Here is a 57,671-nt window from a genome sequence, read left to right as displayed (position 1 = left end):
CAGCTCCCTGCTCCCTCCGGGCTCGTACGTTTGTTCCAGGGACGGCAGATTCCCATGAAGCAGGCCAGCGCCACCAGTGCGGCCGCCAGTTGGACGACGGCCATCGGGACGGCCGTGTGCTCCCCGGCGATCCCGACGAGCGGCGAGGCGACCGCGCCTATCAGGAAGGACGACGTTCCGAGCAGCGCGGATGCAGAACCCGCCGACTGTTTGGTGCGCATCAGGGCGAGCGCCTGGGCGTTGGGCAGCGTCACCCCCATGGCCGACATCAGGACGAACAGGGCGGCGGCGACCGGAACCAGCCCGACCTTCCCGAACACGCCCGTCGACATGAGCAGCAGACCGGTCGCGGCGGCGATCACCACGAGCAGGCCGGCGCCCAGCACCTTCTCCAGGGCGACGCGGCCGACCAGCACCTTGCCGTTGATCTGGCCGACGATCACCAGGCCGACCGAGTTCAGGCCGAACAGCAGGCTGAACGTCTGCGGGGAGGCGCCGTAGATCTCCTGGATCACGAACGGTGAGGCCGATATGTACGCGAACAGCGCGGCGAAGGTGAAGCCGCCGGTGAGCATGTAGCCGGTGAAGGGCAGGTCGGCGAGCAGGCGGCGCATCGAGTGCAGGGCCTCGCCCACCCCGCCGCTGTGGCGCTCGGCGGGCGCGAGGGTCTCGGGCAGCCTCGCCCACACGACCACGGTGAGCAGCACGCCGACCACCGTCAGGACCACGAACACGCCCCGCCAGTCCGTCACCCGCAGGATCTGGCCGCCGATCAGCGGCGCGACGATCGGGGCGACCCCGGAGATCAGCATGAGGGTGGAGAAGAAGCGGGCCATCGCCATGCCGTCGTACAGGTCGCGGACCACCGCGCGGGCGATGACGATCCCGGCCGCGCCCGCCAGCCCTTGCGCGAGCCGGAAGGCGACCAGGGCCTCGACGGTCGGCGCGAGGGCGCACAGGACGGTGGCGACGACGTACACCACCAGGCCCGTGAGCAGCGGGCGGCGGCGGCCCCAGCGGTCACTCATCGGGCCGACCACCAGCTGGCCGAGCGCCATGCCGAGCAGACAGGCGGTGAGCGTGAGCTGGACGGTCGCGGCGGGCGCGTGCAGGGAGCGGGTGACCTCCGGCAGCGAGGGGAGGTACATGTCCATCGCCAGCGGGGGCGTGGCGGTGAGGCCGCCCAGGAGGGCGGTGACGAGGATGCCGGTGCGGCGGGCGGGGACGGTGTCGGACGGTTCGACCGCAGGTTCCGGTGTCTGGTCCAGGCGCGGCGTCGGCGCCCCCTGCTCGGGCATGTGCCCCTCCCTCTTCGAGTGATCCGACACCTATGCTCTCAGCTCGTACACAGTGCCGAGGGTCACGTGAGCGACCGAGGGGCACCTGAGCGAGGGCGGCGCGAGATGGCGGCGGAGAACGTGCGGTGGGGAATTCTGGCGACCGGTGGGATCGCCGCCGCGTTCACGGCGGATCTGGTGGATCTGCCGGATGCCGAAGTGGTCGCGGTGGCCTCGCGGACCGAGGCGTCGGCGAAGGCGTTCGCGGAGCGGTTCGGGATCGAGCGGGCCTACGGCGACTGGGGCTCCCTCGCCGCGGACGAGGACATCGATGTCGTGTACGTCGCCACCCCGCACTCGGCGCACCGGGTGGCCGCGGGGCTGTGCCTGGAGGCCGGGCGGAACGTGCTGGTCGAGAAGGCGTTCACGCTCAACGCGGGCGAGGCCGAGGAGTTGGTCGCCCTTGCGCGGGGGCGCGGGAGCTTCCTGATGGAGGCCATGTGGATGTACTGCAACCCGATGATCCGGCGGCTCAAGGCGCTGGTCGACGACGGCGCGATCGGTGAAGTGCGCACAGTCCAGGCCGACTTCGGGCTCGCCGGGCCCTTCCCGCCCGCGCACCGGCTGCGCGATCCGGAGCAGGGCGGCGGCTCGCTGCTCGACCTCGGGGTGTACCCGGTGTCGTTCGCGCAGTTGCTGCTTGGGGAGCCGTCGGACGTGGTGGCGCGAGCGGTGCTCTCCGACGAGGGCGTCGATCTCCAGACCGGAGCGCTGCTCACCTGGGAGAGCGGGGCTCTCGCTTCGGTGCACTGCTCCATCGTCGGCGGACTGGCGACCTCGGCCTCGGTCACCGGCTCGCTGGGCCGCATCGACATCCCCGACGGCTTCTTCTTCCCCGACCGCTTCGTCCTGCACCGCGACGGACGTGACCCGCAGGAGTTCACCGCCGATCCGGCCGACGGCCCGCGCAACAGCCTGAAGCACGAGGCCCGCGAGGTCATGCGCGCACTGCGGGCCGGTGAGACCGAGTCCCCGCTCGTCCCGATCGACGGCACCCTCGCGGTGATGCGGACGCTGGACGCGATCCGGGAGCGGATCGGGGTGCGGTACCCGAACGAGGCGTGATCCCGCGGCACCCGGGCGGGGTGTGACCTCGCGCGATCCGGCCGCGCCGGGCTTCATCCGGCCTCGCCCGGTTCCCTAGGCTGCGGTCCCATGGATGCCAAGCAATCGAAGATCGCCGTGGTGACCGGCGCCGGTTCCGGGATCGGGCGGGCCGTCGCCGTCGAGCTGCTGCACGCCGGCTGGTCCGTCGCGCTGGCCGGCCGGCACGCCGAGACGCTGGAGGAGACGGCAGCGCTGGTGCCGGACGGCGCCACCGTCGTCGTACACACGGATGTCTCTCAACCGGCCGACGTGGACGCGCTGTTCGCGGCGGCCGTGGAGCAATTCGGGCGGGTGGACCTGCTGTTCAACAACGCGGGGACGTTCGGTCCCGGTGGGGTGCCGGTGGAGGAGCTGCCGTACGAGGCCTGGCGGCACGTGGTGGACACCAACCTCAACGGGGCGTTCCTGTGCGCGCAGGCGGCCTACCGGCTGATGAAGGAGCAGGAGCCGCAGGGCGGGCGGATCATCAACAACGGGTCTATTTCAGCCCATACACCTCGGCCGTTGTCGGTGGCGTACACGGCGACCAAGCACGCGCTGACCGGCCTCACCAAGTCGCTGTCCCTTGACGGGCGGCCGTACCGGATCGCGGTCGGACAGATCGACATCGGGAACGCGGCGAGCGCCATGACGGCGGGGATGCAGACCGGCGCGTTGCAGGCGAACGGTGAGGTCGCGCCCGAGCCTGTGATGGACGTGGCCGATGTCGCGCGCACCGTGCGGCACATGGCGGAGCTGCCGCTGGAGGCGAACGTGCAGTTCGCGACCGTACTGGCGACGACGATGCCGTACGTCGGCCGCGGCTGAGGACGTCCGCCGAGCCCCAACTCCCCAACTTGCACAAGCGGAATTTGACCGTCCGCACTATTGCGGCCGGTGGCGGGCTTATGCTCAACTCTCCTACACAAGAGCTTCACACTTGGAGCACGGGGCTTCCGCAGACCAAAACCGAGGGGGGAGGCGGCAGCCGTTCCATGGCATCGCGTGGGGGTGGACCTCATGTGGGACCGTGAGGTACGCACCGGTGCCTGGAACGGCTGCCGCGAGACTTAGTCGCGGCGACGCGCCTCGTCCCCCTCCGCAGCCTTGGCCGCCCCTTCAACTCCCGTTGCCCCGGCCGCCCTTCGCCTGCGCAGCGCCCACGCCCCGCCCGCCAGCAGGGCGACCGCGCCGGCCGCGCCCGTCAGCGTCCCCCAGGCCGAGGACCCGCCGTCCGCCGCCGAGCCCGGCGCCCCGGCCGCCGCCCGCGCCGACTTCCCGCCCGGCGTCGCGGTCGCCTTCGTCCCGCCCTCGCTGAGCGGATCGACCAGCGTGCCCAGTGCCCGGGCCGAACTCCCTTTGCCGAAGCCCCAGTCGAGCAGCGCGGCCGTCTCCTCGTAGACGGCGTTGTAGCCGCTCTTGGGGTGCATCACCGTCACCAGCAGGGTCCGGCCGCCGCGAGTGGCGGCGCCGGTGAAGGTGTTGCCCGCGTTGCTCGTGTAACCGTTCTTGACCCCGATCAGACCGTCGTACGTCTTCACCCCGTACGTGCCGGTGAGCAGCCGGTCGGTGTTCTGGATCTGGAACGTCTTCTTGCCGCCCGCCGGGAAGTCGGCGGCCCTGGTGGCGCAGTACGCGCGGAAGTCGGCGTCCTTGAGGCCGTGCCGGGCGAAGAGCGTGAGGTCGTAGGCGGACGACAACTGCCCCTTGTGGTCGAAGCCGTCGGGGCTGACCACATGGGTGTCCAGGGCCTGCAGATCCTCCGCCCTGGCCTGCATCTCGGCCACCGTCTTGGCCACCCCGCCGTTCATGTGGGCGAGCACGTGCACGGCGTCGTTGCCGGAGCGCAGGAAGACGCCCTGCCACAACTGCTCGACGGTGTACGTGATTCCGGGCTTGACGCCGACCAGGCTGGAGCCGGACGGGATGCCGGCCAGGTCCGCGTCGGTCACCCGGTACCGCTCGGTCCGCCCGAACTTCTTCAGCACCGTGTCGGCGAACAGCATCTTCAGCGTGGACGCGGGCGCGAGCCGCCGGTGCGGGTCGCGGGCGGCGAGCACCTCCCCGCTGTCACAGTCGGCGACGAGCCAGGCGGCGGCGGTCAGCTTGGCGGTGAGCGCCTTGGGCAGACCTGTGCCCTGAATTCCGGCGCGGGCCAGCCGCGCACCGCCGACAACGGTCGAGGCGCGCGCGTCGGTCGCCGTGGCGAGCGGAATGGCGGCGGCAGCGCACAGGCCGAGCGCGGTCCGCCGGGAGAGCGGGTGGGAAGCGTGCATCCCGGGACCGTACACCGCACCCAACAGGGGTTTCCTGGCAGTAGACCCTCTACAGGATAAGAATTGCCTGTCTTATACAAATTTGAATCCCCACCCCGCTTTCTCAGCCCTGACACATCCTTTACTCAGCCTGGCTCAAAGGTTTCTCCATACCTTGTGGCAGCGCCCACAGCGGGCGCCAAGAACCTTTGGGGAACGGGATGTTTGGCATCTATCTCAAGCGCGAACTGGGCCGGAGAAAGAAAGCGGCTCTGGTCATCGCTCTGGGTCTGGCGCTCGGAATCGCTCTGGTCATCACCGTCAACTCGGTGTCGGCCGGCATGACGCAGGCGCAGGACAAGGTCCTGAAGTCGCTCTACGGCCTCGGCACGGACATGACCGTGACCAAGGCGCAGTCCGCCCCCACCAGCGGCAGCTCCGGGGGCCCGAGGTTCAACTTCGACGCCAAGTCGAGCAGCAGCACCACGCAGAGCTCCGACCGGGTCAATACGCAGGGCGGTCAGGTCCTCGCGTCCTCCCTGGTCACCAAGGTCGCGGCGCAGAAGGGCGTTTCGGACGCGGTCGGTGCACTCACCCTGAACGTCACCAAGGTCGACGGTTCCTTCACCCAGGGCAAGGCGCAGTCCTCCACCTCCGGCTCCTCCCAGCAGGGCGGCCCCGGCGGCGGCAACAGCGGCAGCACCGCCCCGCCCCAGGTGCAGGGCGGCGGCGCCTCCTTCGACGTCAACTCCTACTCGGTGGCGGGCATCGACGTCACCAACCAGGACCTCGGCCCGCTCGCCACGTCGAAGATCACCTCGGGCAAGACGTTCACCGCCGCGCAGACCGACTCCAAGGTCGCGGTGGTCAGCAAGTCGTACGCCAAGGAGAAGAAGTACAAGGTCGGTTCGACCTTCAAGATCTCCGGCACCAAGTTCACGGTCATCGGGATCGCGACGCCCGACAGCTCCGAGTCCACCACCGACGTCTTCCTGCCGCTGAAGCAGGCGCAGACGCTGGGCGACTCGAAGAACAAGGTCACCACGATCTACGTCAAGGCGACCGACTCGAAGCAGATCTCGACCGTCAAGTCGACGATCCAGAAGAACATCTCGGGTACGACGGTCACCACCTCCGCCGATCTCGCCTCCACCGTCTCCGGCTCGCTGTCCACCGCCTCCGACCTGGCGACCAGCGTCGGCAAGTGGCTCTCGATCGCGGTGCTGGTCGCGGCCTTCCTGGTGGCCGCGCTGCTGACCTCCTCGGCGGTCTCCCGCCGGGTGCGCGAGTTCGGCACGCTGAAGGCGCTGGGCTGGCCGAGCCGCAAGGTGACCCGGCAGGTGGTCGGCGAGTCCATGGTCAACGGCCTGATCGGCGGCGGCCTCGGCATCGCCCTGGGTCTCGCTGCGGCCTACACGGTGACCGCGATCAGCCCCAAGCTGACCGCGCAGCTCGGCTCCACCGGCGGTGGCGGCCAGGGCGGTGGCCCCGGTGGCGGCGGCCCCGGCCGGCAGTCCACGGCCAGCACCATGGAGATCGCCCTCTCCGCCCCGGTCTCCCTGACCACCATCGCGCTCGCGGTGGGCCTGGCGGTCACCGGCGGTCTGATCGCCGGCGCCATGGGCGGCTGGCGCGCCTCCCGGATGCGCCCGGCCGACGCGCTGCGCAGCGTGTCGTAACACCCCCCGAGCCGGGGCGCCGCCACCGTTCCCCCCGGGCGGCGGCGCCCCGCCCCCCTTCTTCCCGCCCTCCTGCCACACCTCCTGGAGTTCCCATGTACAGACTCACCGGCGTCAGCAAGCGGTACACGCGCGGCAAGGAGACCGTCGAGGCGCTGCGCGGCATCGACCTGACCATCGAGGACGGCGACCAGCTCGTCATCCAGGGCCCGACCGGCGGCGGCAAGTCCACGCTGCTGCAGATGATCGGCGGTCTGGACCGGCCGACCGAGGGCAGTGTGGAGCTGGACGGCGTCGACCTCGCGCGCGTCAGCGAAGCGAAGCTGACCCGGCTGCGCGCCGAGAAGGTCGGCATCATCTTCCAGTCGTTCAACCTCATCCCGACCCTGACCGCGCAGGAGAACGTCGAGACGGCCCTGGTGCCACTCGGCGTGAAGCCCGCCGAGCGGCGCGAGCGGGCGGCCGAGGCGCTGGCCTCGGTCGGTCTCGGCGACCGCCTGCGCCACGCCCCCGCCGAGCTCTCCGGCGGCCAGCAGCAGCGCGTCGCGATCGCCCGCGCGCTGGTGAAGAAGCCGAAGGTGCTGCTCGCCGACGAGCCCACCGGCAACCTCGACGAGGGCACCCGCGACGACATCATGGGCCTGCTGGAGGGCCTGTGGCACGAGTACGGGCTGACCTTCGTCATGGTCACCCACGACTCCTCCATCGCCCGCCGCGCCCCGCGCCTGGCGACCATCAAGGCCGGACAGCTGACGCTCACCGAGCAGGGCGGGCAGTTCGCACAGGCGGCACAGCAACAGCCGTACGGGGAGCAGCAGTTCGGCGATCAGCAGTACGCCCAGTACGGCAACCAGGGTTACTGAAAGCCTCCCCTGCTGGAGGGGCCGTTCACCTGCCGAGCATCCGGTCGATCTCGGCCAGCTGCCCGGCGGTGAGCGGCCCCTTCTCGATGGCGCCCGCGTTCTGCTCGGCCTGCTCGACCGACCGGAACCCGGGGATCGGGACCGTCCGCGGGCTGCGCGCCCAGATCCAGGCGAGGGCGCCCTGGGCGGGGGTGCGGCCCTCGCTGGTGAGGATGGACCGGAGGGCGTCCACCCGCGCGACCCAGTCCTCGTCGGCGCCCGCGCCCTGCTTGAAGCCGGTCAGCCAGGCGGGCGGGGTGTTGCGGATGTCGCCGGCTTCGAGGGTGCGTCCGGCGCGCTGCTTGCCGGTGAGCAGACCCATCGCCAGCGGGCTGCGGTTGACGCTCGCGAGCCCCGACTCCTCGCAGAGCGCGAGCATGTCGGGCGCGTCATTGAGCACGTTGAGCGCGTGCTGCACGGCGGCGCAGTGCGGCCCCTCGGCGAACACGGCGGCCCGTGCCGGGTCGTCAGTGCTCCACGCGTACGCCCGGATCAGCCCCTCGCGCACGAACTCCTCGCAGGCGTCCCGGAGTTCAGCCGCGCGCTCGGGGTCGAGGTCGCTGAGGTGCAGCTGGTAGAGGTCGATGTGATCGGTGCCGAGCCGTTCCAGCGAGGCGGTCAGTGCACGGCGGGCGTACTCCGGAGTGTCGTCACTGCCGGTGAGGACGCGGGTCTCCTCGTCGAAGACGTTGCCCCATTTGGTGGCGACCACGACGTCGTCGCGCCGCTTGCCAAGGGCGCGGCCGAGCACCCGCTCGCTGTGCCCGGCGCCGTAGGTGTCGGCGGTGTCGAAGTACGTCACGCCGAGGTCGAGGGCGCGGCGGATCGCCCGTACGGACTCGTCGTCGTCGACCTTGCCCCAGCCCAGGGGCTGTCCGTCGGGATCCTGCCACTCTCCCCCGATGGCCCAGCAGCCGAAGCCGAGGGCGCTCACTTCGATACCGCTGCGGCCGAGTGTCCTGTTGGTCTCCATGCCGACAGACGCTATGAGTTGGAGCGCACACGAAGGCAAGCGGTATTACGGGCCCGGTCGTTACGCCTGGCCGGTCTCGAACCGCGAGATCCTGCCGTCGTCCTCGACCGTGAAGCTCCACCGGGTGCGCATCTCGCCCCAGGTGTCGTTGCGGTAGTTCGCGAGGAGCGCGCGGCCGCCCTGGGACTCGTTGTCGACGTCGAGATGACCGTTGGCGGAGAAGATCTCCCGGTCGATCCATTCGCCGAGGTCCCGGTCGGAGCCGTCGTCCGCCATCGTCGCGCCGGGCGCGAGCAACGCCAGGAAGCCGTCCCGGTCATGGGCGTTGACGGCGGTGACGAAGGCCCGGACGGCTGGGTCGGTGAGTTTGGCTGGCTGAATCGTCATGCCAGCAGACTCACACCGCTCCCCCACGACCGCCACCCGAACGGCCGCGCGAACGGGCCCGCCGGGCGGGAGTGGTGCGACGGTGGGGAGACGGGGAGGGCCGTCGGTGGAGACAGCTGGAGACACGAGGAGTGCCTCTGCTGAAGACCGGCGGAGTCACGGAAAGGGGGACCTGTTTCCTGCCGTCCGCACAGGGAGTCATCGTGACCTGCTACGACCGACGTGATCTGGGCCTGCTGCTGCTCCGGCTGGGCACGGGAGGTGTGCTGGCCGCGCACGGCGCGCAGAAGCTGTTCGGCTGGTTCGGGGGGCACGGCATCGAGGGGACCGGTCAGTTCATGGAGTCCGTGGGCTACGCGCCCGGCCGGGCCAGCGCCACGGCGGCGGGCCTCGCCGAGGCGGGCGGCGGCACGTTGCTCGCCCTGGGCCTGGCCACCCCGGCGGCGGGCGCGGCGGCGGCAGGCGCGATGGCGGGGGCGGCCGCGGTGCACACCCCGAACGGCTTCTTCGCGGCGGGCGGCGGCTACGAGTACGCGGCGAGCCTGTGCCTGACCGCGGCCGGCCTCGCCGTCACGGGCCCGGGCCGGATCTCCCTCGACCACGCCCTCGGCCACGCGATCGACCGCGGCTGGATGGTGCCGGCCGCGCTGGGTGTGACGGCGACCGTGACGGCGGTGGTCGTGGGGATGCGGAACCAGCGGCTGCGGAAGGTGGTGGACGAGGAGGAGGGGGAGGACTGGGAGGAGGGGGCCGGGGCGCAGGAGGTGCTGTTCGACAGGTGAGCCCGCGTGACAGGCTCCCCGTATGAGTGATCAGGACCTTCCCGCCCCGCCGGCCGACACCCCAACCGACCTCTGGGCCGACATCGACGACCTGTGGACCTGGCTGGAGGCGAACCGTCCGATCGACGGCAAGGAAGGCATGCTGCTGCGGATGCTCAAGCTGTCGGAGGAGGTCGGCGAGGTCGCCGAGGCGGTGATCGGCGCGACCGGTCAGAATCCGCGCAAGGGCATCACCCACACGTGGGACGACGTCCAGGCGGAACTCTGCGATGTCGTCATCACGGCCCTGGTCGCCCTGCGCACCCTGACCCCGGACACCCGCGAGGTCTTCGCCCACCATCTGGCGCGGGTGCGGTCACGGTCGCTGGGGGTGGACGGGGCGTCGTAGCCAGGGGGCATGTGTCCTGGACCGGACCAAACACCCGCCCAGGACTGGACCTGCCCCGCACCCACCCCTCATGATGACGCTGCCATGACAACACCGACGTCGTCTCGCAGGGCGGTCACCGTGCGCGGAACCCTCGTCAGGGCCACTCTGGCCGCCGTACTCCTGCTGGTGCTTCCGGTACCGGTGTCGACGGCCTCGGCCGCGTCGGGAGCCGAGCCGGCCGCGCCGGCGCCGGTCACCGCTCCCGTGGTCGCCGCAACGGACTGGACACCCCCGCTCAGCACCCGAGGCCGCTGGATCGTCGACGCCAACGGCAATCGCTTCAAGCTCCGCTCCGGCAACTGGCACGGCGCCAGCGGCACTTGGAACGGCTCGGGCAGCACGGACGACGACGCCAACCACCACGCGGGCGAGAACTCCGGCCGGATGCCGCTGGGCCTGGACCGCGCGTCCATCGCCGAGATCATCGCCGGTTTCCAGGAGATCGGCATCAACAGCATCCGGCTGCCGTTCTCCAACGAGATGATCCACGACGGCGTGCCGGTCACGGACCGCTCGGTCGCCGCCAATTCGTCGCTGCGCGGTCTGACCCCGCTCCAGGTGTACGACGTGGTGGTGCGCGAGCTGACCGCCGCCGGGCTCGCCGTGATCCTCAACAACCATACGAACACGACCCGTTGGTGCTGCGGGGTCGACGGGAACGAGCGCTGGAACGCGAGCCAGTCGACCCAGACCTGGGAGGACGACTGGCTGTTCATGGCCCGCCGCTACCGGGACAACAAGCGCGTGGTCGGCGCCGACCTCTACAACGAGGTGCGCCGCAACGTCTGGGACGACCCCAACTGGGGCCTGGGCGACGACCACGACTGGTTCGCCGCCTCGCAGCACGTCGGCGACCGCATCCTCACGGAGGCCAACCCCGATCTGCTGATCGTCGTCGAGGGCATCAACTGGACCGGCATCCCGATCGACGGCTTCGCGCACGAACGCCCCACCCTGGCACCCGTACGCACCCTCTCGCACACCCTCGTCGACTCGGGCAAGCTCGTCTACTCGGCCCACTTCTACGACTACACCGGCCCCAACCACAGCGGAGCGACCGGCACCGGCGAGACCAGCGACCCCCGCTACCGCGACCTGAGCCCGGCCGAGCTGACCCAAGTCCTGTACCGCCAGGCCTTCTTCGTGACCGCCGAGCAGGACCAGCACTTCACCGCGCCCGTCTGGATCAGCGAGTTCGGCGTCGGCGGCCGGGAGGAGACCGGCGCGAAACCGCGCGCCTGGTTCGAGAACTTCGTCGACGAACTGATCCGCAACGACGCCGACTTCGCGTACTGGCCGCTGGTGGGCTGGCACGAGAACCGCACCGGCAACGGCTGGGCCCTGCTGCACTGGGACAGCCAGGGCCGGCGGATGGGCCTGTACGACGGTGACGACTGGCGGGCGTCCGCCTGGACCCGGCTGATCTCCGCGACCGGCCGGACCGGGCCCGTGGCGGCCGTGCCGGAGTGGTCCCAGCTCAGCCCCGACCACGGCGACTTCGTGCAGTCCCGGCGGCTGCGGGCCCTGCCCGACTGGGACTCCGGCGCCCGCAAGGCGGCCTGCCCCGACGGGCAGCGGCTGCTGGGGCTGAGCCACACCGGCAACCGGGGGCTGTGCTCGGACGTGACCGCGGGCGCGCTGTGGGCGCCGGCCGGCGGGCACGAGGTGGTCGTCGACGAACGGCATGTCGCGGCGGGCGGCGACTGGGCGTCGGGCTACACCAAACTCCAGTGTGCCGACGGTCAGTTCATGACCGGATACAGCGTCCGCGGCGCCGCCGTCTCAGCGGTCCTGTGCGCGACCGCGTCCGCCGGACGGCTCGGTTCCGGCGGTCGTACCGTCTGGTTCGACCGCGGTGACAACCGGGGATCGGCTGCGAAGGGCGGTGACTTCGCGTCCGGCAACTACAAGGGCCAGTGCGCCGACGACGAGTACGCGGCGGGCGTGGCGTACACGGGCCGGCTGGGCTCGTCACGGACGCCCGACGCGCTGTACTGCCGCAAACTGGCCTGAAGCCTTGTCGTCACACCCTGACGTCATGCAAGTCACTTCCGTCAAACCTTACTTCACCTCTTGACGTAAGTGGTCCATACCTTTAAGTTCACCGGTCAGCCCCGTACCACGCGTGCGTTCGCCCTGCACCGGTCGCCCCGGCCCCGGGCGTCCCACCCCCCCACGAAAGGGCCGATCTGTCATGCCCAGACCACTCGTCGCCGCCGCCTCCGTCGCGGCACTCACTCTCTCCGCCGGCCTCCTCGCCATCACCCCCGCCTCCGCCGCGACCGGCACGATCACCGGCCTCGGCGGCAAGTGCCTCGACGTGGCGGGCGCGAGCTCAGCCGACGGCACGGCCGTCCAGCTCTACGACTGCAACGGCACCGCCGCCCAGCAGTGGACCGTGGGCACCGACGGCACGATCCGCGCGCTCGGCAAGTGTCTTGACGTCACCGGGAGTTCGACCGCCGACGGCGCCAAGATCCAGCTGTGGACGTGTTCCGGCGCCGCCAACCAGAAGTGGACCGTCTCCGCCGCCCGCGACATCGTCGGCACCCAGGCCAACAAGTGCCTGGACGCCACCGGGAATTCCTCGGCCAACGGCACCCGCGCCCAGATCTGGACGTGCTCCGGCACGGCCAACCAGAAGTGGACCGCGCCCGCCGCCGGCGGCGACAACCCGCCGACCACCTCGCCCCTGGCCGTGGCGCCCTACCTCTACAACGGCTGGGGCAGCCCGCCGAGCCCCACCACGATCACCAACGCCACCGGCGTCAAGAACTTCACGCTCGCCTTCGTCCTCAGCAACGGCTACTGCAACCCCCAGTGGGACGGCGGCCGCGCGCTGACCGGCGGTGTGGACCAGTCCACGATCAACACCATCCGTGCCAACGGCGGCGAGGTCATCCCGTCCTTCGGCGGCTACAGCGGCAACAAGCTGGAGAGCTCCTGCTCCAGCGCCGGCGAGCTGGCGGCGGCCTACCAGAAGGTGATCAACGCCTACGCGCTCAAGGCGATCGACATCGACATCGAGGCCGACGCGTACAGCAACGGGACCGTGCAGCAGCGCACGGTGGACGCGCTGAAGACGGTGAAGGCCAACAACCCGGGCATCAAGATCTACATCACCATCGGCACCGGGCAGAGCGGCCCCGACACCAGCCTGATCAACCGGGCGCACAACTCCGGTCTGACGGTGGACGCTTGGGCCATCATGCCGTTCGACTTCGGCGGCGCGGGCCAGAACATGGGCAACCTGACGGTCCAGGCCGCCGAGGGCCTGAAGAACGCGCTGAAGAGCGCGTACGGCTACACCGACGACGCGGCCTACCGGGACATGGGCATCTCGTCCATGAACGGGATCACCGACAACAACGAGACCGTCACCGTCGCCGACTTCCGCACGATCCTCGCCTACGCCCAGCAGCACCACCTGGCCCGGCTGACCTTCTGGTCCGCCAACCGCGACCGGCCCTGCACCGGCGGCCCCGCCGACAGCTGCTCGGGCGTGAGCCAGGGCAACTGGGACTACACCCGCGTCTTCTCGGCCTACACCGGCTGAGTCGCGGTGTGCGCCGACTGAGTCACGGCGTACACCGGTCCGGCTCGGCCCGCACCGGCCGAGCCGGACCGCACCCCACCCCCCGCAGCAACTCAGGCTAGGAGAACCCGTGTTCCGTCATCTACGCACCGCCTCCCGGGGCCGCAGACCGCTCGCGGTCGCGATGGTCGCCGGGGCGGCCGCGTCGCTGCTGACCGCGAGCCCCTCGCAGGCGGCGGCCACCGCCCTGCCCACCGGCTTTTCCACGCTCACCAACGCGGCCAGCGGCAAGTGTCTGGACGCCAGGTCGGCCGCGACCACGAACGGCACGGCCGTGCAGCAGTACACCTGCAACGGCAGCACGGCCCAGCAGTGGAGCTTCACGACCACCACCGACGGCTACGTCAGCATCAACAACGGCAACAACACCAGCCAGGTCGTCGACATCACCGGCGTCTCCACCGCCGACAACGCGCTGGCCCAGCTGTGGACTTATGGCGGCGGCGCCAACCAGCAGTGGCTGCCGGTCGACGAGGGCGGCGGCGCGTACCACTTCGTCAACCGCAACAGCGGCAAGTGCCTGGACGACCCGGCCGCTTCCACCGCCGACAGCGTGCAGCTGGTGCAGTACACCTGCAACGGCAGTGCCGCCCAGCGCTTCCAGGTGGCCGCCGTGAACCCGCCGTCGTCCGGCAACCCCGACCTCGGCCCGAACGTGGTCGTCTTCGACCCGTCGATGTCGGCGTCCACCATCCAGAGCCGCGTGAACACGATCTTCTCGCAGCAGGAGACGAACCAGTTCGGCTCCCAGCGCTACGCCGTCATGTTCAAGCCGGGCACCTACAGCGCCAACGTCAACGTCGGCTTCTACACCCAGGTACTGGGCCTCGGTCTGACCCCGGACGCGGTCAACATCAACGGCGCGGTGCACGCCGAGGCCGACTGGTTCCAGGGCAACGCCACGCAGAACTTCTGGCGCGGTGCGGAGAACCTCTCCGTCACCCCGACCGGCGGCTCCGACCGCTGGGCGGTCTCGCAGGCGGCGGCCTACCGCCGGATGCACCTGCGCGGCAACCTCGCGCTGGACGACGGCGGTTGGTCCAGCGGCGGGCTGCTCGCCGACAGCAAGATCGACGGCCAGGTCAACTCCGGCAGCCAGCAGCAGTGGCTGACCCGCAACTCGCAGCTCGGCAGTTGGACCGGCTCCAACTGGAACATGGTCTTCGTCGGCAGCCAGGGCGTCCCGGGCACCAGCTTCCCCAACCCGCCCTACACGACGGTCGCGCAGACCCCGGTCACGCGCGAGAAGCCGTTCCTGTACGTCGACAGCGCCGGCGCCTACCAGGTGTTCGTACCGTCGCTGCGCTCCAACTCGACCGGGACCAGCTGGGCTTCGGGCTCGCCGGCCGGTTCGTCGCTGTCCATCGACAGCTTCTACATCGTGAAGCCGGGCGCGACCGCCGCGCAGATCAACGAGGCGCTGGCGGCCGGCAAGAACCTGCTGGTGACGCCGGGTGTCTACCACCTCAACCAGACCCTCCAGGTGAACCGGCCCGACACCGTGATCCTCGGCCTCGGCCTCGCCACCCTGATCCCGGACAACGGCATCACCGCGATGAAGGTCGCGGACGTCGACGGCGTGAAGGTCGCGGGTCTGCTCTTCGACGCGGGCACCACCAACTCGCCGTCCCTGATGGAGGTCGGCCCGTCCGGCTCCTCCGCCACGCACACGGCGGACCCGACCTCGCTGCACGACGTGTACTTCCGCGTCGGCGGCGCGGGCGTCGGCAAGGCGACCAACAGCCTGATCGTCAACAGCGACAACGTGATCGGCGACCACATGTGGATCTGGCGCGCCGACCACGGCTCGGGCGTCGGCTGGACCAGCAACACGGCCGACAACGGCCTGACGGTCAACGGCGACAACGTGACGATGTACGGCCTGTTCGTCGAGCACTACCAGAAGTACCAGACCATCTGGAACGGCAACGGCGGGCGCACGTACTTCTACCAGAACGAGATGCCCTACGACCCACCGAACCAGGCGTCCTGGATGAACGGCTCCACCCAGGGCTACGCGGCCTACAAGGTCGCCGACTCGGTCACCAGCCACCAGGCCTACGGGCTCGGCAGCTACTGCTACTTCAACGTCAACCCGGGCGTGGTGGCAGCGCGTGCGATCGAGGCGCCGACCAACTCCAACGTCCGCTTCACCAGCATGCTGACGGTGTCCCTGGGCGGCACGGGCACGATCAGCCACGTCATCAACAACACGGGCGGACCGTCCAACTCCTCCAACAACGTCGCCAACCTGACCAGCTACCCGTAACGGATCTCCCGATCGTGGTGGTCGTAGGCTGCTGGACGAGCCTGCGACCACCACGAGGAGAACCGTCCGTTGAGCAGTTCCGCCGCCTACTACGAGCGCATCGACGACCACCGCTACAAGCCCACCGCGCACACGGGCGGCGCCTGGTCCTCGGACGAACAGCACTTCAGCCCGCTGGGCGGCCTGATCGCCCACGCGCTGGACCTCCACATCGGTGAGCGCCCGGGGCTGCTGCTGTCCCGCATCAGCTTCGACATCCTGGGCCGGCCGGCCCTGGACGAGTGCGAGATCAGCGTCGAGACCGTCCGGCCCGGCCGCACCATCGAGCTCCTCGAAGCGGTGGTGCGGATCGCCGGACGCCCGGTGGTCCGGGCCCGTGCCTGGCTGCTCGCCGCCGTCGACACCACGGCGGTGGCGGGCGGCCCCGACGCCCGGCTCGCCCCGCCCGAGTCCCTCGCGCCGTGGAAGATGGCCGACGCCTGGCCGGGCGGCTACATCGCCTCGATCGACGTCCGCCCGCTCGCGCCGCCGCAGCCGGGCCGCACCACCGCCTGGATCTCCACCGAGCTCGACCTCGTCGCCGGCGAGCCCAGCGGCCCGCTCGCCTCCTACCTCGCGCTCGTGGACACGGCCAACGGCATCGCCGTACGTGAGTCGCCGGCCGAGTGGATGTTCCCGAACGTCGACCTCACGATCCATCTGCACCGCCAACCGGTGGGCTCCTGGACCGGGTTGGACACGACGGTCACCTTCGGCCCGACCGGCCAGGGCCTGACCAGCACGATCCTGCACGACATCCAGGGCCCGGTCGGTCAGGCCCAGCAGATCCTCACAGTCCGCCCGCAGCCGGGACGCTGAACGGGGGCGCGCCCAGCGGGAGCACGCTGAGAGGCTTTTTGCCTCTGAGGCAACTCAGGGTGTCCGTCTCCCCACCCACCGTGAGGAGCACGTAACTCCGCTTTATTCCGGATGACTTGGACCGGTAACGGCCGGTGGCTGAAGTGGGTCCCACAGGCAGCGGCGAGATGTAAAGACCTCGCCGCCTCGCGTGGGAGGGATGCCATGCCCGAGACCTACCCCGAGAGCTACCCAGAGACTTACTTCGACACGCGCCGGCTCGCCGGTGCCCACTTCCCGGTCGCCGTCATCGGCGGCGGCCAGGCCGGCCTCTCGGTCAGCCACTGCCTCCGTGAACGCGGCATCGACCACGTCGTCGTCGAGGCCAACCGGGTCGGGCACGAGTGGCGCAGCCGCCGCTGGGACTCCTTCTGCCTGGTCACTCCCAACTGGCAGTGCAGGCTGCCCGGTTACCCCTACCGGGGCGACGACCCCGACGGCTTCATGGTCCGCGACGAGATAGTGCGCTACCTGGAGGGCTACGTCGCCCACTTCCGGCCTCCGCTGGTGGAGGGCGTGTCGGTCACCCGGGTACGCAGGTCGGCCACGGGGACCTACGAACTGGCCACGACCGCGGGCGACTTCACCGCAGACCAGGTCGTCGTGGCGACCGGCCCCTACCACCGCCCCAGGATCCCGCGCGCCGCCGAGCGACTGCCCGCCGGGATCGAGCAGGTCCACTCCTCCGCCTACCGCAACCCTGGTCAACTCCCCGACGGGGCAGTGCTGGTGGTGGGTACGGGTCAGTCCGGCTGCCAGATCGCCGAGGACCTGCACCTCGCGGGCCAGCAGGTGCACCTGGCGGTCGGCAGCGCCCCGCGGGTGGCCCGCTTCTACCGCGGCCGGGACTGTGTGGCCTGGCTGGACGAGATAGGCCACTACACCCGGTCCATCGACGAGTTCGACGACGCTGGCGCGGTGCGGATGCGGGTCAACCACTACGTCACCGGGCGGGACGGCGGCCGGGACATCGACCTGCGGGCGTTCGCGAAGGACGGCATGCGGTTGTACGGCCGGCTGACCTCGATCGACGGCCCGGCCCTGGAGTTCGCCGACGACCTCAAGGTCAACCTCGACCACGCGGACGCCGTGGCGGAGGGCATCAAGGACGCCATCGACGCCCATATCGCGGCCCGGGGCATCGACGCCCCGACCGAGCCCCGCTACACGCCGGTGTGGGAACCGGACGGCCAGGCAGGCGAGTTGGACCTGGCCGAGGGCGGTGTCACCTCCGTGGTCTGGGCGACCGGCTTCGCCCGCGACCACCGCTGGATCGAGATCCCCGCCTTCGACGGACGCGGCTACCCGATGCACTGGCGCGGTGTCACCAGCGTGCCAGGCCTGTACTTCGTGGGCCTGCCCTGGCAGCACTCGTGGGGCTCGGGCCGCTTCGAAGCGGTGGGCAGGGACGCCGAGTTCATCGCCGGGCACATCGACGCGGGCCGCCGCCTCGCCGACGTCTGCGGCACCCTCACCGGCGCCCCGACCCGGGTCGCCGCCGCGGTACCGGTGGGCTGAGCCATGGTGTACGACGCCCACCGCCACATCGGCGTACTGCCCGCCTTCCCCTTCTACGGCGGCCCGCCGGTCCACCCCGACACCACCGCCCGCGCCACGGTCAAGCAGCTGCTCGCGGACCTGGACGCGGAGGGCACCGAACGCGCCCTGGTCATCCCCAACTACGGCGTACCCGACCCCGAGATCGCCTTCTCCTTCAACGAGTTGGCCATCGAGGCGGCCCAGACCGACGACCGCCTCCGCGCCGGACTCTGGGTCTCCCCGCGCCCCGAGGACGCCCACCGCACGGACCTGGCCCTCGGGCTCGCGGGCGAACGCGGGGTGCGGGCCCTGAAGTTGAGCTTCCTGCTCGGCGGCCGGCCCACCGACCCGACCTGCCGCCCCCAACTCGACCGTATCTTCGCCGTCGCCGCCCACCACGACCTCGTCGTCCACGTCCACACCTCCCCCGGCGCCGCCTCCGACATCGACGAGGTCGGCCACCTCGTGGACTGGTACGCCGATCAAGTCGCCGTCCACCTCGTGCACTTCGGCGGCGGGATGAGCGGTCACATCAAGCTCGCCGGGTCCCGCTTCTTCGACTGGATCGCGGCCGGCAAGCGCGTCTACACCGACCTCTCCTGGGCCATCGGGTTCCTGCCGTACTGGCTGGCCCGGGAGATCGAGCACCGCGGCCTCGGCCACGACCGCGTGCTCTTCGCCAGCGACCAGCCCTGGGGCGACTTCACCGGCGAGTACGCCCGGATGACCGCCGCGACCGGCGGTGGCGAACTCGGCGACCGGGTCTTCCGGGACACGTTCGCCACGCTCTACGACTGACCCGTCCCGCAGCTCCGACCCGTCCCTCACCACTCGTACGCGCAAGGAGACAGCCATGTCCGAAACCGTTGTCACCGCCGAACTCAGCGAGATCGAGCAGAAGTCCCTCACCGAGATCCCCCACCCGTCGCTGCCCGAGGGCACCAGCATCTACGGCGCGACCAAGGTGTTCCCCGACTACAAGGCGGAGGACGGCGAGACCTACTTCACGCTCGTCCACGGCATCGCCCACGAGTCGTCGGTGTCCTTCGTCGCCGTGCTTCAGGCGACCCGCGCGCTGCGCAAGGGCTTCGAGACCGCCATCTACTTCTACGGCCCCGGCTCCCTCAACTGCCTTGCCACCCGCGGCTTCCCGACCACCGGCACCTCCGCCTTCCCCGGCGAGCACAACATCAACAACCAGCTCAAGACGTTCATCGCCGAGGGCGGCAAGGTGTTCTGCTGCCGCTTCGGCCTCTCGCTGCACGGCGCCCGCGAGGAGGACCTCATCGAGGGCGTCATCCCCACCCACCCGCTGGACGTCCAGGACGCGCTGATCCACTACGCGCGCAAGGGCGCCATCATCAACTCGACCTACCAGCTGTAGGGGGCACGCCGTGAGCGTTGGCACCGGATCGACCAGCACGGCCGTGGACGTCCGCATCCTGACCCGCGCCGAACTCGCCCTGCGCGGAGTGGCGTTGGACGCTCCCGTACGGCGCCCGGACGGCGCGGGACCCAGCGACGACGGGCACGTCATCGTCGACGGTGCCAACGCCGCCCTCCCCACCAATCCGGCCAGCCCCTACCGCGTCCGCGACGGAAAGGTCTGGCTCGGCGAGGAGGACACGGGCCTGACCCTGACCGCCGTGCACCGCCCGAAGTTCTACGACCTGACGACCGCCGACGGCGTCCCCTACGAGCACATCGCCCGGCTGCACGGCGCCGACGTCCTCGCCACCACCGTCGTGCAGACCTGCATCCGCTACGCCGAGTCCGACCGCTGCCGCTTCTGCACCATCGAGGAGTCGCTGCGTGCCGGGGCCACGGTCGCCGCCAAGACCCCGGCGCAGCTCGCCGAAGTCGCCGAAGCGGCCGTGCGGTTGGACGGCGTCAAGCAGATGGTGATGACGACCGGCACGACGACCGGTCCCGACCGCGGCGCCCGCACTCTCGTACGGTCGGTGCGCGCCGTCCTCGCGGCCGTGCCCGAACTCCCCGTCCAGGTGCAGTGCGAACCGCCCGGCGACCTGTCCTGGATCCGCGCCCTGCACGACGCCGGGGCGACCGCGATCGGCATCCATGTCGAGTCCCTGGACGACGAGGTGCGCCGGCGCTGGATGCCCGGCAAGTCGGCCGTCCCGCTGGCCGAGTACGAGGCCGCGTGGGACGAGGCGGTCCGCGTCTTCGGCCGCAACCGGGTCTCCACCTACCTGCTGATCGGCCTGGGCGAGGACCCCGACGAACTCGTCGCGGGGGCAGGCCGGTTGATCGACCGGGGCGTCTACCCCTTCGTCGTCCCCTTCCGCCCCATGCACGGCACCCTCGCCGCCCGGGACGGGATCCCCGCGCCCAGCGCGGAGTTGCTGCGGTACGTCACCGAGGGCGTCGCCGCGAAGCTGGTCGCCGCCGGGATGAACGGCGCCGACCAGAAGGCGGGGTGCGCGGCCTGCGGGGCGTGCAGCGTGCTCAAGACGGCGGGCGGGTGAGGGAGATGTACCTCGACGGATCCTCGACGGCACCGGTGCGGGACGAGCCCTTCGACGTCCTGGAGTTGCTGGGAGACCGCAGCACACTGGCCCGCCACCGCCCCGCCTTCCACATCGAACAGGCCGACGCCAAGCCCGAGTTGAGGGCATATCGGCGGCTGCGCAGGGACGTCTTCGTCCACGAGCAGGAGCTTTTCGCCGACGACGACTCCGACGACCGTGACCTCGATCCCCGGACGGTCGTCCTGGTCGCCAGGGCGCCCGACGGCACTGTGGTCGGGGGCGTGCGCCTCGGGCCGGTCGACGACGGGCCCGACCTCGGCTGGTGGCAGGGCGGTCGGCTGGTCGTCTCGGCCCGCGCCCGGGGCCCGCACGGCATCGGCGCCGCCCTGGTGCGGGCCGCCTGCGCGCGGGCCGAGGCCGAGGGGGCGCTGCGGTTCGACGCGACCGTCCAGGCGCGCAACGAGGTGCTGTTCCGCCGGCTGGGCTGGCGGTCCGTGCGGGCGACCGAGGTCGCGGGCGCGCCGCACATCGTGATGCGGTGGCCGATCGGACGTATCGCCGCCCAGGCCGCGGCCACCAAGTCCGTGCTGGGACCCCTCCTTTCGGCTCTCTCCCCCGGAGGTCCCGGTTTCGTCGGCGACGACGGCGCCCCCGTCCCCACCACCGACGTGATCGCCGCGTGCGACGCGATCGTGCCGTCGATGGTCGAGCGCGACCCGGAGTGGGCGGGCTGGTGCGCGATCCTGGTCAACGTCAACGACCTCGCGGCGATGGGTGCTTCACCGCTCGGGCTGCTGGACGCGGTGGGCGCGCGGGACGCGGCGCATGCGGCGCGGGTGCTGGACGGCCTGGGCCGGGCGGCACGGGCGTACGACCTGCCGGTGCTCGGCGGGCACACCCAACTCGGCGTGCCCGCCGCCCTGTCGGTGACCGCCCTGGGCCGCACCGCGCACCCCGTCCCCGGGGGCGGGGGTCGTCCCGGGCACGCGGTACGGCTGACGGCCGACCTGGCCGGAGGCTGGCGAGCGGGCTACCGGGGCCGTCAATGGGACTCGACGAGCCACCGCCGTACGCCCGAACTGCGCGCCATGACAGGGGCGGTGGCCGCCGCTCGTCCTGCCGCCGCGAAGGACGTGTCGATGGCCGGGATCGCCGGCACCCTCGGGATGCTCGCCGAGGCGAGCGGGTGCCGGGCGGTGCTCGAAGTCGCTGCCGTGCCACGGCCATTGGACGCCTCCATGGGCGACTGGCTGACCTGCTTCCCCGGCTACGCGATGCTCACCACGGACGCACCGGGCCGTCCGCCGCTGCCCGCGGGACCGGCGACCGGCGCGGTCTGCGGGGAGTTGACCGAGGGACAAGGCGTCGGGCTGCGCTGGCCCGACGGAGAGATCACCGAAGCGGTCACCTCCACCGTGACCGGGATGGGAGCCGCATGAGCACGCTGCGCATGGCCGCGGTGGCCGCGGAGTTCGGCCGCGACCTGGAGGAGGACTTCGCGATCGCCGAGCACCTGATCAAGGAGGCGCGGGAGGCGGGGGTACGGCTGTTGGCGCTGCCGGAGGCTTGTCTGGGCGGGTATCTGCTGAGTCTCGACGACGGGGCCGAACTGGACGAGGGGCCACCGGCGTTGGCGCTCGACGGCCCGGAGATCCGCCGACTGGCGGCGCTGGCAGGCGAGTTGACGGTGGTCGCCGGCTACTGCGAGGCGGGCCCGGACGGCAACCGCTACAACAGCGTCGTCTGCGTGAGCGGTGACGGCGTCCTGGGCAACCACCGCAAGGTCCACCAACCCCTGAGCGAGGACGCCAGTTACGCCTCGGGCGACCGCTTCCACGCCTTCGACACACCGGTCGGGCGGCTCGGCATGATGATCTGCTACGACAAGGCGTTCCCGGAGTCGGCGCGGGCGTTGGCGCTGGACGGCGCGGAGATCGGCGTCTGTGTGTCGGCCTGGCCGGGCGCCCGCACGAACGCGGCGACGGACCTGGCCGAGGACCGCTGGAAGCGCCGTTTCGATCTCTTCGACCGGGCAAGGGCGTTGGAGAACCAGATCGTGTGGCTGTCGGCGAACCAGTCCGGCACCTTCGGCTCGCTACGCTTCGTCGGCAGCGCCAAGGTCGTCGACCCGGGCGGCGAGATCCTGGCCGACACGGGCGTCGGCGCGGGCGTGGCGATCGCCGAACTGGACGTCGTACAAGCCCTGGAGACCGCGCGCCGGTCGATGGGTCACCTGCGCGACCGGCGTCCGGAGACCTACACACCCGCGGGAGCAGTCACCGTATGAGCAGCATCCGGATCGCGGCCGTGGCCGCCCACTTCGGCCGCGACCTGGAGTTCGACCTGGCGAGGATCGCCAAACTCATCGACGACGCACGGGCGTCGGGCGCCGGCCTGCTGGTCCTGCCGGACGCGGCACTGGGCGGATACCTGGCGGACCTGCGCCACCCGGACCCCGAGGCACTGCCCCCCGCCCTCAAGCCGGACGACCCGCTCCTCCTCCAAGTAGCCCGCCTGGCAGCCGAGATGGTGGTGTGCGTCGGCTACTGCGAGGACGGCGGCACCGAGCGCTACAACGCCGCGGTCTGCGTCTCCGGCGACGGCGTCCTCGGCCGCCACCGCAAGGTCCACCTCCCGGCCGGCGAGGTCGCGGCCTACTCCCCCGGCGACCGCTTCGACGCCTTCGACACCCCGGTGGGACGCGTGGGCATGCTGATCGACTACGACAAGACCTTCCCGGAGTCGGCGCGTTCGCTGGCGCTGGACGGCGCGGAGATCCTGGCGTGCCTCTCCGCCTGGCCGACCAGCATCACCAACCGCGCGCCCCGCATGGCCCAGGACCGCCAGGCCAAGCTCTTCGACCTCTACGACCAGTCCCGCGCCGCCGAGAACCAGGTCGTCCTCGCCTCCTCCAACCAGACCGGCGCGATGGGCGGCATGCGCTTCCTCGGCCAGGCCAAGGTGGTCGGCCCCGGCGGCGACATCCTCGCCCGCACCTGGTCCAAGGCGGGCCTCGCGGTCGCCGAGATCGACGTCGCGGCGGAGATCGAGCGGGCGCGGCGGGTACTGCGGCATCTGGACGAGCGACGGCCGGGGGCGTATCGGGGGGTGCGGTCGTGATCGCCGAGCGGGAGTACGCCCGCGTGGCCAGGGCCGCCCTGCGAAGGGAACGCGCCCGATGAAGATCGCCCTGCTCAGCTACTCCACCAAGCCCCGCGGCGGCGTCGTGCACACCCTCGCCCTCGCCGAGGCGCTGGCGGCGCTCGGTGAGGACGTCACGGTGTGGACGCTCGGGCGGGGCGGGGATCAGGGGTTCTTCCGGCCGGTGGACGCGCGGGTGCGGCTGCGGATCGTGCCGTTCCCCGACGGCCCGCCGGACGAGACGACCGGCGTCCGTATCCTGCGCTCCATCGCCACTCTCCGCGCGGCCTTCGACCCCGCCCCCTACGACGTCGTGCACGCCCAGGACTGCATCAGCGCCAACGCCGTGCACGGCCGTTGCGTCCGTACGGTCCACCACATCGACCACTTCACGACCCCCGAACTGGCCGCCTGCCACGAACGCGCCATCGTCGAACCCCACGCCCACATCTGCGTATCGGCGTCCGTCGCGACCGAACTCGCCGAGGGCTGGGGCATCCAGGCGACGGTCATCCCCAACGGCGTCGCCCACGACCGCTTCGCCGCCGCGGCCCAGGACGCGGAGGGCAGGTCCAACTGGCGCCGCCGCCTTGGCCGTTACGTCCTCACCGTCGGCGGCATCGAGCCCCGCAAGGGCTCCCTGGACCTGCTGGAGGCGTACGCGCTGCTCCGTGCCCGGCATCCCGACGTGCGCCTGGTGATCGCGGGCGGCGAGACCCTCTTCGACTACCGCGACTACCGGGCCCGCTGGGAGACGCGGGCGGCCGAACTCGGCGTAGAGCCAGTGGTGTTGGGCCCGGTTCCGGACCCTGACCTCCCCACCCTCGTGGCAGCCGCCGACGTCTTCGCCTTCCCCTCCCTCAAGGAGGGGTTCGGGCTCGCGGCGATGGAGGCGCTGGCGGCGGGTGTACCGCTGGTGGTGCGTGATCTGCCGGTGCTGCGGGAGGTGTTCGACGGGGCAGCCCGATTCGCGGGTACGGCACGGGAGTTGGCGGAGGAGTTGGGGCGGGCGCTCGCGGAAGACGAGGGGGCGACAAGGCGGGAGTCGGGACGGCGGCTGGCCGCGCGGCACACCTGGGAGGCGGCCGCTCGGGGGCACGTCGCCTTCTACGCCGCCCAGGCGGAGAACCACCCCAGGAGCGAGGGCCGCTCGAAGGAGGAGACGCACTAGTACGGCGGTACTAATCCCCGCCCGCCGATTCGGTCCCGCAGGGGGCAGGAAGTGCGCGAACCCGCTCCTAGCTTGAGATCAAGGGTCGACCGGACCCCCGCTCACGCACATTGATCTCTTCTCCTGGTGGGAGTAACCCGTGGCCACCTTCCTGTACCGACTGGGACGGCTCGCCTTCCGGCGGCGACGCGTCGTCCTGATGTTGTGGATCGCCGTCCTGGCTGCCGTGGGCATCGGCGCCACGAGTTCCACCGGCTCCTCCACCGACAGCTTCACCGTGCCCGGCACCCAGTCCCAGCGGGCCATCGACCTGCTGGAGAAGGAGTTCCCGCAGGCCTCCGCGTCGGGTGCGAGCGCCCGCGTGGTCTTCGAGGCCCCCGCCGGGCAGAAGCTCACCTCCACCGCCAACAAGGCCGAAGTCACCTCGCTGCTGGCCGAGTTGAAGGCGTCGCCCCAGGTCGCGAACGTCTCCGACCCGTACACCGGCGGGCTGGTCAGCGAGTCGGGCTCGATCGCGTACACGCAGGTGACGTACAAGGTCGCCAAGTCCGACCTCGACACCGCCGCGCACGACGCCCTGGACAAGGTCGCCGCCGAGGGCGAGAAGGCCGGGCTGACGGTCAGCATGGGCGGTGACGCCGTACAGGAGAAGGCCGGCAGCAAGGCGGCCGAGCTGATCGGGCTCGCCATCGCCGCGGTCGCCCTGGTGATCACCTTCGGCTCGCTGATCGCGGCCGGACTCCCGCTGCTGACCGCGATCCTCGGCGTGGGCATGGCCGTCATGTGCATCACCATCGCCACCGCCTTCGTGGACATGTCCTCGGCCTCCTCGACCCTGGCGCTGATGCTGGGCCTGGCGGTGGCCATCGACTACGCGCTGTTCATCGTCTCCCGCTACCGCAACGAGATCCGCGAGGGCCACGAACCCGAGGAGGCCGTCGGACGCGCCCTCGGCACCGCCGGCTCCGCGGTCGTCTTCGCCGGCCTCACCGTCATGATCGCGCTGGCGGGCCTGAGCGTCATCGGCGTGAAGATGCTGACGTCGATGGGCCTGGCCTCGGCGTTCGCGGTCGCCGTCGCCGTCGTCATCGCGCTGACCCTGCTGCCCGCGCTGCTGGGCTTCGCCGGTACGCGGATCATGAAGGCACCGCTCCTCAGCCGCCGTATGCGCGCGTTGGAGGAGCGCGGCGAGGGCGAGGCGATGGGCGTGCGGTGGGCGAAGTTCGTCACCCGCAACCCGGTCAAGGTCCTCGCGGTCTCGGTGCTGGGCCTCGGCCTGCTGGCCATCCCGGTCACCTCGCTGCGCCTGGCGCTGCCCGACGACTCCGTACAGACCCCGGGCAGCACCCAGCGGATCGCCTACGACACCCTCAGCAAGGGCTTCGGGCCGGGCTTCAACGGGCCACTGACCGTGGTCGTCGACGCCGGTGACAGCAAGGACCCGCAGGCCGCCGCCGCGGACGCGGTCGCCCGGATCAAGACGCTGCCCGATGTCGCGGCGGTGCGCGACGCCGTGTTTAACCCGTCCGGTGACGTGGCCCTGATCACCGCGGTCCCGAAGAGCGCGCCGAGCAGCCAGGACACCAAGGACCTGGTCACCGACATCCGCGACCAGAACGGCAGGCTGCACCAGGACACCGGAGCCGACCTGATGGTCACCGGCACCACCGCCCTCAACATCGACGTCTCCAGCAAGCTCTCCAGCGCGCTCGTCCCCTACCTGGCGATCGTCGTCGGCCTGGCGCTGATCCTGCTCCTGCTGGTCTTCCGCTCGATCCTGGTCCCGCTCAAGGCGGCCCTCGGCTTCCTGCTCAGCGTCGGCGCCACTCTCGGCGTCGTGGTCGCCGTCTTCCAGTGGGGCTGGCTCAAGGACCTCATCGGCGTCGAGGAGACCGCGCCCATCGTGAGCGTCCTGCCCATCCTGCTGATCGGCGTGGTCTTCGGCCTCGCCATGGACTACGAGGTCTTCCTGGTCACCCGGATGCGGGAGGAGTACGTCCACGGGGCCGAGCCCACCCACGCGGTCGTCCAGGGTTTCCGGCACAGCGCGCGGGTGGTCACCGCGGCGGCGGTCATCATGATCTCCGTGTTCGCCGGCTTCCTCCTCGACGACGTGGCGCTCATCAAGTCCATCGGCCTCGGCCTCGCCGCCGCCGTGTTCTTCGACGCCTTCGTGGTCCGCATGACCATCGTCCCCGCGGTGATGGCGCTGCTGGGTCGCAGGGCCTGGGCGCTGCCGGGGTGGCTGGACCGGGCCCTGCCGAACGTGGACGTGGAGGGGGAGCGGCTGCGGCAGGTGCTGGCCGAGGAACGGGCGGGGATCGCTGAGCAGGCGGGGGTCGCTGAGCAGACAGGGGTCGCTGAGCAGGCAGGGGTCGCTGAGCAGGCAGGTGCCCCGGCCCACGCCAGCACCTCGGTATCCCCGGGCGCGGATCCCGTACTCGTCGGCGCAAGGGGCGGTACGGGCGGCGACGGCGCGGGCGGCGATGGCGCCCCCGCCGACACGACCGAGCCGAAGAACTCGGCGCTGAGGGGACTGGGGAAGAGACTGACCCGCAAGAACTGATCCGCAAGAACTGACGCAGCCCCGCCCGCCGGTCCCCTTCCCCCCGGAACCGGCGGGCGGTCCCCGACCCGCGAAGGATCCCCGTGACCGCACGCTCCCCCAGGCGCTCGACCTCGCGCGAGCAGCCGGGCACCACATCGGTCTACGGCCGCCCGGGCGACGAGCGGATCCTGGAGAGGCTGACCACGGACGCCGATCAGCGCGTGATCGCCTCGCTCATCTTCCGGCTCGCCGCGTGGCGACGGGCCGACACCGCCCACCCCCAGGTCCGGCACTGGGGAGTACCGGCCTTCTGCGCCTTCTGCGGCGTCCTGTCCTTCCTCAACCCCTTCAACGGCGCTCTCCTGCCCCAGCTGGCGCTCATTCTCGCCTTCTGCGTCCCGCTCCTGTGGCGGGAACGCCGGCCCCTGCTGGTGTTCGCCCTCGTCACCGCGGCGGCGGTCGCGGCCCTCCCGCTGGGAGTGGTCACCGGCGCCGAGACGGCCCGCGTCGTCGCCCTGTACCACGTCGGCCGCCTCTGCACCCCGCGCCAGGTGGTCCTGGCCCTCGTCGTGACCATGGCGGTACTGGGGTGGTGGGCCGCCATCATCTGGCGGGGCGACCAGATGGCGCAGTCCTCGCGACCGGAGGTGGTCACCTTCCTGGCCATGACCGCCTTGGCGGCCATCGCCGCGCTGGGGCTGGTCAGCAGGGTGGCCAACGCCTATATCGACGCCCTGCGTCACGAACGCGACCAGCAGGCCGACCTCGCCACCGCACGCGAACGCGCCCGCGTCTCCCGGGAGATGCACGACATCCTGGGCCACACCCTCGCCGTCATCGTCGGCCTGGCCGACGGCGCCGCCGCCCTCGCCGCGACCAAGCCCGAGCGCGGCGCCCAGACCCTGCGCATCATCAGCGAGAGCGGCCGGGACGCGCTGGCGGAACTGCGCCGGCTCCTCGCGGTCATCGGCGACGAGGACGACCGCCCGGGCGACTCCCAACTCGCCCCGCAACCACGCCTGTCCGACCTCGACGACCTGCTCGACCGGGTCCGCGCCGCCGGCCCCACGGTCACCCTGGACACCCGCGGCGACCTCACCGCCCTGGCCCCCGGCCTCCAACTCTCGGTCTACCGAATCATCCAGGAGGCCCTGACCAACACGGTCAAGTACGCGGCCTCCGACACGTCGGTCCAGGTGACCCTGACGGCCGCCTCGGACGCCGTACACGTCACGGTCGAGGACACGGGCCCAGCCCGCCACCCCTCCTCAACAGGCCACCCCGGCAAGGGCGTTGGCCGCGGTCTCGTCGGCATACGGGAACGTACGGCTCTCTACGGCGGCAACGTCACCGCAGGCCCCAACCCCCACGGCGGCTGGACCGTCCAAGCGCTCCTCGTCCCCACTCCACAGCCCAACTCCCCGGAGAACCCCGCCTCATGACCACCGTGCTCATCGTCGACGACCAGGCCCTGCAACGCATGGGCTTCAGCATGCTCCTGGAGGCCCACGCCGACATGAACGTCGTCGGCGAGGCCGCCAACGGCAGCGAGGCGGTCCGCATGACCGCCGAACTCCGCCCCGACGTCGTCCTGATGGACGTACGCATGCCCGGCATGGACGGCATCGAGGCCACCCGCCGCATCGTCGAGTCCGGCGGCCGCTCCCGCATCCTGGTCCTGACCACCTTCGACCTCGACGAGCACGCCTACGACGCCCTGCGGGCCGGCGCCAGCGGCTTCCTGCTCAAGGACGCGCAGCCCGACGAACTCGTCGCCGGCGTAAGGGCGGTGGCCGCGGGTGACGCCGTCATCTCCCCCGGCCTCACCCGCAAACTGATCGACGCCTTCAGCGACCGCCTCCCCGGCCACAGCCCCCGCCAGCAACGCCGCCTCGACGACCTCACCGCCCGCGAACGCGAGGTCCTCACCGCGATGGCCACCGGCTGGACCAACCAGGAGATCGCCGACCGCCTCCACCTCGCCGAATCCACGGTCAAGTCCCACATCGGCCGCATCCTGACGAAGATCGAGGCGCGGGATCGGGTGCAGGCGGTGATTTTCGCGTACGACACGGGGTTGGTGCGGCCGGCTTGAGGTGACCTGGAGGGAGCGGGAGGGATCTGAAGGACCTGGCGGGAGCTGAAGACCTGAAGGGGTTCACCTTGCCGGGTCCGTCAGCTCCGCCCGGGGTCGTCCAACAGCGCCCGGCCCTGCCCGCCGAACCACGTCATGCCGTATGTCTCGGCCCCACGCAGCGCCTCCCTCAGCAGCCGGTCCGCGTGCTGCCCGCTCCCGGGGCCCGCGGCCCGGCGCAGTGCGCGGGCGCGGGCCAGACGGAGGCGGGCGAGCTCCGGTTGCGAGGAGCGGACCGGGACCTCGGCCTGCCGGAAGTGTTCGAGGGCGGTCTTCGGCTCCCCGGCGGCCAGGGCGAGCAGCCCGCAGGCCCGGGCGGTCGGCCCGAGAAGAACGCTGGGCCAGCCGGCGAGCGCGATCTGCTCACCGTCGTGCGGCGCGAGGTGCGTACGAAGCACGGGCACCACCTGCGCCAACTCCCCCTCGAATCCGCCCTCCAGATCGAGCGCCGCGCAGACCTCGGCGAGGATGACGAGGGTGGGCACGGCCCAGCCGGACGGCGGGAACAGTTCGACGTCGGCCGCGCAGCCGAGAAGGAGATCCGCCCCTTCGGCGTACTGCCCGGTCTCGCACAGAGCAAGAGCGAGACCGGCGCGCCAGATCGGGAAGTAGGCGTGCCGCTCGACGTCTCCGGCCAGGTCGGAGGTGAACAGCTCGGCCAGCCGCCCCTGTTGACGCAGCAGCCAGTAGGCCTGCCCGAGCCGGGTCTGGCGCAGATTGTCGGCGGGTACGGCGAAGTCGGCGCTGAGCTGTTCGGTGAATTCCAGGGACTCGCGGAAGACCCAGTCCGCGGCGGCGTCAAAACGGCCGTGCCAGAGGTTGAGCAGGGCGTCGAGGGTGCGCTGTTGCCAGACGACGAGGGTGCTGTGGGTGTCGGCGGCGTGCTTGCGGTACTGGTTCGCGGTGGCCAGGCCGCTGAAGATCTTTCCGTTCCTCAACTGGTCGATGGCGAGGGCCATGAGCGCCTCGCCGCGGAAGTAGGGCGAGTCGTGCCGGGCGGCGGCGTCACGGAGTTGCTCGGAGAGGGTGAGGGCGTCGGGGGCGGACATGAAGTCGTAGCGGGCCCAACGGCATTCGGTGAGCACTTCGCAGCGCACCTCGTCGTCACCGACGTCGGGTAATCGGCGCAGGATGTCCTCGGCGAGCCGCGCCCCCTCCCCGGGACCGGCCAGTCCTGCCGCCGTGTCCTGGCTGACGGCCAGGGACGTCTTCTTCGCCAGGTGCGCTTCCAGGCGCAGTCGCAGGCCCGCGGCCTCGATGCTGTCATCGCCCTGTAACGCGGCCAGACAGCCTCGGAGCGACTGCAACAACTCCCGGTCCACCTGCCCCGGATCGGACCACCGACGGGCCATCCGGACCACGGCCTCGGCCTGCGCCCGAGAATCCCCGGCGGCACTGTGGAAAGCGGCCGTGTAATGCCGCTCGGCGTCCCGCATCTCACCGGCGGCATGACTCAGATCGCCGCGCCGCAGCAACCGCCGGAACTCGGCACGTCCCTGCGCGAGAGCCGAACGCGCGTCCTTCCCGGGGGACTTGACCAGCTCGGTCGTCCGCGTCCCAGGCGCTTCCCGCACGGCCTTGAGCATGGTGTCGGAGCCCGGCGGCGGCGCGAGTCCGACGAGCGCCCCTTTGGCTTGCAGGACCTCGTCGCACAGCTGCGCCAACTCCGGGGACGCCCTGCGGCGCCCGTTCTCGACACGGCTCAGAAAGCTGCGACTGCAGTACACCTTGCCGGCCAGCTCGCTCAGCGACAGGCCGGCCGCGATGCGGCGCCGACGCAATTCGGCACCGAACCCGTCGTACTCGATGATCATCCCCCCAACAGCCCGCCGCCCGGCCCGTGTTGCCAAAAACGCGGTGGCAACACCCGGCCACTCCAGACCGGCACGGTTTCGGACGAATCTGTCTGTGGCGGAGCCTACCGGGCACAGGAGGCCGCCGACCGGCAGAACGGGAGCACTGGTCATGCCTTCGGATGAACTCAAACCGGATGAACCCAAAGTGGTGGCCGCGATCGACTTCGGCACCCACGGCACGGGTTTCGCCTGGGCGTTGAAGACACCCCTCAACGACGACCCGGAGACCAGGAGGGTGCAATGGCACTCGCGCTTCCCGCTGGGCAACCTGGCCTATCCGAAGAACCTCACCGCGCTCCTGCTGGACGCCGAGGGCGACCTCGTCGCCTGGGGATACAAGGCCCGTAAGCAGTGGTCGGACGCCCTGAAGGAAGGGGCCGCCGAGGGCCTCGGGTACGCCTACGCCTTCAAGATGGCCCTGAAGGGCGGCTCGGCCCTGGATCTGCCGACCGTGGGCGGTCACGTCGACCTCTCCGACCGCGACCTGGTTCGGAAACTGATCAGCGTGTACCTCCGGGAGATCCGTGCCCGGGCGATGGCGGAGATCCAGGGCATGGCGAAGTACACCGAGCGGGAGATCCGCTGGTGCGTGACCGTGCCGGCGATCTGGGACGACGAGGACAAGGCGGTGATGCGGCGGGCGGCCGTCGACGCCGGTTTCCCCGACGACCCCGAGCGGCTGCTGCTGGCCATCGAGCCGGAGGCCGCGGCGCTGTACTGCTATCTGCGCATGTCCGACGCGGCCGGGGTCTCCGAGGAGCGCGGCAGGCTCTCCCTCGACGAGCACGGTCTGCGGTTCATGGTGGTCGACTGCGGCGGGGGCACGGTCGACATCACGGCGTACGAGACGGACAGTGCGGCCGGCCAGTCGATCGCCCTGCGCGAGATCGGTGTCGCCACCGGCGGCCGGCTGGGCTCCGAGTACGTCAACCAGGCCTTCCGGGACAAGACCCTCGCCGACCGGTTCGGCCCGGCGGTGCTCAAGCGGATCGAGCGGGACCACGCCGACGACCTGCTCGACCTGTCGGACGAGTGGGAGAAGGCCAAGACCACGGCCGAGCTGGAGTGGGACGAGGACGGCACCGCCCGGGTGATGGATCCGGTGTACATCAAGATCCCGCCCACCGTGTGGAACCTGCTGGACGAACCCGTGCGGACCCGGCTGACGCAGGAGGCCGGGACACCGCAGAAGATCCTCGTCCCGCCCGACGAGGTGCAGGCCCTGCTGGACGAGGTCGTGGACGGCATCCTGGAGAAGGTCGAGGAGCAGCTGGCCAACATCCGGCAGAGCAGCCCGTCCCGTCCGGAGGCCGAGACGATCGTGCTGGCGGGCGGGTTCTCCCGCTCGGAGTGGCTGCGTGAGCGGATGCGCAGGCGATTCGGCGATCGGCACCGCATCCTCATCCCGCCGGATCCGGCGCTCGCCGTCCTGGAGGGCGCCACGCACTTCGCCTACAACCCGAAGGTGTTCGTCTCCCGCCAGGCCCGGTACACCTACGGATTCGCGATGGGGCTGCCGTTCGAGCACGGCGTGGACCCCGCCACCCGGGCCTACCGGGACGACGACGGCGACCTGCTGTGCACGGGCCGGTTCCAGATCGCGGTGCGGCGGATGGACTCGGTGAAGGTGAACGACACCTTCCCGTTCCAGGGCTGCCCGGCCCGTGAGGACCAGCCGGAGGTGGAGATCCGGCTGTTCCGCACGGCCAAGGCGGACCCCAGGTACGTCGACGAGGAGGGCTGCGAGGAGATCGGCCGGATGGCCGTGGACATCAGCAGCACCATCGGCCGGCCGCTGAGCGAACGCCCGTTGGCCCTGCTGCTGTACTTCGGCGCCGCCGAACTCAGAGCCGATGCCTTCGACCCCGGCAGCGGGGCGACAACCCAGGTCACCGTCGAATTCGACCGCATGTGACCATGCCCGGTCACCGCGCAGGGGGAGAGATGCAGATCTTTCACATGCTCGTACGCATCATGCGGTTCGGTCGAGACACCTCCGGCACCCTCTCGACGCACACCTACGACGCGCCGGGTCTGCGGGAGGGCGACGACGCGGTCCTGACGCCTCGGGCGGACTGGGAGCGTGTGATGGACCGGCTGGGGACGGTCGAGGCGCTCGCGGCTCGGGTCAGGGACCTTGAGCGGAACAACGTCACCGACACCCAACTCGGCTTGTATCAGGCCAAGTTGCGCGCCGAGCTGGCCGCGAGGATCGACACCGTCACCAACCGGCTGGCCGAGTTGACGCATCGTCAGGAAGGTGCCGAGACCCGGGCGGACGAGCTGGACGCGGCCGTGTCGGCGACGCGCCGCAGTCTCAGCGAGCTGGACGAGGTGCTGCATCTGATGCGCGCCGAGGACGTGGAGCGGCAGTCCACCCTGACCCGGGAGGACTTCGCCGTCCACTTCAAGATTCGCGACCGGCTCGACACCCTGTACACACAGCGGCTGGAGAGCCTGATCAGCACGCGTACCACGGCCGAGAACCCGGTGGACCGGGTGCTGCGCAGGGCCGAGTTGGCCCGTCTGATGTGCCTGGCCCTCTTCGGTCCCGTCGACGGCACCTGGCGGGGACCGGACCTCGACGAACTGGCCCGGATCGCCACCGCCGACGACCATGTGCCGCTCGCGCCCGACCAGCGCAAGCTGTTGCAGCGGGTCGGCGCGGAGGCAGCCGATCTGCATCGGACCATCACCGGCAGCGGGTACGACGGTCACTTCGACTTCGCGGTGCCGACCGGCACCCCGGCGAGTCCGCCGGACCACGTGCTGTGGACCGGATGCGAGGCCGGCCGTCCCGTCGCCTTCGTGGTCTGCCCCGGGTACACGGCGCACGGTCGCCAACTCCTGGCTCCCACCGTCTACACCGCGGCCGTGCCCGGGTACGAGGGAGGCTGACCACGATGGACGAGGTCGATCTCAGGCAGCTGAGAAGGCGTATCCCGCAGGCCGGCGACCGAGCGCTGGCGGAGATCGTCAACGGTCTGGCGACGGTGGAGGACATGACCGCGGCCCGTGCCCGGCACGGCTTCTTCGGCCGGGTGCTCCTCGGCTGGAACCGCAAGGACCGCAGGCGCGCCCTCGAAGTGGACGCGGCAATGGCCCGCACCCAGCGGCACATGGTCACCTGGGCCAAGGAGACCGCCCGGCACCTGGCGTTCACCGATCTGACCGTGGGCCTGCTGGCCATGGAGGTCGAGAAACTCCAGTACGACGTGGCACGGGTGGGCGAGCTGACGTACCAGGCGCTCGACGAGATCCGTGAACTGGCGGGCGTGCTCACGGAGTTCATCGACGTGGTGAGCCGCCGGCTCGACGAGATCGACGCCCGGCTCGACGACCACGAGCGGATCCTCGACGCCCACACCCGCGCCCTGCTGGAGACGGACCGCAGGTTGCTGGCCGTCGAGCTGTGGCAGTCCGCCTGGGCCGAGTCCGACACGGTCGTACGCCGCTGGCGGCACCAGGGCGCCTACGCCGGCCTGCCGTGGCTGTGCCAGGTGCTGTTGCTGGCCCGCGAGTGCGCCGCCGGGCGGCCGGGGCTGCACGAGTTCGTCACCGGCGACCGGTCCTGGCGGGGTCGGCTCGCCGACGACATCCTGTCCGACCCGCGGTCGGAGTCGGGACGGGAGAGCTTCGGTCCGGGGCGCGCGGGGGGCGCTCCGGGCCGGAGGTCGGTACGTGCTCTGGTGGACCGGATCATCGCGGAACTGCCGGACGCGGACGAGCGGCAGATGGTGGCCGAGGTCCTGGGCATCGGTCTGTCACCGCGGCTGCGGCCGCCGCACCGCCCGGTCGGCTATGCGGTGGCCCGCGGGCTGGAGCTGTCCGCGCGACAGCCCCTGACCAGCGAGGACCCGGCGCGCGAGGCGGCGGCCGACGCCCGCCGGGACTACGGCCATCTGGAGCTGCTGACCTACGAGGAGTTCGTGCACACGGCGATCCGGGAGCAGGCCGACGCGGCGCACCAGGCCCGTACCGATCTGCACCACGAGCAGGAGAAGGCCGGGGCCATGGACGATGCGGCCGAGGGGGGCGAGCGCGGTGTCTGAACAGGACCGCGCCGGGGAGCTTCAGGACCTGCGGCGCCGGGCGGCGGCCCTCGCCTCCGGTCCGCGGCCGGCACCCGCACCGCGGATGCCGGGGCCCGTGACCCGGGAGATGACACAGCTGATCACGAGTGGGGGCGGCACCCCGGCACACCGGTTCGGCCTCGTCCTGGCCGGTGGGGCGGCCAAGGGGGCCTACCAGGTGGGGGCCGTCGAGTGCCTGGCGGAGCGTGGCGTGCGGATCACCGCGATCGCTGGGACCAGCATCGGCGCGCTCAACGGGGTCACGGTGGCCGCCGCCCGCTCGCTGCCCGAAGGGGCGGCCCGACTGGTCGAGCTGTGGACCGGATTCACGGACCGCATGGGGGGTGCCACACCCGAACGTGACGCGATGGACGAGAGTCTCGCGGAGCACTTCGGGCGCCTGGCACCGCGCGTCGGCCGGCTGCTCGGAGCCCGGGGGGAGCTCGAGCAGCTGGCCGACCGCGCCATCGACGCGGCGGCACTGCGCACCGGCGCCACCATGCGCGTGGCCGTCTACCCCGTCCTCCCGCCGCTGCACCTGCCGCATCTCAAGGTGGCCCAGGCGGCGTCCGAGTGGCTGGCCGGCCTGGCGGGGCGGCGCTCGCGGATCCTGCATCTGAACGGACTCGACGACGCGCAGATCAAGGAAGCCGTCCTGGGGAGCGCCGCGCTGCCGTTCCTCTTCAAGCCCCGGCAGGTCGCGGGCGAGTACTACCGGGACGGCATGCTCGGGCGGGACAACACACCCATCCGGGCCCTGGCCGACCTCGACCACTGCGACATCGTGATCGTCGTCCACCTGCTGCCCGGGGAACCGATCAAGCGGGTCGAGCACCCGGATCTGACGCTGCTGCAGATCCGCCCCTCGCGTCCGCTGACCCCGTCCGGCCCGCTGGGCACCGCCAACGGCTGGCTCGACTTCTCCCCCGCGGCGTTCCAGCGGCTGCGCGCGCAGGGATACGAGGACACCGAGCGGCTCTTCTCCGAGGCGGCGGATCTCATCGCGTCCGCGCAGGCGCTGCGCACCGCCGAGGAGTTCATGGCGGACCGCGTGCAACGCGTCATCGACAACGGCCGCTGAGCCGGAGAAGAAGCCAAGAAGCAGAGAAAGAGCAGAGAAGAAGACGAAGCGCGCAGAAATGCGGAAGCACACAGAAATGTGAACGGGGGGCCATGGGCGAGGGAGGGTTTGTCTCCTGGTGCCGTGCATGCGGTCGGGACGACGAGGTGGAAAGTGTCTGTTCTCATTGCGGAATTCCTCTGGAGCCGCCTTCCGTCCAGCACGACCGGACGGGACGGGTCGTTCGGAGCGGCGGGCCGCTGAGCCTCAAAAAGGCGCTGGCCCTGAAGGACCGTGGTGACTCGGTGACCGCGCTCACCACGAGCGGGGAACTGTTCGAACTGTCCGGCTTCGAATTCGACCGCCTCGACAGGGTGTCTTTCGACGGACCCCAAGTCCTCAGCGCCGCCGGGCGGTTGTGGGCGGCGCTGAAGGCGCGGGACGCCGGTCGGCTACGGGCGCGGTGGCCGAGCTCGGTCGTCGAGGCGGAGGCCGGTGACCGGGCCATGGCCTCGCTCGGCACCCGTCGGGCCGCCGCCCTCGACGCGCTCGCGCTGAGCCGGCTGGTCCTCACCCGGCAGCTCGGGCTGACCGCCACCGAGCTGATCTGGTACCAGGCGTACACCGCGTGCGTCGTCGGGGACACCGGGGTCATGCTGCGCCACCTGGAGCGGCTGCCCCGCTCCGTCTACGCGGCCCGGATCGATCTCCTGCTGGCCCGCCTGCCGGACATCGTCGCGGACAACTCCCTGACCTCGCGCGCGGCGGCCCAACTCCGGTCGCTCGCCGATCAGTCGCTGGAGGCGGAGGCCCTGCTCGTGGCTCTCCAGCCGCGCGAGTCCGCGCGGGCCACGCGGATCGTCGTGCCGTACGCGGACCTGGTGGGAGCCAGGTGCTCGGACGCACGGGTGGGGGCGGCGGCGCGCTGCCTGGTCGGTACCGGGACGGATGCGCCGCCGGCTCCGGAGGCGACCGATCCGTCGACGGTCCGGGCCCTGTTCGGGTATCTCACGGCCCGGGAGGGAGGCCGACAGGGCGGCCGGGAGAGCGACCGGCGTGGCGGCCGGGAGAGCGCTGGCCCGGAAGACCTCAGCGCTCTCAAGGGCCTCGCGCCGGTTCTCCTCGACGACCTGGTCGACCACGGCGGTCTCTCGCCGCGGGTCCTGCACGCCGCCGCGCCCGGGGAGCCTCCGCCGTGGTCGCCGGAGCAGATGTCCTACCTGCGTTGCAGGCTCACTCCCGGCGAGGCGTCCGAAGCGGACCTGGCCGGCACAGGATTCACCGCCGAGCGCGCCCGCCGCGCCTACCTCGCGCACGACCGGGCGGAACTGGACACGCTGCCCGACACGGACACCGCCGTACTCCACTACCGGGCGCTGGACCTCTGGCGCCGCACCGGACGTGCGGTGGACCTCGGCGGCCTCCGGCCGGAGGCAGTGGGGCTCGCGAGGGAACTGGCCCGCCTGCGCGCGACGATCGCCGCGCACCCGGACGAGCCCCAGCTCGTCCCGGCAGCCGTGGCGGCCGACCCCTCCTGCTGGCGAATGCTCGGCGCCGAGGCCCGCTCGGGCTCGCTGCGGGCCGGTGACACCACGGACCGCGACCCGCGCCTCGCGGAGTGGCTGGACCTGTGGCGTCTGACCGGCCTGGTCCTGGACGGCCGGTGGACGGAGGCCGCCGCGGAGGGCGACGCGCTCGCCGTCCGCGCCGCCGACTCCTTGGTCCGGGCCGAGGCGCTCAACCTGAGTGCCTGCGCGCGGGCCGAACAGGCCGACGAGGAGGGAGCGCTGTCCCGGCTCGACGAGGCGCTCGCACTGCGCGAGAGCACGGCGCTGCTTGTCAACGCCTCCCTCGTCTCGGCGGAACGGAGTGTCACGGCAGCGCTCCCCTACCTGGCCCGGATCATCGAGGGCGCCCTCGGTCCGAAGGTGGCTCCGCCCGTCCCACGGGAGAACACGGTGCGGGCCGAGAACGCCTTGGCGGCCGCGATCGGCCACTGGCAGGCCGACAGCGAACTCGACGACTGTCCGCCCGAACTCGTGGCCATGGTGCGGGCGGCGCTGGGCCGTGCGGTCCTCGACACCGCGCTCCACCGGCTGCTGCTCACCCTCGCCGCGGCCTACGACCACACCTGGCTCGCCGCCCCCGGATCCGATCTCGTCGCCTCCGGTTCCGAGCAGCAGGCGCAGTTGCGCTACTACCGGACCCGCGCACAGTCCTGGACCCCGGACCACGAGACGGGCCTGTCGGATGTGGCGGACGTCCTGGTGGAGCTGGCTCACGGCGACGACGCCTACACCTGGGTCGACGAAGAACTGCGGGCACTGGCGAGGCTGCTCGACGAGGGCGTGCACTGCGAGTTCGGCAAGGCGATCCACCTGGTCCCCACCATCGAGGTCCTTCTGCGGGGCGAGGTGCTGGAACCAGTGCCCGGTCTCGTCCTCGGCGCCCAGGCGGCCGCGCATCTGACGGTGTACCTCGCCGACATCGACGAGGACATCAGGCCGGCGGCCGAGCACCGGCTCCTCCTGGGGCCCTGCGGGGAGTTCCTCGACGGTTCCCTCGATCTGCCGGAGCCGGTGGACGAGGCGCTGCGCGAGGAGATCTCACGGTGTCTGTGCGTCTGCGCCATCCGAGCGCTGGAGGCCACCCAGCGGATCGTCGGCGAGCGGGGCGAGGAGCTGGCACGGCTGGCGGATACCGGGCCGATCCCGGTGGGAACCGCCGGCGGCGCGTTCTCCCGGCGGTTGGCCGGACTGCTGGACGACGTGGACGAGTGCGTGGCCCGTCTGCGTGCCTTCGGCCGCCTCCTCGCAGAGCTGCCCCAGCACGAATCCGCCCGCAAGATCGCCCAGATGCTCACCAAGGCGGTGCTGACGTGGTCCGCCGAGACCACCAGGCTGCGGGCCGGCATGGAAGGAACCGGTGCATGAAACGTAATCCCTATCTTGTCCTCGGCGTCTTTTACGGCGCGGGACGGGACGAAGCCAACATCGCCTTCGTACGCCGCACCCGGGCGCTGCGCCGCGGCCTCACCCAGGGCGATCCCACCGATCTCACCTGGGCGTTGAACCAGATCGACGAGGCGAAGAGCGACCCGGCGAGCCGCATGGACGTCTTCCGGGTCCCCGCGTTCCCGGAAGCGTTCGAGGGCTCCGGTCCCGGTGTGTTCGAGCCCGGCCCGGAACAACTCGCCGCGCGTCCGGGCGACATGGCCGGAGCGCTCGAAGAACTGCGTGCGCGGGCCGCCGTGGAGTGGGTGAAGCACCTGGTCGCACTGCGCCGAGCGGGCACCGAGCCGATCGTCCCCTGACGGTCACAGCACATCCGTAGGACCACAACGCAACTAGGGGGAGCGTTGTTCAACAAGACCCTGCGTACGGTCGCCGATCGGCTTGCCGAGGCGATCCAACTCGTCCATGATCTCGACCGCCGGCTGGACAAGCTGGAGGTCATCGCCCTGGTCCGGGAGCCGTCCGTGGTGGCCGCCGCGGACGCCTACGACGGACTGCGCAAACAGGTCGTCGCCTCGGCCACCGCCCGCTGGACGCACCTCGCCCAGCTGGCGCAGCTCGATGCGGCCCTGGCCCAGGGTGCCGACCTGGAAGTCGTCGGCGCCCTGGTGGAGGGGTGGATCACCCAAGCCGCCCTCGACCGCGTCAGCGACCCCGGACACCCCGAGGCCGACCTCCTGTACGAACTCGTCGAGAACTTGGGCGGTCCGTTGGCGGTACTGGAGCCGGCCTACGTCGACGGAGTCACCGGCCGCCTCGTACGTCCGGGGCGTGCGCACCGCGCCGAGACGGCGCCACAGGTGCCGACGCCGGAGCGGACGGAGCCGGCGCCCGGCACGGAACAGGCGGTCTCCGTGGAGCCCGTACCCGCCGCCGCGCCGAAGCGAGCCGCACGGGCGAAACGGTCCGACAGGCCCGTGGACGGGGCAGCGGCCTCGCCTTCGTCGCCGGCCCTCGATCCCGACCCCGACCCCGATCCCGATCCCGACACTGATCCCGGTGCCGGTGCCGGTGCCGATCCAGAGGTGACCGGCGACCCGGCCGGCGTGCGCCCCGGCTCCGCGGCCGACCGCGTCCAGGAAGGCGGGTGACCCGGATGGGCGACGACGCCTTCGGAATCGACTTCGGCACAACGAACAGCGTCCTGGCACGGGCGTCCGCCTCGGCCGTGGAGACGGTCCCGCTGGACGACCGCATCCCCGCGGAATGGGCGAACACGGGGCTCGATCTGGTGCTGCCCTCGGTCATGGCCTTCTCGGGCGACGCGCCCGTGTTCGGCTGGGCCGCCAAGAGCCGGCACGACGAGCGGCTGGAAGCGGTGAAACGACTGTTCGCCGCGACGGACTCGGTGTCCGTGGGCGGCCGAACGCTGCCGATCGAGACGGCCGGGGCCATGTTCTTCCGGCACATCCAGCAACGGGCCGCGGCGAGCGGCCTGACGGCGGCCCTGGACCGCGCGGTCGTGACCATCCCCGCCAACAGCCGTGGCCTGGCGCGGTACCGGACCAAACTCGCGGCAGGCCTGGCCGGGATCGAGGTGACGGCCCTGATCAACGAACCCACGGCCGCCGCCATGGCCCATGCCCGCACCATCGGCCAGGACCAGCGGATCCTGGTCTTCGACTGGGGTGGCGGCACTCTCGACGTGACCGTGCTGGAGTCGGTGGACGGCGCCTTCATCGAGCAGGCGTCCAAGGGCATCCAGCGGCTCGGCGGGATCGACGTGGACCAGTTGTTCGCGGCCGCCGTGCTTCCCCGCGTCAAAGGCTCCGCGGAGTGGCTGCCGGCCCAGCGCAACCTGTTCCGGCTCAACCTCGAACGCGCCAAGATCGAGCTCAGCCGTCAGGAGGAGACCCGGGTCGCGCTGCCCGGCGGCGGCTTCCTACGGGTCACCCGGCAGGAGTTGGAGGAGTCGATCAGGCCGCTCGTGGAGCGGACCCGTGAACCGGTCGAGGTGTGTCTGCGGGACAGCCCCGGAGCCATCGACCATCTGGTCATGGTGGGCGGCAGCTCGAAGATGCCGGTCGTCCAGCGCTTCCTGACCGAGCTGGTGCACGCGGACCCGAGCGAGGGCGTGGATCCCATGACCGCCGTCGCGGAAGGAGCCGCCGTCGCGGCCGGCATTCTCTCCGGCAGCATCACCGACCTGGACTTCTTCGTGGGTACGGAGCACGCCCTCGGAGTCATCGTCCACAACGAGCACTCCGCGCCCGAGGGAGCCTTCTCCACTCTCATCGCGCGCAACACGAAGTACCCGGCCAGGGCCACCGATTCCTACATCCCCGGGCACGACTTCCAGGAGGCCATCGAGATCGTCGTGGTGGAGGGCGACCCCGGTCGGCCGATCCGGCACGAGGACAACGTGGTCCTGAAGAACTGGACGGTCCCGCTGCCCGCGAAACGGCTCAAGCGGGAGTCCGCGTTCTCCGTGACCTACGAGTACGACATCGACGGCATCCTGCACGTCACGGTGACCGACCAGCGGACGGACGAGGTCTTCCTGCGGGACGAACTCACCTACGGCGCACGGCAGGAGCGCAGTCGGCTGCCGGAACTGCGCAGGGAGGTCGACGCGTTCATGAGCGCCTCCGCACCCGCGGACCCGGCACCCGCTCCGCCGCCCGGCCCTCTCCTGGACCCCGCCTCCACGGAGGCGATCCGCAAAGCGCGCGACAAGGTACTGCCCTTCGTCGACGACGGCGAGCGCGCCGCCATCGAGTCACTCGTCGACAAGCTGGAACGCTCCGCGGGCTCCGCCGCGGAGGAACCCGAACGCCTCGCCCTGGAAAGGGCGTTGCGCCGCCACGCCTATCTGCTGTGAGGCGGCACCACCACTCACTCGGCACGAAACAGAGACACCCAGGGGGACTCATGACATCTCAGGGATTCACCTACGCCGTCGACCTGGTCCTGGTGATCGACGCCACGGGCAGCATGGGCGGCACGATCGACCGCGTCAAAGCCGGTGCGCTGCGCTTCCACGACGAACTCGGCAAGGTCATGGCGGCCAAGGACAAGCACGTGGACGAACTGCGGGTTCGGGTCGTCGTGTTCCGGGACTACTACGCGGGCGACGAGGAGCCCCTCGTCGCCTCGGACTTCTTCGAACTGCCCGGTGAGCAGGAGAAGTACGCGCGGTTCGTCGACTCGATCGTCGCCACCGGCGGCGGTGACGAACCCGAGAACAGCCTGGAGGGACTGGTGGAGGCGATGCGCTCGCCGTGGACGACGTCGGGCACCAAGCGCCGGCACATCATCGTCATGTGGACCGACGCCAGCAGCCACCCGGTGGAGAAGAACGCCGGCCGCAAGCCGTCGAACTACCCGGTCGGCGTCCCCGCCGACTTCGACGGTCTCACGGACCTGTGGGAGGGCCAGGAGGTGATGGACGCCAACGCCAAACGGCTCGTGCTCTTCGCCCCGGACGCGTACGCCTGGACCGACATCTCCAACCACTGGGAGTCGGTGCTGCACTACGCGTCGAACGCCGGCATGGGACTGTCCGACATCGACTACGGCACCATCCTCGAAAGCATCGCGAACAGCGTCTGATGCCTCCCGCGAAGCACGAATCCGCATCCGGTACCGGGCCCGGCAAGGACCGGCCCGGTACCGCGCACCCGCGGACCGGCTACATCACCGTGTCGATCGAGAAGCGCGAGGAGCAGGGCGAGGACGCCCCGCCTCTCGCGCAGCCGGTCACCAAAGGTGCGCTCGTCGTCGGGGCCTTCGACGGCCTCGGCGGCGCCGGCGCCACCATGATCCAGACCCTCGGAGGGGCCCGCACCTCGGCCCGGGTCGCCTCCCACCTGGCGCGAGACGTCTCGCTCACCGTGCTGAAGCAGGCGTTCAACCCGGAGCTCGGACCGCCGTCGGACGCGTGGAAGGGCGGCCAGGGCCTGGGCGAGACCCTCACCGCGGCCCTGAAGCACGAGTTCCGGAAGAAGTCGGAGGAGGCCGGCAGCACGGGCAGCCGTATCCGGGGCGGTCTGATCCGTCCCCTGCCGACCACACTGGCCCTCGGACTGGTGCACTTCGTCGACGACGTGCTGACTCTGCGGATCTTCTGGGCGGGAGACTCGCGCGTGTACGTGCTCCTGCCCCACGACGGTCTGCACCAACTCACGGTCGACGACCTGAAGTCGCGCGGAGACGCCATGCGCAATCTCGTCGAGGATTCCCCGATGTCGAACCTGGTCTCGGCGGACGGCCGGTTCGAGATCAACAACAGGTCCGTGACGCCCCTGCCCTATCCCTCCGTGGTCATCGCGGCGACCGACGGCTGCTTCGGCTATCTGCGCACACCGGCGCACTTCGAGGACCTCCTGCTGTCCTCGATGCGCAGCGCCGCCGATCAGGACGGCGACTGGGGAACCTGGGGGCTGGAACTGACCCATCGTCTGCGCGGCCTCACCGGCGACGACTCGACCATGGGCATGGCCTGCCTGGGCTGGCCCTCACTGCAGGCCATGGCGGCGGACTTCACGCACCGGCAGCGACAGGTCACGGCCCTGGCGGCGACGGTCACGGAGGCGGCCGACGCGTACGCCTTCGCCCGGCGTGCCGCCGACGACGCCAAGGCGAGGTACGACGATGCCGTGAACCATCTGTGGCACGCGTACAAGCCGGGCTACGAACAGTTGACACCTCAGCCCGGGCCCCCGGTGCCGCCTCGGACCGATGCCAGGGAGGCGGGTGGCGCCTGGGACAACCAGCTCGCCGCCGGAACCGTCGGCCCGGAAGCCACCGGTTTCGGCCCCGCCGCGCCGCCCGGGATCCCGGGTCATCGGCAGGACCGGGGTGCCGCGGGCGGCGACGAGATCACCAGGCTGGCCGACCAGTTGCTGCCCGACAGGACACCGCCCACCGAGCACGACCCGCGGTCACCGTACGCAGCGGGGTCGGACCCCGGCGCGGCCGACCCTGCCCACGACCAGCGTCCCGAAGGGGGTGCGCCCTGGTGACGACCAGCACGTCGATCGCGGGTTACACACTGGAGCGGCCCTTCTCCAACGAGGGCGGCGGACAGAGCGAGTGGACCTTCGCACAGCGGAACGGCACGTCCTACTTCATCAAGCGCTTCCTCAAACCGACCTATCCGGTCGACGACGGCCCCGGCAGCCCGGCGACCAAGGCGCGCAAACGGGCACAGTGCGATCGGTTCGAGACCCACCACCGCACCGTGCAGCGCCTGCTCAACCCGCTGAGCAGCACCGGCGGCAACCTGGTCGTCACCCGGGACTTCTTCCGCCACGGGGCACGGTATTTCAAGGTGACCGACCGAGTGGACAGCACCCGGCTCTCGCTGGACCGGATCGCCCTGCTGCCGGTCGAGGACCAGGTCAGCCTGATGCTGGCGGTCAGCAACAGCGTGCACCTCCTGCATCGCAACGCGCTGGTCCACGGTGACCTGAAACCGGACAACGTACTGGTCAGCCGCAGCGGCCATACCTTCGCCACCAAACTCATCGACTTCGACAACTGCTTCGAGGCGGGAGCTCCGCCGGGACCGGGCGAGCTGGTCGGCGACCCGACCTACTACTCACCGGAGTTGATGGCCTTCATCAACGGCGACGAACCCGCCTCGGCCATCGGCCAGGCGTCCGACGTCTTCGCCCTCGCGCTGGTCTTCGCGCAGTATCTGACGGGCGCGCTGCCCACGGCCGGCCGCCCCGGCTACCTGGCGGACAACGTGCTGGGCGGGAGCGAGGTCTCGGTCGCGGCCGTGACGACGGAACGCGAACCGATCCGCGAGCTGATCGGCACGATGACGGCCGCCGCCCCGACCGACCGCCCGCCGGTCACCGCGGTCATCGAGAAGCTCAAGGAGGCCCGGCGCCGAGCCAAGGGTCTGCCGACCTCACCGCCGACGGGTACGGCCACGACCACGGGCGGAGCGACGGGACTCAGAGGCAAGGGGATCCGCAGAGGCGACACCACGGACACCGGCTCCACCACGGCCCTGCGGGGAACGGGCTTGGCATCGCCGAAGCCCGAGAAAGCAGAAGAGACGAAGAAACCGGCGAGTCCGGCCGCCACCGAACCGAAACTGAAGGGAAAGCTGCTCGACCAGACCCGAAAAAAAGCGGAGGGCTGCTGACCGGTTGGTCCTGCCGGGGATGCGGGACGCCGAACGACGCCGGCCTGGCGGCCTGCGGACGATGCGGCGCACCCCCCTTCCCCCGGCGGTCGGCAGCCTCCCCCCTGTCCCTGCCACCGTCCCCGCCGCCCTCACCCGCCACGGACCTCGGCGTCGCCACATCCGTCGACCTCGCCGTCTGGCCGGACGGTCAGGTGACCTGGGCCGTGGCGTCCCGCACCGGTGTGCACTACTCCACCGGCCAGGAGCAGGACCTCTCACTGGCTCAGGCGTGGCACCGGTTGGACACGTCCGCGGCGGACGGCGCGCACGACGTCTCGCTCGCGGTCACGGGTACGGAGGGCGCCCTGTCCTGGTCCGCGCCGGACGGTCTACGGGTCGTACGCCTCACCCGCGGCAGCCTCGACCAGCCGAGCCCGGCCCGACCGGGGCCGCTGCGTCGGCACGCCGCCCCCGCCGTGGCCTCGGCGGGCGCCCCGCTCACCGCCCTGCTCGCGGACGGTGAACTCGATCTCCTGTGGAGCCCCGACCGCCACACCGTGCTCCGACTGGACGAGCGCCCCGGCCTCCCCGCCCACCCCGAGCCACGGCCCGAACTGACGCTGCGTGGTGAGCGCCTCAAGACGCTCGACGTGGCCCTGGAGAGCCCGAAGACCGCGTGGCTGGCCGCGACGACCGAACGCGGCGCGCTCCTGCTGGCCCGCTGGGACCTTGTCTACGACGTGCACGACCCGTGGACCCACCCCCGCTGCCCGCTCCCGACGGTCAGCCGGGCGGTCGTCACCAATGTCTCCGGGGTTCCCGTCGTGCTGGCCACCTCCGGCGGGGGCCGGCTCCTGGCGTGCGACGCCCGCGACGCCGCGGCGGACCAGGCCGACTGGGAACCGGTCGACGCCCCGGCCCGCACGCCCGTTCCATCGGCCATCGAAGTCCTTGCCGCAGCCGACTGCCAGGGTGCGGCCTGGCTCGCGGTGGCGACGCACGGCCACCTGTGGTCGGCCCCATTGAGACGCACGGGACGGCGGATTACCTGCGGCGAGGCCGTCGAGGTGACCGTGGACTGAACGGGTCTCCGGCCGGTCCGCTCCGGTACGGTCCGGCCGGCTTCCTCACCACATCGGTTTCCCTCACACATGGCTGCCGCTGACGGACGAATCCGGCGGCAGCGCAGCCCAGCGTGCCGTCGCGGTGTCCCAGATCCACTGTGTGTCGTCCGGCAGGGCCGATGTGTCGAGCACCGCCAGCGCGCGGAGCGCGTCGATGAAGGCGTCCGGTGGAGGCGCGTCGTCACGGAACACGAAGACATGCCCACGCTCACCGTCCAGTACGGCGCGTGCGGCAGCACCGCCAGGCGTACCGGACGAAGCGGTCGTCGGCTGCACGGAGCTCTGCGCTCTGGCGGGCAACAGGGCCATCAGACGCTGCATGGTGACTTCGCCGGCGTGCTGGAGCATCGAGTCGAGAAAGGGTTTGAGGGGAGTGACGACCAGGACGACGAGGGCGAGCACTTCGGCGAACGACGTCATGTCACCGTCGTAGGAGCGGGGTTCTCCGCCCAGGTCGGTGACCAGCTTCACGACTTCCTCGGCTGTCGGTTCGTCCAGACCTTCCAGGTCGATCTCCACGCTGGGACGCTGCATCGGCCATACCTTTCACGCGCTCACGGATCATCCGGGGTGGCTCAGAGGTGGACGGTTGTTCGTCAGCCCGCGGTGCAGGTCCACCCCGCCCAGTGCTCCGGGGAGGTGAAGTGGGCGGGAGCGAGTCTGTGCGCACGGGGCGTCAGATCGGGGCAGTCCGCGGCCCGTTGATCGGGAGTGGAGGTACGCAGCCACGTCTGCGCCGCGGCCAGCGCGCCCGGTGGAGTCCGCCCCGGACGCAGGAGTTCGACGTGGAGGCGATGCAGAAGGAGCGCGGCCGCGTCCTCGCGGGTCTTCCAGAGCGATGCCACCACGCAGCGGGCCCCTGCCTGCAGGAGGACGCCGGGGAACCCGATCGCCTCGTCGGGCAGCGGACCGGAGGTGGCCGCGCTCTCGCAGGCGCCCAGGATCACCAGCCTCCCGCGCAGCCCGTCGACGGCCAGCAGATCGCGCACGGTGAGAGCTCTGTCGGCCAGAAGCAACGCGCTGTTCAGCGGATCGGCGCTGTCGGCGTGCCCGTGGCAGTGGAAGTGGAGGATGTCGGCTTGCGGCAACAGGCGGAGGACATCCGCCACCGTGCGGGTGACGGGCAGGACCCGCTCGGGTCCGTGCAGTCGAGTGAGGGCCGCGGCCTGGCGGTCCGCCCATCGCAGGTCCGGCATGCGCCTTCCGCCGTATTCGGCCGCGGTGGGAACGGCGGCGATGAGCAGCCTGCCGGAACCGGCGGCCGAGCCGCCGTCCGCGGGCCGACCTGCGTGCAGCAGGGTGCGCGCACTGGGGGCATGCCGGACGGCCGGGACCGACGCGCCACCAGGATCTCGGTCACGGAACGCCTGCCCGAGGGCTGTGGTGAGGGGCAGCAGCGACATCGGTCCCGCCCCGACCACCGTGACCGTCCCCGCGCCGCTCGGTGGAAGGGGGACGGCACGCAGTGAGTCGGTGAGATCCGAGAGCGCGGGAACGAGTGGGCGGGCCAGCAGACCGCTGCTTCTGGCCGTGCGCAGCGCTTCCGAGAGCAGACCCGTGTCCCGACGGGTCAGGGCGGGCAGCTCGACGGCCACCGGATGCTCTTCCGCACCGATCACCACGGCCAGGCCTCCTGCCTGGGCAGCGGCCAGGTAGACGAGCGGTCCACAGAGCCGGGCGGTCCGGCGCAGCGACTCGACGGTCGGCACCGGACCGAGGAACCCCGCGTCGTCGGCGCCGCCGAGAACGCCGGCGGCCAAACGGGCCTCGATGCCGCGAAGGCGCGCGTACGCGGCGACGAGCGGGTCCCCTGTCCTGACCGCGAAGGAAGCGCCGCCGAGCACGACCGGGGGCGGCGCCGGAGGCGCGTCGCAGTCCGCCTGTGCTCGGAGCAGGTCCGCCAGTGCGCCCTGTGCGTCCAAGTACTCGGCGAGCAAGGCCTCCTGACCGAGAGTTCGCAGGGCGGCTGTCGCCGTAGGACCGATGCCGCCCACCATGCGGCCCAGCAGCAGGGCCCGCCCGCACTCCAGCGCGCGGGCCGCCTGCCAGGGGCGTCCGGCTCGGTTCTGGTGCCAAGCCGTCTCGGCCGCGAGCCCTTCTTCGGCGCGCAGCAGATCTGCTCGGGACGCCGAGCGCGTCCGTGCGTCGAAGGCCTGCGCCAGACCGGTCAGTTGGTGCCACGAGGCATCCGCGGCGGCCTGCGGATCGGTATCCGTCAATGCGTGCCCCGTGTAGGCGATGTCCAGCCCGCGCCACGACGCACCCGCCGCCCAGGCACGGTTCTCCTCGGCGGCAGCCCGCATGGCTTCGTGAGCCGTGGTCGGGAGGTGCCGTCTGCGCCCGAACCTCACGACGCCTCCTCATGGCCGAGTCGCCGCAGCCCGTCCAGCACCTGAGCCAGGTAGGAGAGGGCGACCCGGCGCCAGTCGTACGCGTCCGGGTCGCGCAGGACGCCGTCCAACTCGCCACGGGCCGCCCGCAGATCACGGACAGCCTCGGTGACGGACAACTGCCCGTTGTCGATCCCCCATTCCGCCCGTTCCAGCAGTACGTGCACCAGACCCAGACGGCTGTGCACGAGATCCCCGCCACGCGAGCCGGGCCAACGGCGCCCGTGGGGCAGCAGTTCGGTCAGCCGCCGGACTTCTGTGTCCAGCGTGCCGCGAACGAACTCCGCGTCCACCTCACCGAGTTCGAAGCGCAGAACCGCGGACCGGCAGCCGACTCGGGCGAGTTTGACGACGCGAGTGTCATACGTCCTCTCCTCACCCGTCAGCTCCAGGGCCCGCCGGTAGTGCCGCACGGCGGCGTCCACATGCCCCAACTGCGCACGGCGGGTGTCGGGGGCGGCCGGCACCCCGGTGAACGGACTGTCCGGCCCCTGTCCGCGTGCGATCACCTCCTCCAGCAACGCCGTTTCGTGATCGCCGCGCAGTTCGGCGGCGATGGCCCGCACGATGGACAGACCCGCACCGCTGTGTTCCAGGAACTCCAACGCCTGGTCGAACCCGCTCCGGTCCGCGTGCAGTTCGGCGTAGGCCTCGAACACCTGGAAGAGTTCGTGCCCCAACAGGGGCCAGAAATCGGGATCGTTGCGCAGCGCCTCGATCTCCTGCCTGACCATGCGGTCGGCCTCCGCCTGGTGCTCGTCTCCGTCCCGATAGGAGAGAGCGAGGTGGGCGTGCACATAATTGAGGCGCAGGAAATGCCGTTCCAGGCGCGGAATCCGGGGATCCCGCATCGCTTCGACACAGATCCTGGCCATCGCCCGGGCGTGCTGCGTCCCGGCGGGCTGAACGAGGGTATGCCTCATCTGGATGTACAGGGCCTTGGGCGTGACAGCGCGCCGCAGATACGCCGCGGCGCACCCCACGCCGGCGACGACGCCGATCACCACGGAGGGCACGGGGCCCAAGCGCATGACGTACGAGCAGAGCAGACCCGCCGTCGCACCCGGAGCCAGGCCCCAGACGGCGGCGGCCAGCCTCGCCCGGCCGTCCCCGCGGAAGTCGGTCTGGGCACGAACGCGCATCACCAGCAGGAACCCGGCCGACCACAGGACGGCGAGTACGACGGCGGCGACGAACGCCACGGATACCCCCGCCCCGTTGACGAACAGGGTCGCGAAGAACGCCGTGGCCAGCAGAACCGGCAAGGCCACCAGCCCGGCACAGGCCCTACGACGGCGACCGACAGCGTCCGCCGCCTCCCGCGTACGGTCAACCCCCTCGTCCGCCCCGTCCGGGTCTCCGCCCTTCATCCATATCTGCATGTATGTCCCCCGCTGGCAAAGACGACATACGGGTATGTGCCGTTCCCCCGACCCACCCCGACCCGGAGCACGCCAGAAACGCACGCTCCGCACGCGCGCCCCCGCGCGCCTGCAAGACGTCAAAAGCCAGAGCCCCGGGCGCCCGGAGGAGCCAGCTGCGCGAGTCACAGCAGAATGGAAAGCGGCAGACGAGTCGGGCTATACGCCGGGTTCTGTCACCCAACCGCCTCGCGGCGGCCGGGGCGACGGCCATCCATCTACGACCGACGTTGCCGTCGGCCTCCTGCGGTCTACCCGTGGACTCGGGCGAGCAGCCCTCGAACGTCCGCGCAGAGCACGTTTTACGGCGCTCCTTTTGACCTTGCTCCAGGTGGGGTTTACCTAGCCGCCTGAGTCACCTCAGGCGCTGGTGGTCTCTTACACCACCGTTTCACCCTTACCCGGCGCCGAAGCGCCGGGCGGTCTGTTTTCTGTGGCACTGTCCCGCGGGTCACCCCGGGTGGCCGTTAGCCACCACCCTGCTCTGTGGAGCCCGGACGTTCCTCGGGAAGCCCCCGTCAAGGGGACTCCACGCGGCCGTCCGCCCGGCTCGTCTGCCGTGTCGACCATGCTACCGGGCGTGTGCCCATGCGCGGACCGGAGGACGCTGTGGCCAGGATCGAGCCCGCGAGGATCAGGGTGAAGGCCGTTGCGATGCCCAGGGTGAACGCCTCGTTCAAGAAGAGCGCTCCCGCCGCCACCGCCACCGCCGGGTTCACGTACGTGATCACCGTGGACCGCGTCGGGCCTACCTCCTTGATCAGTTCCAGGAACGCCACGAACGCCACCGCCGTGCAGATCACGCCCAGGCCCGCCAGCGACGCCAGCACCGACGCGGAGGGGACGGTCGACGGCCATGTCATCGCCGCCGCCGGCGCGTAGACCAACGCCGCCAACGCCAGGCACGGGGCCGTCAGTTGGAGCGTCGGGACGTCCTTCAGGTAGCGGGCCGCGATCAGCGGTGCCGTCGCGTAGCCCAGGACCGTCACGAAGACCTCCGCCAGGGAGCGCGCGTCGCCGCCCGTGAGGTGCGGGACCGTCAGGACTCCTACGCCCGCCAGGCCCAGGCCCAGGCCCGTCACCCGCCTCGCACCCAAGCGTTCCGTGTCTCCGAAGGAGCGCGCCAGCACTACGCCGACGATCGGGACGCCCGCGATCAGCAGACCCGCCGTCGAGCTCGACAAGTGGCGTTCCGCGTCCGTCAGTGTGAACCACGGGCCGATGATCTCGATGCACGCGAAGGCCAGCATCGGCAGCCAGTGGGAGCGGACCGTTCGGATCAGGCCGCCGCCTCGCAGGGCGAAGGGGAACAGGAGAAGCGCGCCCAGGGCGCAGCGCGTGAAGACGACCATCGACGGGGAGAGGTCATCCACCGCCACCTTGATCATCAGGTAGGGGATGCCCCAGATGACGCCCATGAGGGAGAACAGGAACCAGCCGCGTGCAGTCATGGAGGGAGCATGCGTCCGCTCAGCGCCTCCCGTCTTGAACGCTATTGCGGTACGCCGCCGGCGTCACGCCCTGGGCACGCGGCGTCCCCCCTCAACGCCCCCGCCCAAAACGCTGCTCCGATAAACCGCCGGCGTCACCCCCAGCACCCGCCGGAACCACCGCGTCAGATGCGCCTGGTCCGCGAACCCCACCAGCGGAGCCACCTCCGCGGGCCGCAGACCCGTATCCAGCAACCGACGCGCCCTGGCCACCCTGTGCTGCGCCAGCCAGGCGTACGGCGGCACCCCCGTCGCCGTACGGAAAGCCCGGAGGAGTTGGTAGCGGGACAGGCCCAGATCGCCCGCCAGGGCGGCGAGGGACGGGGGTTCCAGGAGCTCGTCGGCCAGGCGGTCCCGTACCGCTCGGGCTATGGCGTCCGCGCCCGGGACCTGGTCGCAGGTCGGGCGGGACGTGGAGTGGCGGCGGGACAGGGCCGTGAGGAGCCAAGGGAGGCGGGACTCCGCCTCCAGGGGGTCGGGGCACGTGCTCAGCTCGGAGTGGGTCAGCAGCAACGCGGACGCCAGTTCCGGGTCGTCCAGCAACGGCTCGCGGAAGTGCGGGACGCCTCCCACCGTGCCCTCCGTCAGCAGCGTCGGCTCGGCGTACAGGGCCCGGTACGCGTAGCCGTCGGTCGCGCTGCCGGGGCCGCCCGTGTGGATCTCGCCGGGGGCCAGGACGACGATCGAGCCGGGGCCGGTGCGGATGTGGCCGCCTCGGTAGTCGATCAGTTCGGAGCCGTCCACGCAGACACCGATCGTGAACTCGTCGTGCGCGTGCGGGGAGTACACGTGCTTGTCGAAGCGGGCGGTCAGGAGGTGGAGTGCAGGGCCGCAGCGGCCCAGGCGCGCCTTCGTCCACAGAGCCTCTTCGGCCATCGCCCCGCACCCCCTCGTACGTCGGCCCCCGTCGGCCCCATTCACTCCTACAGAGGCAACGCCTTCAAGCCCTTTTCCATGCCTCACCCCCACACCGTCCCAAGGGGCCGGCGCCGTCGCTTGACCCTCCCGCAACGTCAACGTTTCTACTGGTCCCATGCGGATCGGAGAACTCGCCGCCACCGTCGGCGTCACCACGCGGGCCGTGCGGCACTACCACCATCAGGGGCTGCTGCCCGAGCCCGAGCGGCTGTCGAACGGCTACCGGCAGTACACGCTCCGCCACGCCGTCGTGCTGGCGCGGATCCGACGGCTCACCGAGCTGGGGCTCGGTCTCGCCGAGGTGCGGGACGTGCTCGCCGAGGACGCCGGGAAGGATCTGGCCGAGGTGCTCACCGAGCTGGACGAGGACCTCGCCCGGCAGGAGGCGGCGATCCGGGAGCGGCGGTCGCGCTTGCGGGCGTTGTTGGACGCGGAGGGCGGGCTGTCCGCCGACGCGCCCGTCTCGCCCGAACTGGCCGCGCTGTTCGAGCGTACGGCGCACCGCTCCGACTCCCCCATGGCCGCCAAGGACCGCGAGGTCCTCGCCCTGGTCGAGACCGCCGCGACCCCCGAGGACCGGGAGCGGCTGCTCGCGGCGATGGGTGTCGTCGCCGGATCGCCGGAGACCGTGGCCAAGGCCCATGAGGCGTACGCGCTGCTCGACCGGCTCGTCGACGCCGATCCCGGCGATCCCCGGGTGGAGACCGCGGCCCGGCTGCTCGCCGAGTGCACCCCACCGCAACTGCTCCCGGACTCCGGCCCCCTCGACCACGACAACAGCTTCCTGCGCGCCTTCTACGCCGACTTCGCCCCGGCCCAGGCCGCCGCGATCCGCCGCGCCCTGCGCATCCTCGCCGAGGAACGACCGACGGAGGAACAGTCGTGACGACGACAGCCTTCGTGCGCCTGATCAAGCGAGCCGTCGAACGGACCCTCCAGTAGACCGTCACGCCGGCACGAACAGCACCTTCGCAGCCGCTCCTGGGTCGGCTCGGCTGAGCCGCACCCGCAGCCGTTCCCCCAGCGGCAGTTGGTCCCCTTCAATACGGCCAATGATCGCCAGCGATTCCAACTGCACTGTCCCGACACCGGACTTGTGCTCGTCGAGTTCCACGACCACCGCGTCGAAGAGCTCCCCCACCCGGTCCTTCAGCAGGGCCGCCTCGACGATGTCCACGCAGGCCCGTTCGACCGCGCCCGCGCGTCTCGTCCCGTCGGCCATCTCCTTCGGGAGCGCGTCCAGCGCAGTCAGGACCCAGTCCGGTACGTCCGCCCCCGCGACCACGGCCAGGCAGATCTCGGCGGCGTAGCGGTCGACCAGGCGGCGGAGGGGCGCTGTGCAGTGGGCGTAGGGGGCCGCTACCGCCGCGTGCGTGGTGATCGGCGGCAGCACTCCGTCCCGGAAGACCGTGTAGCCGGCGCCGCGCAGCAGGGTCGTGCACTCCTGGAGGAAGGCCGCGTGGTCGGGGCGGTGCGGGTCGAGGGAGCGGACGAGATGCGCGTACGAGACGTGGTGCGGCCAGTCGATGTGCAGGGCGCGCGCGGTGCGGCGCAGGCGGCCGACGGCGCCGTCGGGGGCGGCCGGGAGCGTGCGCAGGACGCCGGTGCCGTGGGTGAGCATCAGGTCGGCCGCCGCCATGCCGGTGAGCAGGGAGATCTGCGCGTTCCAGGCGTCGGCGGGGAGCGGAGCGCGGTACGTCAGCTCGTACGCGTGGTCCCTCTCGACGATCTCCTGTTCCGGCACGTTGAGCGAGATGCCGCCGCGCTCGACCTCCAGTGCCTCCCGCAGTCCCCCGATCTCCTTCAGCAGCGCGAGGGGTTCCTCGGCCGTGCCGTCGTCGATCCGCCGCTGCACGCCCGCGTAGTCGAGCTTGGCGCGGCTGCGGACCAGGGCCCGGCGGACGTCGACGGCGACCGTACGGCCGTCCGCGTCGAGGTCGATCGTCCACAGCGCGGCCGGGCAGGTCTGGTCCGGCAGCAGGCTCGCGATGCCCTCGCTCAGCACGGTCGGGTGCAGCGGGACCTTCTCGTCGGGGAAGTAGAGGGTCGTCACGCGCCGGTGCGCCTCCAGGTCCAGCGGCGCGCCGGGTACGACGAAGGCGGCGACGTCGGCGATGGCGTACCGGACGCGGTAGCCGCCGGGCCGGCGGCTGAGGTGCATCGCCTGGTCGAGGTCGGTGGAGGTGGGCGGGTCGATCGTGAACAGGGGGATGTCGGTGGCGTCGTACGACGGCAGCACGGGAGCCTTCGCGGCCCGCTCGGCCTCGGCGAGGGCCTCGGGCGGGTAGCTCTCGGGCACCTCAAGTTCGGCGCGCAGGGCGGTGAGGGCCGCCCGGAGGGGGGCTTCGGGGGCGCCGGTCACGCGGATGTGGCGGCTGGGCATGTAGCGAGCGTAGGTCCCGGTTCGCCGAGTGGCACGCCGTACGCTGTCCCGGAGCTCAACCGAAGGAGACCGATCCCGTGCTCGTCCTGCTGCCGCCCTCCGAAGGCAAGGCGTCCTTTGGCCGTGGTACCCCGCTGAAGCTGGAGTCGCTGTCGCTGCCGGGGCTCTCCGACGCCCGCGCGGCCGTGCTCGACGAGCTGGTCGAACTCTGCGCCGCCGACGAGGAGAAGGCGCGCGAGGTACTCGGGCTGACCGAGGGCCTGCGCGGCGAGATCGCGAAGAACCTCGAACTGCGCACGGCCGCCGCCCGCCCCGCCGGGGAGATCTATACGGGGGTGCTGTACGACGCCCTCGACCTGGCCACGCTGGACACCGCCGCGAAGAGGCGGGCCGCGCGGTCGCTGCTCGTCTTCTCGGGACTGTGGGGCGCGGTCCGCGTCACCGACCGCATCCCCTCCTACCGCTGCTCGATGGGCGTGAAACTGCCGGGACTCGGAGCGCTGGGCGCGCACTGGCGGGCGCCGATGGCCGAGGTCCTGCCGGAGGCCGCGGGCGACGGGCTCGTCCTTGACCTACGGTCCTCCGCGTACGCCGCTGCCTGGAAGCCGAAGGGCGAGCTGGCCACGCGAACGGCGAGCGTACGGGTGCTGCACGCGCCGACCCGGAAGGTCGTCAGCCACTTCAACAAGGCGACCAAGGGGCGGATCGTACGGAGTCTGCTGTCGGCCGGGGTGGCGCCGAAGGGGCCGGCCGAGCTGGTCGAGGCGTTGCGGGATCTGGGGTATGTGGTGGAGGGGGAGGCGCCTGCGCGGGGTGGGCAGGCGTGGTCGTTGGATGTGTTGGTGGACGAGATTCACTGACGGCGCATTGACGGGCGTCGCGGTACGCGTTGCAGTGCGCGCAACACCCTTTGCGCACACTGCATCACCCCGGCAGGATGAGCGGCATGCCCACGTCTGTACTCGACCTTGCCCCTGTCGTCCCCGTCGTCGTCCTCGATGACGTCGCCGATGCCGTTCCGCTCGCGCGGGCGCTGGTCGCCGGTGGGCTGCCCGCGATCGAGGTGACGTTGCGGACGCCAGTCGCGCTGGACGCGATCCGGGCGATCGCCGGGGCGGTGCCGGACGCGGTCGTCGGAGCCGGGACCGTCATCACGCCGGCTCAGGTGACGGAGTCGGTGGCTGCGGGGGCGCGTTTTCTGGTCAGCCCGGGCTGGACGGACGTACTGCTGGAGGCGATGCGGGCGTCCGGGGTGCCGTATCTGCCGGGGGTGTCGACGACCTCGGAGGTCGTGGCGCTGCTGGAGCGCGGGGTGCGGGAGATGAAGTTCTTCCCGGCGGAGGCGGCGGGTGGGACGGCGTACCTGAAGTCGCTTGCGGGGCCGTTGCCGCAGGCGCGGTTCTGTCCGACCGGTGGGATCGGTGCCGGCAACGCGTCCGCGTATTTGGAGCTGCCCAACGTCGGCTGTGTGGGCGGGACTTGGATGATTCCGGGGGATGCGGTGGCCGCCGGGGACTGGGGGCGGGTCGAGCAACTGGCCCGGGAGGCCGCCGGCCTACGTGCGTAGGGCTCGGGCGGGCTTACGGGCGTAGGTGTGACGTGTCGTTGAAGAGCCGTACGCTCGCGTTGCCGTCCGCGAAGTACGCCACCGCCGAGAGGGCCGCGGCCGAGAGTTCCATGCGGAACAGAGCCTCCGGCGGGGCGCCCAGGGCCAGGCGTACGAAGGTCTTGATCGGCGTGACGTGGCTGACCAGGAGGACCGTGCGACCCGCGTAGGCCGCGACCAACTTGTCGCGGGTGGCGGCGATTCGGGTACCCGTCGCTGCGAAACTCTCGCCGCCGCCTGTTGGTTGGGCCTCCGGGTCGGCCAACCACGTTGTCAGGTCGTCCGGGTAGCGTTCGCGGACTTCTCCGAAGGTGAGGCCTTCCCACGCGCCGAAGTCTGTTTCGCGTAGGCCTTCGTCGATGGTCACGTCGAGGCCGAGGTGGGTGGCGACGATGGCTGCGGTTTCGCGGGTGCGGGTTAGGGGGGACGCGATGATGGCCTGGATCGTGCCGCGTTTGGCCAGGGCCGCGCCGGCTCGCTCCGCTTGGTCGCGGCCTACGTCGGAGAGGGACGGGTCGGTGCCGCCGCTGCCCGAGAAGCGCTTTTGGGGAGTCAGCGGGGTTTCGCCGTGGCGGAGTAGGACGAAGGTGGCGGGGGCGCCCATGTCTGGGGACGAGCCCCAACCGACTGTGGGTTGAGG

48 protein-coding genes, 1 other RNA gene and 1 pseudogene (3 of these 50 running past the window's edge) are annotated in these 57,671 nt (G+C 71.2%); 36 read left to right on the top strand and 14 right to left on the bottom strand.

The genetic code is table 11. From position 1 onward, the window contains the following. A protein-coding gene (locus tag ACWDR3_RS00800) for a serine hydrolase domain-containing protein (protein ID WP_450349805.1) crosses the window boundary here: on the bottom strand, positions 1 to 48 show its start. Its footprint begins 1,122 nt before the window's first position; the window shows 48 of its 1,170 coding nt (coding positions 1–48); the start codon lies at positions 46 to 48; the stop codon falls past the left edge of the window. Further along, on the bottom strand, positions 1 to 1,298 hold the 5' portion of the coding sequence (locus tag ACWDR3_RS00795) for a multidrug effflux MFS transporter (RefSeq protein WP_450349662.1). Its footprint begins 1 nt before the window's first position; only the first 1,298 of its 1,299 coding nucleotides appear in the window; it begins with the start codon at positions 1,296 to 1,298; the stop codon is cut by the window's left edge — 2 of its three bases fall inside, at positions 1 to 2. Before ACWDR3_RS00795 ends, ACWDR3_RS00800 begins: the two co-directional genes overlap by 49 nt. A 105-nt stretch (positions 1,299 to 1,403) precedes the next feature. On the opposite strand from ACWDR3_RS00795, the gene ACWDR3_RS00790 reads away from it, so the two are divergent. Continuing rightward, on the top strand, positions 1,404 to 2,402 hold the full coding sequence (locus ACWDR3_RS00790) for a Gfo/Idh/MocA family protein (RefSeq protein WP_450349661.1): 999 nt from the start codon (positions 1,404 to 1,406) through the stop codon (positions 2,400 to 2,402). Between the two features lie 90 nt (positions 2,403 to 2,492). Beyond that, the gene (locus ACWDR3_RS00785; RefSeq protein WP_450349659.1) at positions 2,493 to 3,251 is read left to right on the top strand and encodes an SDR family oxidoreductase; all 759 of its coding nucleotides are present in this window, start codon (positions 2,493 to 2,495) and stop codon (positions 3,249 to 3,251) included. 242 nt (positions 3,252 to 3,493) lie between these two features. Here the strand turns inward: ACWDR3_RS00785 and ACWDR3_RS00780 are convergent, their stop codons facing one another. Continuing rightward, positions 3,494 to 4,699 carry a D-alanyl-D-alanine carboxypeptidase family protein gene (locus tag ACWDR3_RS00780; RefSeq protein WP_450349657.1) on the bottom strand — a complete coding sequence of 402 codons (1,206 nt, stop codon included), beginning with the start codon at positions 4,697 to 4,699 and terminating at the stop codon, positions 3,494 to 3,496. Positions 4,700 to 4,899: 200 nt separating this feature from the next. On the opposite strand from ACWDR3_RS00780, the gene ACWDR3_RS00775 reads away from it, so the two are divergent. After that, positions 4,900 to 6,357 carry an ABC transporter permease gene (locus ACWDR3_RS00775; protein WP_450349655.1) on the top strand — a complete coding sequence of 486 codons (1,458 nt, stop codon included), beginning with the start codon at positions 4,900 to 4,902 and terminating at the stop codon, positions 6,355 to 6,357. Positions 6,358 to 6,452: 95 nt separating this feature from the next. Further along, positions 6,453 to 7,220 (top strand): ABC transporter ATP-binding protein, encoded by a 768-nt coding sequence (locus ACWDR3_RS00770; RefSeq protein WP_450349653.1) that lies wholly within the window; start codon positions 6,453 to 6,455, stop codon positions 7,218 to 7,220. A gap of 25 nt (positions 7,221 to 7,245) precedes the next feature. On the opposite strand, the gene ACWDR3_RS00765 is transcribed toward ACWDR3_RS00770, so the two are convergent. Continuing rightward, positions 7,246 to 8,232 carry an aldo/keto reductase gene (locus tag ACWDR3_RS00765; protein ID WP_450349652.1) on the bottom strand — a complete coding sequence of 329 codons (987 nt, stop codon included), beginning with the start codon at positions 8,230 to 8,232 and terminating at the stop codon, positions 7,246 to 7,248. A gap of 60 nt (positions 8,233 to 8,292) precedes the next feature. Next, a complete protein-coding gene (locus ACWDR3_RS00760) occupies positions 8,293 to 8,619 on the bottom strand; it encodes a nuclear transport factor 2 family protein (protein ID WP_450349650.1) in 327 nt (108 codons plus the stop codon). Positions 8,620 to 8,822: 203 nt separating this feature from the next. Between ACWDR3_RS00760 and ACWDR3_RS00755 the strand changes: the two genes are divergently transcribed. From ACWDR3_RS00755 to ACWDR3_RS00675, 17 genes are all read left to right on the top strand, one after another. Further along, positions 8,823 to 9,401 (top strand): DoxX family protein, encoded by a 579-nt coding sequence (locus ACWDR3_RS00755; protein WP_450349649.1) that lies wholly within the window; start codon positions 8,823 to 8,825, stop codon positions 9,399 to 9,401. Between the two features lie 22 nt (positions 9,402 to 9,423). Further along, positions 9,424 to 9,789, top strand: a complete 366-nt coding sequence (locus ACWDR3_RS00750) for a MazG-like family protein (protein WP_450349647.1) — start codon at positions 9,424 to 9,426, stop codon at positions 9,787 to 9,789. A gap of 84 nt (positions 9,790 to 9,873) precedes the next feature. Further along, positions 9,874 to 11,844: a glycoside hydrolase family 5 protein gene (locus ACWDR3_RS00745; RefSeq protein ID WP_450349645.1), complete on the top strand. Its 1,971-nt coding sequence runs from the start codon at positions 9,874 to 9,876 to the stop codon at positions 11,842 to 11,844. Positions 11,845 to 12,025: 181 nt separating this feature from the next. Then, complete coding sequence (locus ACWDR3_RS00740; protein ID WP_450349643.1) at positions 12,026 to 13,387, top strand: lectin; 1,362 nt, start codon at positions 12,026 to 12,028, stop codon at positions 13,385 to 13,387. Between the two features lie 163 nt (positions 13,388 to 13,550). Continuing rightward, complete coding sequence (locus ACWDR3_RS00735; RefSeq protein WP_450349803.1) at positions 13,551 to 15,695, top strand: RICIN domain-containing protein; 2,145 nt, start codon at positions 13,551 to 13,553, stop codon at positions 15,693 to 15,695. 69 nt (positions 15,696 to 15,764) lie between these two features. After that, positions 15,765 to 16,553: a thioesterase family protein gene (locus ACWDR3_RS00730; RefSeq protein ID WP_450349642.1), complete on the top strand. Its 789-nt coding sequence runs from the start codon at positions 15,765 to 15,767 to the stop codon at positions 16,551 to 16,553. Positions 16,554 to 16,757: 204 nt separating this feature from the next. Further along, positions 16,758 to 18,110, top strand: a complete 1,353-nt coding sequence (locus ACWDR3_RS00725) for an MSMEG_0569 family flavin-dependent oxidoreductase (RefSeq protein ID WP_450349641.1) — start codon at positions 16,758 to 16,760, stop codon at positions 18,108 to 18,110. A gap of 3 nt (positions 18,111 to 18,113) precedes the next feature. Next, positions 18,114 to 18,929 carry an amidohydrolase family protein gene (locus ACWDR3_RS00720; RefSeq protein WP_450349640.1) on the top strand — a complete coding sequence of 272 codons (816 nt, stop codon included), beginning with the start codon at positions 18,114 to 18,116 and terminating at the stop codon, positions 18,927 to 18,929. A 55-nt stretch (positions 18,930 to 18,984) separates the two neighbouring features. Then, entirely contained in the window at positions 18,985 to 19,515 is a 531-nt protein-coding gene (locus ACWDR3_RS00715) for an MSMEG_0572/Sll0783 family nitrogen starvation response protein (RefSeq protein WP_450349639.1), read from the top strand. A 10-nt stretch (positions 19,516 to 19,525) separates the two neighbouring features. Beyond that, positions 19,526 to 20,617 carry an MSMEG_0568 family radical SAM protein gene (locus ACWDR3_RS00710; protein WP_450349638.1) on the top strand — a complete coding sequence of 364 codons (1,092 nt, stop codon included), beginning with the start codon at positions 19,526 to 19,528 and terminating at the stop codon, positions 20,615 to 20,617. A 5-nt stretch (positions 20,618 to 20,622) separates the two neighbouring features. Next, positions 20,623 to 22,059: an MSMEG_0567/sll0787 family protein gene (locus ACWDR3_RS00705; protein ID WP_450349636.1), complete on the top strand. Its 1,437-nt coding sequence runs from the start codon at positions 20,623 to 20,625 to the stop codon at positions 22,057 to 22,059. Further along, positions 22,056 to 22,907, top strand: a complete 852-nt coding sequence (locus tag ACWDR3_RS00700) for a carbon-nitrogen hydrolase family protein (RefSeq protein ID WP_450349635.1) — start codon at positions 22,056 to 22,058, stop codon at positions 22,905 to 22,907. Before ACWDR3_RS00705 ends, ACWDR3_RS00700 begins: the two co-directional genes overlap by 4 nt. Next, positions 22,904 to 23,740, top strand: a complete 837-nt coding sequence (locus ACWDR3_RS00695) for a carbon-nitrogen hydrolase family protein (protein ID WP_450349633.1) — start codon at positions 22,904 to 22,906, stop codon at positions 23,738 to 23,740. Before ACWDR3_RS00700 ends, ACWDR3_RS00695 begins: the two co-directional genes overlap by 4 nt. 58 nt (positions 23,741 to 23,798) lie before the next feature. Beyond that, positions 23,799 to 24,932, top strand: a complete 1,134-nt coding sequence (locus ACWDR3_RS00690) for an MSMEG_0565 family glycosyltransferase (protein ID WP_450349632.1) — start codon at positions 23,799 to 23,801, stop codon at positions 24,930 to 24,932. A 139-nt stretch (positions 24,933 to 25,071) separates the two neighbouring features. Continuing rightward, positions 25,072 to 27,498 (top strand): MMPL family transporter, encoded by a 2,427-nt coding sequence (locus ACWDR3_RS00685; protein WP_450349630.1) that lies wholly within the window; start codon positions 25,072 to 25,074, stop codon positions 27,496 to 27,498. An 83-nt stretch (positions 27,499 to 27,581) separates the two neighbouring features. Beyond that, on the top strand, positions 27,582 to 28,922 hold the full coding sequence (locus ACWDR3_RS00680; protein ID WP_450349628.1) for a sensor histidine kinase: 1,341 nt from the start codon (positions 27,582 to 27,584) through the stop codon (positions 28,920 to 28,922). Beyond that, a complete protein-coding gene (locus ACWDR3_RS00675) occupies positions 28,919 to 29,575 on the top strand; it encodes a response regulator (protein ID WP_450349627.1) in 657 nt (218 codons plus the stop codon). Before ACWDR3_RS00680 ends, ACWDR3_RS00675 begins: the two co-directional genes overlap by 4 nt. Before the next feature lie 80 nt (positions 29,576 to 29,655). Here the strand turns inward: ACWDR3_RS00675 and ACWDR3_RS00670 are convergent, their stop codons facing one another. Further along, positions 29,656 to 31,428 (bottom strand): helix-turn-helix domain-containing protein, encoded by a 1,773-nt coding sequence (locus ACWDR3_RS00670; protein ID WP_450349626.1) that lies wholly within the window; start codon positions 31,426 to 31,428, stop codon positions 29,656 to 29,658. A 151-nt stretch (positions 31,429 to 31,579) separates the two neighbouring features. Between ACWDR3_RS00670 and ACWDR3_RS00665 the strand changes: the two genes are divergently transcribed. From ACWDR3_RS00665 to ACWDR3_RS00610, 12 genes are all read left to right on the top strand, one after another. Further along, a complete protein-coding gene (locus ACWDR3_RS00665; protein ID WP_450349625.1) occupies positions 31,580 to 33,385 on the top strand; it encodes an Hsp70 family protein in 1,806 nt (601 codons plus the stop codon). A gap of 29 nt (positions 33,386 to 33,414) precedes the next feature. Then, positions 33,415 to 34,368 carry a hypothetical protein gene (locus tag ACWDR3_RS00660; RefSeq protein ID WP_450349624.1) on the top strand — a complete coding sequence of 318 codons (954 nt, stop codon included), beginning with the start codon at positions 33,415 to 33,417 and terminating at the stop codon, positions 34,366 to 34,368. Positions 34,369 to 34,373: 5 nt separating this feature from the next. Continuing rightward, positions 34,374 to 35,522: a hypothetical protein gene (locus ACWDR3_RS00655; RefSeq protein ID WP_450349622.1), complete on the top strand. Its 1,149-nt coding sequence runs from the start codon at positions 34,374 to 34,376 to the stop codon at positions 35,520 to 35,522. After that, positions 35,515 to 36,624 carry a patatin-like phospholipase family protein gene (locus tag ACWDR3_RS00650; RefSeq protein WP_450349621.1) on the top strand — a complete coding sequence of 370 codons (1,110 nt, stop codon included), beginning with the start codon at positions 35,515 to 35,517 and terminating at the stop codon, positions 36,622 to 36,624. Before ACWDR3_RS00655 ends, ACWDR3_RS00650 begins: the two co-directional genes overlap by 8 nt. A gap of 284 nt (positions 36,625 to 36,908) precedes the next feature. Then, positions 36,909 to 39,536 carry a hypothetical protein gene (locus ACWDR3_RS00645; protein ID WP_450349620.1) on the top strand — a complete coding sequence of 876 codons (2,628 nt, stop codon included), beginning with the start codon at positions 36,909 to 36,911 and terminating at the stop codon, positions 39,534 to 39,536. Beyond that, positions 39,533 to 39,916 (top strand): hypothetical protein, encoded by a 384-nt coding sequence (locus tag ACWDR3_RS00640; RefSeq protein ID WP_450349618.1) that lies wholly within the window; start codon positions 39,533 to 39,535, stop codon positions 39,914 to 39,916. Before ACWDR3_RS00645 ends, ACWDR3_RS00640 begins: the two co-directional genes overlap by 4 nt. Positions 39,917 to 39,961: 45 nt before the next feature. After that, complete coding sequence (locus ACWDR3_RS00635) at positions 39,962 to 40,708, top strand: hypothetical protein (RefSeq protein WP_450349617.1); 747 nt, start codon at positions 39,962 to 39,964, stop codon at positions 40,706 to 40,708. A gap of 5 nt (positions 40,709 to 40,713) precedes the next feature. Further along, positions 40,714 to 42,438, top strand: a complete 1,725-nt coding sequence (locus tag ACWDR3_RS00630; protein WP_450349802.1) for an Hsp70 family protein — start codon at positions 40,714 to 40,716, stop codon at positions 42,436 to 42,438. A 50-nt stretch (positions 42,439 to 42,488) separates the two neighbouring features. Beyond that, complete coding sequence (locus tag ACWDR3_RS00625; protein ID WP_450349616.1) at positions 42,489 to 43,169, top strand: vWA domain-containing protein; 681 nt, start codon at positions 42,489 to 42,491, stop codon at positions 43,167 to 43,169. Continuing rightward, positions 43,169 to 44,581: a hypothetical protein gene (locus ACWDR3_RS00620; RefSeq protein WP_450349614.1), complete on the top strand. Its 1,413-nt coding sequence runs from the start codon at positions 43,169 to 43,171 to the stop codon at positions 44,579 to 44,581. The genes ACWDR3_RS00625 and ACWDR3_RS00620 overlap by 1 nt, the downstream gene beginning before the upstream one ends. Beyond that, a complete protein-coding gene (locus ACWDR3_RS00615) occupies positions 44,578 to 45,717 on the top strand; it encodes a serine/threonine protein kinase (protein WP_450349612.1) in 1,140 nt (379 codons plus the stop codon). Before ACWDR3_RS00620 ends, ACWDR3_RS00615 begins: the two co-directional genes overlap by 4 nt. A gap of 206 nt (positions 45,718 to 45,923) precedes the next feature. Further along, entirely contained in the window at positions 45,924 to 46,781 is an 858-nt protein-coding gene (locus tag ACWDR3_RS00610) for a hypothetical protein (protein WP_450349611.1), read from the top strand. 63 nt (positions 46,782 to 46,844) lie between these two features. Here the strand turns inward: ACWDR3_RS00610 and ACWDR3_RS00605 are convergent, their stop codons facing one another. From ACWDR3_RS00605 to ACWDR3_RS00580, 6 genes and pseudogenes are all read right to left on the bottom strand, one after another. Then, complete coding sequence (locus ACWDR3_RS00605; RefSeq protein ID WP_450349609.1) at positions 46,845 to 47,357, bottom strand: hypothetical protein; 513 nt, start codon at positions 47,355 to 47,357, stop codon at positions 46,845 to 46,847. Positions 47,358 to 47,419: 62 nt separating this feature from the next. After that, complete coding sequence (locus ACWDR3_RS00600) at positions 47,420 to 49,174, bottom strand: CHAT domain-containing protein (RefSeq protein WP_450349608.1); 1,755 nt, start codon at positions 49,172 to 49,174, stop codon at positions 47,420 to 47,422. Beyond that, positions 49,171 to 50,595 carry a hypothetical protein gene (locus ACWDR3_RS00595; protein WP_450349606.1) on the bottom strand — a complete coding sequence of 475 codons (1,425 nt, stop codon included), beginning with the start codon at positions 50,593 to 50,595 and terminating at the stop codon, positions 49,171 to 49,173. Before ACWDR3_RS00595 ends, ACWDR3_RS00600 begins: the two co-directional genes overlap by 4 nt. 185 nt (positions 50,596 to 50,780) lie before the next feature. Continuing rightward, positions 50,781 to 51,187: RNase P RNA component class A (rnpB, locus tag ACWDR3_RS00590), an RNA gene on the bottom strand. A gap of 118 nt (positions 51,188 to 51,305) precedes the next feature. Further along, positions 51,306 to 52,085, bottom strand: a pseudogene (locus tag ACWDR3_RS00585) (DMT family transporter); the annotation flags it as partial. Positions 52,086 to 52,148: 63 nt separating this feature from the next. Beyond that, the gene (locus ACWDR3_RS00580; RefSeq protein WP_450349604.1) at positions 52,149 to 53,000 is read right to left on the bottom strand and encodes an AraC family ligand binding domain-containing protein; all 852 of its coding nucleotides are present in this window, start codon (positions 52,998 to 53,000) and stop codon (positions 52,149 to 52,151) included. Positions 53,001 to 53,157: 157 nt separating this feature from the next. On the opposite strand from ACWDR3_RS00580, the gene ACWDR3_RS00575 reads away from it, so the two are divergent. After that, entirely contained in the window at positions 53,158 to 53,928 is a 771-nt protein-coding gene (locus tag ACWDR3_RS00575) for a MerR family transcriptional regulator (protein WP_450349603.1), read from the top strand. A 60-nt stretch (positions 53,929 to 53,988) separates the two neighbouring features. Here ACWDR3_RS00575 and ACWDR3_RS00570 read toward each other — a convergent pair whose 3' ends face one another. Continuing rightward, entirely contained in the window at positions 53,989 to 55,425 is a 1,437-nt protein-coding gene (locus ACWDR3_RS00570; RefSeq protein ID WP_450349601.1) for an RNB domain-containing ribonuclease, read from the bottom strand. Between the two features lie 77 nt (positions 55,426 to 55,502). On the opposite strand from ACWDR3_RS00570, the gene yaaA reads away from it, so the two are divergent. Together yaaA and eda are read left to right on the top strand one after the other, a co-directional pair. Then, positions 55,503 to 56,285 carry a peroxide stress protein YaaA gene (gene yaaA / locus ACWDR3_RS00565; RefSeq protein ID WP_450349599.1) on the top strand — a complete coding sequence of 261 codons (783 nt, stop codon included), beginning with the start codon at positions 55,503 to 55,505 and terminating at the stop codon, positions 56,283 to 56,285. An 86-nt stretch (positions 56,286 to 56,371) separates the two neighbouring features. Then, complete coding sequence (gene eda / locus ACWDR3_RS00560; RefSeq protein WP_450349598.1) at positions 56,372 to 56,992, top strand: bifunctional 4-hydroxy-2-oxoglutarate aldolase/2-dehydro-3-deoxy-phosphogluconate aldolase; 621 nt, start codon at positions 56,372 to 56,374, stop codon at positions 56,990 to 56,992. A gap of 13 nt (positions 56,993 to 57,005) precedes the next feature. Here the strand turns inward: eda and ACWDR3_RS00555 are convergent, their stop codons facing one another. Then, positions 57,006 to 57,671 carry the 3' portion of a bifunctional RNase H/acid phosphatase gene (locus ACWDR3_RS00555; RefSeq protein WP_450349596.1) on the bottom strand. Its footprint extends 549 nt past the window's final position, so 666 of the gene's 1,215 nt are visible here — the last part of the coding sequence; its start codon lies off the right edge, out of view; its stop codon occupies positions 57,006 to 57,008.

This window comes from Streptomyces sp. NPDC001002 (assembly GCF_053599215.1).
Note: the sequence above shows the minus strand (reverse complement) of the source record. Positions and strands in the feature narration are given on the sequence as shown.

Excerpts from the sequence above, each read along its gene's own strand:
- ACWDR3_RS00790 (WP_450349661.1), top strand. The coding sequence starts at position 1,404 with ATGGCGGCGGAGAACGTGCGGTGGGGAATTCTGGCGACCGGTGGGATC.
- ACWDR3_RS00785 (WP_450349659.1), top strand. The coding sequence starts at position 2,493 with ATGGATGCCAAGCAATCGAAGATCGCCGTGGTGACCGGCGCCGGTTCC.
- ACWDR3_RS00780 (WP_450349657.1), bottom strand. The coding sequence starts at position 4,699 with ATGCACGCTTCCCACCCGCTCTCCCGGCGGACCGCGCTCGGCCTGTGC.
- ACWDR3_RS00775 (WP_450349655.1), top strand. The coding sequence starts at position 4,900 with ATGTTTGGCATCTATCTCAAGCGCGAACTGGGCCGGAGAAAGAAAGCG.
- ACWDR3_RS00770 (WP_450349653.1), top strand. The coding sequence starts at position 6,453 with ATGTACAGACTCACCGGCGTCAGCAAGCGGTACACGCGCGGCAAGGAG.
- ACWDR3_RS00765 (WP_450349652.1), bottom strand. The coding sequence starts at position 8,232 with ATGGAGACCAACAGGACACTCGGCCGCAGCGGTATCGAAGTGAGCGCC.
- ACWDR3_RS00760 (WP_450349650.1), bottom strand. The coding sequence starts at position 8,619 with ATGACGATTCAGCCAGCCAAACTCACCGACCCAGCCGTCCGGGCCTTC.
- ACWDR3_RS00750 (WP_450349647.1), top strand. The coding sequence starts at position 9,424 with ATGAGTGATCAGGACCTTCCCGCCCCGCCGGCCGACACCCCAACCGAC.
- ACWDR3_RS00745 (WP_450349645.1), top strand. The coding sequence starts at position 9,874 with ATGACAACACCGACGTCGTCTCGCAGGGCGGTCACCGTGCGCGGAACC.
- ACWDR3_RS00740 (WP_450349643.1), top strand. The coding sequence starts at position 12,026 with ATGCCCAGACCACTCGTCGCCGCCGCCTCCGTCGCGGCACTCACTCTC.
- ACWDR3_RS00735 (WP_450349803.1), top strand. The coding sequence starts at position 13,551 with ATGGTCGCCGGGGCGGCCGCGTCGCTGCTGACCGCGAGCCCCTCGCAG.
- ACWDR3_RS00725 (WP_450349641.1), top strand. The coding sequence starts at position 16,758 with ATGCCCGAGACCTACCCCGAGAGCTACCCAGAGACTTACTTCGACACG.
- ACWDR3_RS00720 (WP_450349640.1), top strand. The coding sequence starts at position 18,114 with ATGGTGTACGACGCCCACCGCCACATCGGCGTACTGCCCGCCTTCCCC.
- ACWDR3_RS00715 (WP_450349639.1), top strand. The coding sequence starts at position 18,985 with ATGTCCGAAACCGTTGTCACCGCCGAACTCAGCGAGATCGAGCAGAAG.
- ACWDR3_RS00705 (WP_450349636.1), top strand. The coding sequence starts at position 20,623 with ATGTACCTCGACGGATCCTCGACGGCACCGGTGCGGGACGAGCCCTTC.
- ACWDR3_RS00700 (WP_450349635.1), top strand. The coding sequence starts at position 22,056 with ATGAGCACGCTGCGCATGGCCGCGGTGGCCGCGGAGTTCGGCCGCGAC.
- ACWDR3_RS00695 (WP_450349633.1), top strand. The coding sequence starts at position 22,904 with ATGAGCAGCATCCGGATCGCGGCCGTGGCCGCCCACTTCGGCCGCGAC.
- ACWDR3_RS00690 (WP_450349632.1), top strand. The coding sequence starts at position 23,799 with ATGAAGATCGCCCTGCTCAGCTACTCCACCAAGCCCCGCGGCGGCGTC.
- ACWDR3_RS00675 (WP_450349627.1), top strand. The coding sequence starts at position 28,919 with ATGACCACCGTGCTCATCGTCGACGACCAGGCCCTGCAACGCATGGGC.
- ACWDR3_RS00670 (WP_450349626.1), bottom strand. The coding sequence starts at position 31,428 with ATGATCATCGAGTACGACGGGTTCGGTGCCGAATTGCGTCGGCGCCGC.
- ACWDR3_RS00665 (WP_450349625.1), top strand. The coding sequence starts at position 31,580 with ATGCCTTCGGATGAACTCAAACCGGATGAACCCAAAGTGGTGGCCGCG.
- ACWDR3_RS00660 (WP_450349624.1), top strand. The coding sequence starts at position 33,415 with ATGCAGATCTTTCACATGCTCGTACGCATCATGCGGTTCGGTCGAGAC.
- ACWDR3_RS00655 (WP_450349622.1), top strand. The coding sequence starts at position 34,374 with ATGGACGAGGTCGATCTCAGGCAGCTGAGAAGGCGTATCCCGCAGGCC.
- ACWDR3_RS00640 (WP_450349618.1), top strand. The coding sequence starts at position 39,533 with ATGAAACGTAATCCCTATCTTGTCCTCGGCGTCTTTTACGGCGCGGGA.
- ACWDR3_RS00630 (WP_450349802.1), top strand. The coding sequence starts at position 40,714 with ATGGGCGACGACGCCTTCGGAATCGACTTCGGCACAACGAACAGCGTC.
- ACWDR3_RS00625 (WP_450349616.1), top strand. The coding sequence starts at position 42,489 with ATGACATCTCAGGGATTCACCTACGCCGTCGACCTGGTCCTGGTGATC.
- ACWDR3_RS00620 (WP_450349614.1), top strand. The coding sequence starts at position 43,169 with ATGCCTCCCGCGAAGCACGAATCCGCATCCGGTACCGGGCCCGGCAAG.
- ACWDR3_RS00605 (WP_450349609.1), bottom strand. The coding sequence starts at position 47,357 with ATGCAGCGTCCCAGCGTGGAGATCGACCTGGAAGGTCTGGACGAACCG.
- ACWDR3_RS00595 (WP_450349606.1), bottom strand. The coding sequence starts at position 50,595 with ATGCAGATATGGATGAAGGGCGGAGACCCGGACGGGGCGGACGAGGGG.
- ACWDR3_RS00580 (WP_450349604.1), bottom strand. The coding sequence starts at position 53,000 with ATGGCCGAAGAGGCTCTGTGGACGAAGGCGCGCCTGGGCCGCTGCGGC.
- ACWDR3_RS00575 (WP_450349603.1), top strand. The coding sequence starts at position 53,158 with ATGCGGATCGGAGAACTCGCCGCCACCGTCGGCGTCACCACGCGGGCC.
- ACWDR3_RS00570 (WP_450349601.1), bottom strand. The coding sequence starts at position 55,425 with ATGCCCAGCCGCCACATCCGCGTGACCGGCGCCCCCGAAGCCCCCCTC.
- eda (WP_450349598.1), top strand. The coding sequence starts at position 56,372 with ATGCCCACGTCTGTACTCGACCTTGCCCCTGTCGTCCCCGTCGTCGTC.